At 68.8% G+C, this 47664-nt stretch carries 35 protein-coding genes and 5 pseudogenes (1 of these 40 only partly in view); 17 read left to right on the forward strand and 23 right to left on the reverse strand.

Annotated features, from left to right (window positions below; genetic code table 11):
- From ABD357_RS10820 to ABD357_RS10855, 8 genes are all read right to left on the reverse strand, one after another.
- A protein-coding gene (locus ABD357_RS10820; RefSeq protein WP_344389315.1) for a DHA2 family efflux MFS transporter permease subunit crosses the window boundary here: on the reverse strand, nt 1-460 show its start. Its footprint begins 1256 nt before the window's first position; 460 of the gene's 1716 nt are visible here — the first part of the coding sequence; its start codon is at nt 458-460; its stop codon lies off the left edge, out of view.
- Between the two features lie 138 nt (nt 461-598).
- Complete coding sequence (locus tag ABD357_RS10825; protein WP_344389317.1) at nt 599-784, reverse strand: hypothetical protein; 186 nt, start codon at nt 782-784, stop codon at nt 599-601.
- Nucleotides 785-1016: 232 nt separating this feature from the next.
- Entirely contained in the window at nt 1017-1445 is a 429-nt protein-coding gene (locus ABD357_RS10830; protein ID WP_344389319.1) for a hypothetical protein, read from the reverse strand.
- Between the two features lie 254 nt (nt 1446-1699).
- Nucleotides 1700-2194, reverse strand: coding sequence for a hypothetical protein (locus tag ABD357_RS10835; protein WP_344389320.1), 495 nt, complete (start codon nt 2192-2194; stop codon nt 1700-1702).
- Between the two features lie 47 nt (nt 2195-2241).
- Nucleotides 2242-2400, reverse strand: coding sequence for a 3-hydroxyacyl-CoA dehydrogenase NAD-binding domain-containing protein (locus ABD357_RS10840; protein WP_425584798.1), 159 nt, complete (start codon nt 2398-2400; stop codon nt 2242-2244).
- On the reverse strand, nt 2397-3587 hold the full coding sequence (locus tag ABD357_RS10845) for an acyl-CoA dehydrogenase family protein (protein WP_344389321.1): 1191 nt from the start codon (nt 3585-3587) through the stop codon (nt 2397-2399). The genes ABD357_RS10840 and ABD357_RS10845 overlap by 4 nt, the downstream gene beginning before the upstream one ends.
- Nucleotides 3588-3679: 92 nt before the next feature.
- Nucleotides 3680-4798, reverse strand: a complete 1119-nt coding sequence (locus ABD357_RS10850) for an alcohol dehydrogenase catalytic domain-containing protein (protein ID WP_344389323.1) — start codon at nt 4796-4798, stop codon at nt 3680-3682.
- A 92-nt stretch (nt 4799-4890) separates the two neighbouring features.
- Complete coding sequence (locus ABD357_RS10855) at nt 4891-6216, reverse strand: class I adenylate-forming enzyme family protein (RefSeq protein WP_344389324.1); 1326 nt, start codon at nt 6214-6216, stop codon at nt 4891-4893.
- On the opposite strand from ABD357_RS10855, the gene ABD357_RS10860 reads away from it, so the two are divergent.
- Complete coding sequence (locus ABD357_RS10860; RefSeq protein WP_344389325.1) at nt 6217-6531, forward strand: hypothetical protein; 315 nt, start codon at nt 6217-6219, stop codon at nt 6529-6531.
- 6 nt (nt 6532-6537) lie between these two features.
- Here the strand turns inward: ABD357_RS10860 and ABD357_RS10865 are convergent, their stop codons facing one another.
- From ABD357_RS10865 to ABD357_RS10875, 3 genes are all read right to left on the reverse strand, one after another.
- The gene (locus tag ABD357_RS10865) at nt 6538-7368 is read right to left on the reverse strand and encodes an SAM-dependent methyltransferase (protein ID WP_344389326.1); all 831 of its coding nucleotides are present in this window, start codon (nt 7366-7368) and stop codon (nt 6538-6540) included.
- A 78-nt stretch (nt 7369-7446) separates the two neighbouring features.
- Nucleotides 7447-7698 carry a DUF397 domain-containing protein gene (locus tag ABD357_RS10870; RefSeq protein WP_344389328.1) on the reverse strand — a complete coding sequence of 84 codons (252 nt, stop codon included), beginning with the start codon at nt 7696-7698 and terminating at the stop codon, nt 7447-7449.
- Nucleotides 7695-8567, reverse strand: a complete 873-nt coding sequence (locus tag ABD357_RS10875) for a helix-turn-helix domain-containing protein (RefSeq protein WP_344389330.1) — start codon at nt 8565-8567, stop codon at nt 7695-7697. Before ABD357_RS10875 ends, ABD357_RS10870 begins: the two co-directional genes overlap by 4 nt.
- A 339-nt stretch (nt 8568-8906) precedes the next feature.
- On the opposite strand from ABD357_RS10875, the gene ABD357_RS10880 reads away from it, so the two are divergent.
- A complete protein-coding gene (locus ABD357_RS10880; RefSeq protein ID WP_344389332.1) occupies nt 8907-9359 on the forward strand; it encodes an ATP-binding protein in 453 nt (150 codons plus the stop codon).
- 97 nt (nt 9360-9456) lie between these two features.
- Nucleotides 9457-10056, forward strand: a complete 600-nt coding sequence (locus tag ABD357_RS10885; RefSeq protein ID WP_344389334.1) for a DUF998 domain-containing protein — start codon at nt 9457-9459, stop codon at nt 10054-10056.
- 25 nt (nt 10057-10081) lie between these two features.
- Here the strand turns inward: ABD357_RS10885 and ABD357_RS10890 are convergent.
- Nucleotides 10082-10921 (reverse strand): annotated as a pseudogene (locus tag ABD357_RS10890) (sugar phosphate isomerase/epimerase family protein).
- Nucleotides 10922-11019: 98 nt separating this feature from the next.
- Here ABD357_RS10890 and ABD357_RS10895 point away from each other — a divergent pair.
- Together ABD357_RS10895 and ABD357_RS10900 are read left to right on the forward strand one after the other, a co-directional pair.
- Nucleotides 11020-12057, forward strand: a complete 1038-nt coding sequence (locus ABD357_RS10895; protein WP_344389336.1) for a LacI family DNA-binding transcriptional regulator — start codon at nt 11020-11022, stop codon at nt 12055-12057.
- 435 nt (nt 12058-12492) lie between these two features.
- Nucleotides 12493-12882, forward strand: coding sequence for a hypothetical protein (locus tag ABD357_RS10900; protein WP_344389338.1), 390 nt, complete (start codon nt 12493-12495; stop codon nt 12880-12882).
- A gap of 63 nt (nt 12883-12945) precedes the next feature.
- Here the strand turns inward: ABD357_RS10900 and ABD357_RS10905 are convergent, their stop codons facing one another.
- The 3 genes from ABD357_RS10905 to ABD357_RS10915 form a co-directional block, all read right to left on the reverse strand.
- Entirely contained in the window at nt 12946-13608 is a 663-nt protein-coding gene (locus tag ABD357_RS10905) for a protein-L-isoaspartate(D-aspartate) O-methyltransferase (protein WP_344389340.1), read from the reverse strand.
- Between the two features lie 122 nt (nt 13609-13730).
- On the reverse strand, nt 13731-15095 hold the full coding sequence (locus ABD357_RS10910; protein WP_344389342.1) for an alkaline phosphatase PhoX: 1365 nt from the start codon (nt 15093-15095) through the stop codon (nt 13731-13733).
- 384 nt (nt 15096-15479) lie between these two features.
- Entirely contained in the window at nt 15480-17183 is a 1704-nt protein-coding gene (locus tag ABD357_RS10915) for a beta-galactosidase (protein WP_344389343.1), read from the reverse strand.
- On the opposite strand from ABD357_RS10915, the pseudogene ABD357_RS10920 reads away from it, so the two are divergent.
- Both ABD357_RS10920 and ABD357_RS10925 read left to right on the forward strand, forming a co-directional pair.
- Nucleotides 17101-17537 (forward strand): annotated as a pseudogene (locus ABD357_RS10920) (LuxR C-terminal-related transcriptional regulator); the annotation flags it as partial. The gene ABD357_RS10915 and the pseudogene ABD357_RS10920 sit on opposite strands and share 83 nt — an antisense overlap.
- Nucleotides 17538-17762: 225 nt before the next feature.
- Nucleotides 17763-18485 (forward strand): dienelactone hydrolase family protein, encoded by a 723-nt coding sequence (locus ABD357_RS10925; protein WP_344389344.1) that lies wholly within the window; start codon nt 17763-17765, stop codon nt 18483-18485.
- A gap of 307 nt (nt 18486-18792) precedes the next feature.
- Here ABD357_RS10925 and ABD357_RS10930 read toward each other — a convergent pair whose 3' ends face one another.
- From ABD357_RS10930 to ABD357_RS10940, 3 genes are all read right to left on the reverse strand, one after another.
- A complete protein-coding gene (locus ABD357_RS10930) occupies nt 18793-19758 on the reverse strand; it encodes a glycoside hydrolase family 6 protein (RefSeq protein ID WP_344389345.1) in 966 nt (321 codons plus the stop codon).
- An 88-nt stretch (nt 19759-19846) separates the two neighbouring features.
- Nucleotides 19847-21856 carry a glycoside hydrolase gene (locus ABD357_RS10935; protein WP_344389347.1) on the reverse strand — a complete coding sequence of 670 codons (2010 nt, stop codon included), beginning with the start codon at nt 21854-21856 and terminating at the stop codon, nt 19847-19849.
- A gap of 53 nt (nt 21857-21909) precedes the next feature.
- Nucleotides 21910-23544, reverse strand: coding sequence for a glycoside hydrolase family 43 protein (locus ABD357_RS10940; protein WP_344389442.1), 1635 nt, complete (start codon nt 23542-23544; stop codon nt 21910-21912).
- 467 nt (nt 23545-24011) lie between these two features.
- On the opposite strand from ABD357_RS10940, the gene ABD357_RS10945 reads away from it, so the two are divergent.
- A complete protein-coding gene (locus ABD357_RS10945; RefSeq protein WP_344389349.1) occupies nt 24012-25658 on the forward strand; it encodes a glycoside hydrolase family 27 protein in 1647 nt (548 codons plus the stop codon).
- Between the two features lie 73 nt (nt 25659-25731).
- A pseudogene (locus ABD357_RS10950) lies at nt 25732-26661 on the forward strand (CE1 family esterase); the annotation flags it as partial.
- Between the two features lie 187 nt (nt 26662-26848).
- Here ABD357_RS10950 and ABD357_RS10955 read toward each other — a convergent pair.
- Both ABD357_RS10955 and ABD357_RS10960 read right to left on the reverse strand, forming a co-directional pair.
- Nucleotides 26849-28600, reverse strand: coding sequence for a cellulase family glycosylhydrolase (locus ABD357_RS10955; protein ID WP_344389352.1), 1752 nt, complete (start codon nt 28598-28600; stop codon nt 26849-26851).
- 1045 nt (nt 28601-29645) lie between these two features.
- A complete protein-coding gene (locus ABD357_RS10960) occupies nt 29646-31121 on the reverse strand; it encodes a non-reducing end alpha-L-arabinofuranosidase family hydrolase (RefSeq protein WP_344389353.1) in 1476 nt (491 codons plus the stop codon).
- A 741-nt stretch (nt 31122-31862) separates the two neighbouring features.
- On the opposite strand from ABD357_RS10960, the gene ABD357_RS10965 reads away from it, so the two are divergent.
- The 4 genes from ABD357_RS10965 to ABD357_RS10980 all read left to right on the forward strand — a co-directional run bounded on the left by ABD357_RS10965 (nt 31863) and on the right by ABD357_RS10980 (nt 40399).
- On the forward strand, nt 31863-33293 hold the full coding sequence (locus tag ABD357_RS10965; RefSeq protein ID WP_344389354.1) for an endo-1,4-beta-xylanase: 1431 nt from the start codon (nt 31863-31865) through the stop codon (nt 33291-33293).
- 100 nt (nt 33294-33393) lie between these two features.
- A complete protein-coding gene (locus ABD357_RS10970; protein ID WP_344389444.1) occupies nt 33394-34707 on the forward strand; it encodes an RICIN domain-containing protein in 1314 nt (437 codons plus the stop codon).
- 1121 nt (nt 34708-35828) lie between these two features.
- Nucleotides 35829-38663, forward strand: coding sequence for a carbohydrate-binding protein (locus ABD357_RS10975; protein WP_425584803.1), 2835 nt, complete (start codon nt 35829-35831; stop codon nt 38661-38663).
- Nucleotides 38664-38692: 29 nt separating this feature from the next.
- The gene (locus ABD357_RS10980; RefSeq protein WP_344389358.1) at nt 38693-40399 is read left to right on the forward strand and encodes a ThuA domain-containing protein; all 1707 of its coding nucleotides are present in this window, start codon (nt 38693-38695) and stop codon (nt 40397-40399) included.
- Between the two features lie 68 nt (nt 40400-40467).
- Here ABD357_RS10980 and ABD357_RS10985 read toward each other — a convergent pair whose 3' ends face one another.
- Nucleotides 40468-40722 (reverse strand): PAS domain-containing protein, encoded by a 255-nt coding sequence (locus tag ABD357_RS10985; RefSeq protein ID WP_344389360.1) that lies wholly within the window; start codon nt 40720-40722, stop codon nt 40468-40470.
- A 118-nt stretch (nt 40723-40840) separates the two neighbouring features.
- Here ABD357_RS10985 and ABD357_RS10990 point away from each other — a divergent pair.
- The 4 genes and pseudogenes from ABD357_RS10990 to ABD357_RS11005 all read left to right on the forward strand — a co-directional run.
- Nucleotides 40841-41301 (forward strand): annotated as a pseudogene (locus ABD357_RS10990) (glycoside hydrolase family 2 TIM barrel-domain containing protein); the annotation flags it as partial.
- A 142-nt stretch (nt 41302-41443) separates the two neighbouring features.
- Nucleotides 41444-43687 (forward strand): glycoside hydrolase family 9 protein, encoded by a 2244-nt coding sequence (locus ABD357_RS10995; protein ID WP_344389361.1) that lies wholly within the window; start codon nt 41444-41446, stop codon nt 43685-43687.
- 202 nt (nt 43688-43889) lie between these two features.
- A pseudogene (locus tag ABD357_RS11000) lies at nt 43890-44074 on the forward strand (M23 family metallopeptidase); the annotation flags it as partial.
- A 47-nt stretch (nt 44075-44121) separates the two neighbouring features.
- On the forward strand, nt 44122-44316 hold the full coding sequence (locus ABD357_RS11005) for a hypothetical protein (RefSeq protein ID WP_344389362.1): 195 nt from the start codon (nt 44122-44124) through the stop codon (nt 44314-44316).
- 785 nt (nt 44317-45101) lie between these two features.
- Here the strand turns inward: ABD357_RS11005 and ABD357_RS11010 are convergent.
- Together ABD357_RS11010 and ABD357_RS11015 are read right to left on the reverse strand one after the other, a co-directional pair.
- Entirely contained in the window at nt 45102-46430 is a 1329-nt protein-coding gene (locus ABD357_RS11010; protein ID WP_344389364.1) for an extracellular catalytic domain type 1 short-chain-length polyhydroxyalkanoate depolymerase, read from the reverse strand.
- Nucleotides 46431-46571: 141 nt separating this feature from the next.
- Nucleotides 46572-47664, reverse strand: a 1093-nt coding sequence (locus ABD357_RS11015) for an arabinofuranosidase catalytic domain-containing protein (protein ID WP_344389365.1), incomplete at its 5' end; no start/stop codon positions are given.

The raw sequence follows: 47664 nt of genomic DNA on the forward strand, positions 1-47664 counted from the left end.
CGGTGCCCGCCCACAAGGTGATCGCCTTGGTCCGCTCGGCGCGCGGGAAGGTCGCGGCGAGCAGAGAGAGCGTGGCGGGCATGATGAGCGCCGCGCCGACACCCATCACGGCACGGGCCGCGATGACCCCTACCGCGCTGTCGACGAGTGAACCCCATATGGCTCCGCCGCCGAACAGGACGAGCCCGAGAACGAGCGCGCCGCGTCGGCTGTACTTGTCGCCGATGGCGGCGAACAGCAGCATCAGGGCGGCGTAAGGGATGGTGTAGCCGTCGATGACCCACTGCAGGTCCGTGCTGGTCAGGCCGAGGTCCTGGGTCATGGAGGGAGCCGCGACCGTGAGGGCGGTGTTGGCCATCACGATCATCAGCAGGCTCAGACAGAGCACCAGCAGAGCCCACCAGCGCCGGGCGTAGGGCCGGTCCATCTTCTCGACCGGTTCGTTTATGAACACAGGCATGAGCTGGGGTCCTTTCGCGAAGGGTGTCGGCGCAATGCCCCCGCGGGCAGGGGTGGACGCATGGAACAGACGGAGAAGCAGCGAGCTTCCGTTCGACAGACTTTATCACTCGACAAAGTCGAAGGATCGAGTCAGGCGTCACGGAGCGGTTGTGAGATACGTCGCCTGGGGGCCACCCACACGGCCGTCGTCGTCCGGAGCGACGATCCCGACTCGGATCTGGGCGAAGTCGACCGTGCTGCCGAGGAATTGGCGCCGGCGGCCAGGGGTGCCGGTTCCCTCGTCGTGATGACCGGCGCCGCCGCTCGGTGGGTGGGGGTGCATGGTCGTCCCGACATCGACACAGTGCGTACCGCGGCGTCGGGCACGCCGTCCGTGCGCGTCGCGCCCGGATTCACCGCCGCCGACGTCGAGGGCTTCCGGCAGTCACCTGGATGCCCTCACCACACAGCGGATCATGGGACGGCTCGCCTCTGCGCACTGTGCCGTCGGCTCCGACGACACCGAGCTGGTCTCACTGCTCACCCAGGACCCCGAGCGTGGCGGCGCTGAGTGATCATCCGGCGCCCAGGCGCTGGGATGCGGCGGCCGGGGCGGGTTCGCGCACGGCCAGATACACCGCGTGCACCGCGAGCACGCGCTCGATCTCGTCGATCATCGGGGCGTAGAACCGCTGTCGATGGTCCGCGTCCGTCATCGAGGTGACCGCGAAGTACATGCTGCCGAACGCGGCGAAGAGTGTGGCGTTCCGCAACATCGCGACCGGGATCACGGGGAAAAGGACAGACGTCTCTGGTTTTTCGCCGATCCACTGTTCCGCTGTCCCGGGCGTGACCACCAGCACGCCCAGGGCGAGGAAGAAGGCGAACAGCGCCAGGCCGACCACCGACGCCTGCACGAGCTGGCGGCCGGCCGGCATCAGCAGCAGGTTGCGTTCCTGCCGTGCGGTCAGCGGCACCGCGGGCAGCTGACCGTCGGGCACCACTTGTTAGACCGGCACATCCGCCAAGGGCGTACCTTGGCACGCCGCCGACAGCATGGGCCGGCTGAGGTCCTGCTCGACCCGGCCGATCTCGTCGCGCAGGCGGGCCTCGGCGGCAGGCACGGTGATCGCGGGTGCAGGCCTGGCACCCGCGATCGTCGCCGCCCAGGAGCAGACAGAAGGCCCCGCCTCTGAGCCGGTCCTCGGCACAGAGGCGGGGCTCCGGTGGTCCGCGGGTCTGGTGGTCGGCGGGTCTGTCAGACCCGGTCGAGGATCATGTCCATCTCGTCGATGAACGCCTGGTCGGGATTGGGCTGGGGGTCATCGCCGTTCTGGCGGGCGTACGCGGCGCCTGCGGCGTTCTCCGCCGCGACCTCGACGGCGTTGCGGTCGCCTGCCTGCTCGAAGGCCCGCTGCAGCGCGGTCTGGCCGAGCGTCATCATCTGGACCACGGCACGGTTGGCCTGCTGCCGCACGCCGGCCTCCTGGGCGGCATCGGCGTTGGCCCGCTGGCGGTCGATGAGCTCCGTAGCCAGGATCAGCAGGTTGACGCCCCACACGATGCCCACCATGGCTCCGGCAGCGCCGACTCCGGTGACGCCGGTGGCCGCCAGGATCAGGCCGCCGATGATCGCGGTGCCGCCCAGGAGCACGGTACGAGTGAACTGGGTGCCGGTCGGATGGGCGAGGCAGCGGTCGCGGCATTCCGCACCGAGTTTGGCGTCCTTGTTGGCGAACAGCGCCACGGTCATGTCCTGGAGCTTGCGGTCGTTTTCACTGGTCCCGAAGTCCGCGCCGGCTATCTGAGGCGGTGGGACAGGCCCGCCTTGGCCGCGTCCTCGCCCACCTCGTGGACCACGACGTCGAGACCCGCCCGGGCGCAGACCTCCGCGATGCCCGCGCCCATCAGGCCGCAGCCGACGACACCCACCGCACGGATCGGGGGCGTTGTGCTCATCGGAAGGCCGCCTGCCCCGTCAGCGCCTGGCCGATCATCAGGGTGTGCATCTCCACGGTGCCCTCGTAGGTCAGGATCGACTCGAGGTTGTTGGCGTGCCGGATGACCGGGTACTCCAGGGAGATGCCGTTCGCGCCCAGGACGGTGCGGGCCGTACGGCAGATCTCCAGCGCTGCGCGGGTGTTGTTGAGCTTGCCGAAGCTGACCTGCTCGGGCCTGAGCCCCCGGTCGTCCTTGGCGCGGCCGAGGTGGAAGGCGAGCAGTGTGCCCTTGGCCAGTTCGAGGGCCATGTCGGTCAGCTTGGCCTGCGTCAGCTGGAAGGAGCTGATCGGGCGGCCGAACTGGGCCCGGTCGCCCGCGTATGCCAGCGCCGTCCGGAAGGCCGAGCGCGCGGCGCCCATCGCACCCCAGGCGATGCCGTACCTCGCCTCGTTGAGGCAGGACAGCGGGCCCTTGAGTCCCCGCACCTCCGGCAGGACGGCCGCACCGGGAAGTCGTACGGAGTCGAGGACGAGCTCACTCGTCACCGACGCCCTCAGCGACATCTTGTGCTTGATCGCGGGAGCCGAGAAGCCGGGGGTGTCCGTGGGCACCACAAAGCCGCGGACCCCGTCCTCGGTACGTGCCCAGACCACCGCCACGTCGGCGACCGAGCCGTTGGTGATCCACATCTTGCGACCGTCCAGGACCCAGTCGTCACCGTCGCGGCGGGCGGCGGTCCGCATGCTGCCCGGATCGGAACCCGAGTCCGGCTCGGTGAGTCCGAAGCAGCCGATGGCGGTGCCCGCCGCGAGGCGGGGCAGCCACTCCTCCTTCTGCTCCTCGGACCCGAACGCGTGGATCGCGCACATGGCCAGCGAGCCCTGGACGGAGACCAGGGAACGCAACCCCGAGTCGGTCGCCTCCAGTTCGAGACAGGCAAGGCCGTAGTCCACGGCGCTCATGCCCGCGCATCCGTAACCCTCCAAGTGCATGCCCAGCAGGCCGAGTTCGCCGAGTTCCTTGGTGAGCCCGCGGATGTCCTCCATCGCCCCCACCTCGAACCACTCGGCGATGTGCGGTTCGACGCGCCGGTCGCAGAAGGTGCGGACGGCATCGCGTACGGCCCGCTCGTCCGGGGTCAGCAGGCTGTCGAGTTCCACGAGATCGAGGGGGTCGGCGGGGCGCGCGGCGTGCTGAGCGTGCATCAAAGTCTCCAGAGGTCGGAAGGGGAGGGGAAGGGGGCCGCCGGCTGGGGGAGTGGCCGACGGCCCCGGTTCCACAGTGGCCGTCGGGTTGTTTACGACGTTGCCGTCGGGCTGATGATGAAGTTGCTGAAGCCGCCGTTGCGTTGAGCGATGCCACTGATGGCCTCGTTGACCTGCTCCAGCGGGTACGCGTGGTGCTCCAGGGCACTGAGGTCGATCACGCCGGCCTCCACCAGGTCGGCCATCGCCTGGCCTTCTCCGGAGGTGAACCAGGCGGATCCGATCAGTCGCAGCTGCTGGTCCATCATCCGGTGGATGTCGACGGGCAGGTCACCGGCCATGGCGCCGATGTTCACCGCGATGCCGCCGCGCGCCATCGCCCGCATCCCGGCCAGGAACGTCTCGTGCGGCGCACCCGGGCCGAGCGCGTCGATGTAGACGTCGGCGCCATAGCCGTCGGTCTCCTCACGTATCCACTCCTCGAGTGGACCGCCGTTCAGGGAGTGCAGGTGCAGGCGGCCGGCCGCCAACTTGCCGACTTGGTCGAGCAGTTGCTGGTCGCGTCCGGTGCCGTAGACGTGTGTCAGGCCGAAGGCGGGGGCGAGCAGCGCCGCGCCGATGCCCAGGGTGCCGCTGATGCCGTTGATCAGGACCGTCTTGCCCGGCCCGGCGCCGGCCTTGCGGAGGGCGGAGTACATGGTGCCGAGGTAGCCGAAGCGGGCGGCGGCCTCGAAGGACAGGTTGTCCGGCAGCTTCACCAGCGCGTACGCCGGCGCCACCATGTGCTCGGCGAGGCCGCCCTGGTACCGGTCCAGCAGGTCGATCGCAGTCGACGAAAAGCCGAAATATCCGGCGAAGGCGTAACTGGCGCAGTTGATCGAGTCGTTGTTGCGGCATGAGCGGCAAGCCCCGCAGCTCCGGCCCGGGTTGACGTACACCCGGTCGCCGACCTCCCATCCCTGGACACCCTCGCCGACCGCCTCGACCACGCCCGCCGGGTCAAGGCCGAAGATCGCCGGAAGGGTCGGCAGGGGGCTGTGCGGGAACCAAGTGGTCCACATGTTCAGGATGTTGGCGAGGTTCGGAACGATGTTGACGGCGTGCACGGCCACGCGGACGTCACCGGGGCCCGGCTCGGGAACGGGAAGTTCCTCGATCTTCATGGGCTCGCCGACGTGGTGCATCCGGGCGGCTCGCATGGTCGCACTCATGGCGTCTCCTCGGGTATGGGTGCGGGAGACGGCGCCAACTGTGGTGTCGTCTCTGGGGACTTGTGGGAGGTGTGGGAGTTGTGGGGAGTGGGTCAGTAATCGAGCAGTGTCGTCAGCCGCTGCCGCTGGAGCTTCCCGGTCGCTCCTCGCGGCAGCGCCGGCACGACGCGCAGTCGCCGCGGCCACTTGTGCCGGGCCAGGCGGCCGTCGAGGTGGGCGCGTATGTCGTCCAGGGACGGTTCACCGCTGTCGGCGACCAGGAAGGCGGTCACGATCTCGCCCCAGATCGGATCCGGCGTCCCGGACACCGCGACCTCGACGACGCCCGGCAGGTCGATCAGTGCGTTCTCGACCTCGGCGGGGTCGACGTTCTCGCCGCCGGTGATGATGGTGTCCTTGACCCGGCCGACGACTTCGATCCGGCCCTCGGCGTCGGTCCGGCCCCTGTCCCCGGTGTGGAACCAGCCGTCGGCGTCGGTGGCGGGCCGCGGCCCGGAGGCGGTCCAGTACGACGACGCGACCGACGGTCCGCGCACCCAGATCTCGCCGACCGCGCCGTCCGGGGCGGGCGATCCCGCCTCGTCCACGACCAGGAGCTCGACGTGCGGCACGGGACGTCCGGCCACGGTGGCCGGTTCCGCGTTCGCGTCGGGTGCGGAGTACGTCACGCCGGCGCTGGTCTCCGTAAGGCCGTAGGAATCGGCCACTCCGACGCCGCGCTCGTTCAGCTGTGCCCTGATCGCCGTCTGGGCCGGTGCCCCGCCGGAGAGGATCCACCGCAAGGTGTCCAGGTCGCCGCTTGTGAAGCGAGGATGGCGGGCCAGCAGGGCGGCCATGGCGGGTACGGCGAAGGCGCAGGTGACGCGGTGGTCGCGTACGAGGTCGATGAACAGGTCCGGGTCGAACTTCGGGGCCAGCACCACTGTCCCGCGACGCGCCCAGGTGTACTGAGGCAGCCCGCCCAGAACGGCGACGTGGGCCAGCGGCGTTGAGACGAGGGCGGTGTCGTCCTCGCCCACGGGGAGCCGCGACAGTCCGTTGACCATGCTCCAGTACAGGTTGGTGTGCGTCAGCGCTACGCCCTTGGGGCGTCCGGAGGTTCCAGAGGTGAACGCGATGACCGCGGCGTCGGAGCCGGCCGGCGGCTTCGGCCCTTCCGAGGCGGGCGCGGACGGCTCGTCGCCGGGGTGCAGGTCCTCCCACGTCAGGCGGAAGCTCGTACCACCGCCACCGCCACCGCCACCGGCAGGGCGGGCGCTCAGGAACCGCTCGTCGCCGATGACCGTACGCGGCACCGTCTCCTCGCAGACGACGGCCAACTCGCCGCCGGCCACCTGAGGATGGACGGGTACGAGGACGGCCCCCACGAGCCGTTCGGACCGGCCGCCACGGTCATGGCGTACCGCGACACGGCCCACGTGACGGACCTGGTGGCGCGCGGCCGGGGCAGCCTTGCGGCCTCCGTCGTCAGCGACGACCTCGGTTGGACGACTGCCTTCGTCCAGGACGCCGCTCCCTGGCACGGACGGCTGCACCTGATGGACTCGGCGAACATGGCGCAAACCACCGGACACGGCTCACCGCTGTCCGCCCTGAGGCACGGTGGCCCCGGCCGGGCCGGCGGCGGCTCGGAGATGGCGGGCACGCGGGGCGTCCTGGACCTGATGCAGCGCACGGCACTCCAGGCCTCGCCACGCCTGCTCGACGCCCTTCGGCCCACCGACTCCGCGTGAACGTCCCTACGGCTTGATGCCCACCCCTGTCCACAGGCTGACCTCGGCATCCGTGGGCTCCGGCGCGGGCCCCTCGGAGCTGCCGTCTCCGGCCTCCGGGCGCCAGCGGTGGCCGAGGGCGATGCCGGGGGAGAGGAGGTCGAGGCCGTCGAAGAAGCGTGAGACGTCCGCCTTGGAGCGGAACTGCACGGGGGTTCCGGCGGTGGTGTAGATCTTCGTGACGTTCTCCCACGTGGTGGGGTCGAAGTCCGGGGTGCAGTGGGTCAGGGCGAGGGCGCTGCCCGAGGGGAGGGCGCTCATGAGGCGGTCGACGATCCCGTACGGGTCCTGGGGATCGGGAACGAAGTGCATCAGGGCGTTGAGGGACAGCGCCACGGGCTCGGTCAGGTCCAGGACGTCCGCCAACTCGGGTGCGTTCAGGAGCGTTTCAGGCTCGTTGACGTCCGCCTCGATATAGGTCGTACGGCCCTCGGGGGCGCTGTGCATCAGAGTCTCGGCGTACTTGAGGACGAGCGGGTCATTGTCGGCGTACACGACCCTGGCCTGCGGGACGACGGCCTGGGCCACCTGGTGCAGATTGGGCTCGGTCGGAATGCCGGTGCCTATGTCGAGCCACTGCCGGATGCCGTGCTCCCGGGCGAGGACACGGGTGGCGCGGTGCATGAAGGCGCGGTTCTCCCGGGCGCACACGAAGATGCCGGGGTACGCCGCCGCGACCCTCTCGGCAGCCTCCTTGTCGACGTCGAAGTGGTCCTTGCCGCCGAGGTAGTAGTCGTACATGCGGGCCGAGTGCGGCCTGCTGGTGTCGATGTGCCGCGCGGTGTGGGGGGAGGTCATCGTGTCCCTTCAGAGGTGTGCTTCGGCATGCCGGCCAGGTGGCAGCAGGCAAGGTGGGGGTCCTGAAGCCGGTCTGGTTCAGCTCTTGGTCAGGTGATCGGCGAGCCCGTTCTTGATCCCCGCGACGAACGCGCTGAACTCCTCCGGTGTGTAGATCAGCGCGGGACCGGCCGGATCCTTCGACTGCCGAAAGGCCACCCGGCCGTCGGCGAGCCGCTTCGTCTCCACGCACTGCCCGCCGCTGGTGCCGCTCCATGGGCACTCCCAGCCCTGCTCACCGAGTTCAGTCGCGGGCATGCCGTTGTAGGTACCGCTGCCGGTGCTGCTCATGTGTACTCCTTACGCATGCGGTTCAGGAGAGCCTTGCTCTCGGTGGTCGACGTCAGCAGGGACATCCGGTTGTGTGCCTCGAGGTGGGCGACCACGTCGGAGCGCTGATCGAGATAGACGGAGCCGGAGAGGAGCTCGGTGTAGACGATGTCCGGCAGCTCCGGCTCTTCGAAACGGAAGTAGGTGAAGGGGGCGAACGCGCCGGTGTGCGCGCCCGCGCTGAACGGCACGATGTCGAGACTGACATGGTCCAGCTCGGCCGCCGCCAGCAGCCCGTCGATCTGCTCGCGCATCACTTCCGGCCCGCCGACGACCCGGTGCAGTACGGCCTCTTCCATCACCACCCACAGGGTCGGCGCCGCCGGCTTGGTCAGCAGGCTCTGACGGCGCAGGCGCAGGTCGACTCTTCGCTCGAGTTCCTCGTCGCTGTCGTTGGGGAAGCCGGCGCGCAGGACGGCCCGGGCGTACGCGTGGGTCTGCAGGAGGCCCGTGACGTAGTGGGGCTCGTACGTACGCAGCGTCCTGGCGCCGCTCTCCAGGCTGACGTAGGCGGTGAACCAGCCGGGCAGCACATCGCGGTAGCGGTGCCACCAGCCAGGGCGATTGGCCTGTTCGGCCAGCTCGATGAACTCGTCGATCTCCTGCCGGCCGACCCCGTACGTCTGCAACAGCAGCTCCACATACAGGATCTTGAGGCTGACCTCGGCCTTCTCCAGCCGCCGGATCGTCAAGGGCTTCACACGCAGGGCCTTGGCCGCCTCGTCCAGGGTCACCCCGGCGCTCAGCCGCAGGTCCTGCAGCCGCTTGCCGAGAATCATGCGGAGAACGGTGGGAGCGCCGGTGCCGGCACCCGGACGGGCTTCGCTCACGGCCTTACCTCCTGAATGAGTGTCACCGGCATAGCTGATTAGGTGTCACCTGCATGAGTCTGACAGCGACTTGGTGATGACGCCAGGCAGATACCGGCTGCCTGAAATTATCAGGCAGGAGGTTGCAGGTTGAACGGACCGGCAAGCATAGTGTCAACATGACCGATCTCACCGACCGCGATGGCAGTCCTCGCCAAGTCCCGGACACACTCCGGGACTTGGTGCGCATTGCGGCCGGATCGGGCACTAGCTGCCGCACCGGCAGGCCTCCGCGCCGCCCCGGTGAGGCTCCCCCCTCAGCTCATCGCACTACCCGTCCCCCGACGGAAGGCGACCACTGTGCCCTCCCTTACGTCCCCTCCCTCCCCCCAGCTCCTGGTCGGCACCGCCCCGGCCAGAGTCCACTGGCTCGAGCTCAAGGCGTGCCCGGCCGGCGTCGGTGAAGCCCGTCGCGCGATGGGTGAGCGGCTGCGCACCTGGCGGCTGCCCGAGCAGGTACGCCAGGACGCGCTCCTGATCCTGTCCGAGCTGGTCACCAACGCGATACGCCACACCCCCAGTACCCGGGTCCTCTGCTGCGCCGGCCTCGCCGCGGACGGGCTGCTCCACCTCGAAGTGCACGACGAGGACCTCACGGTGCGGAACCTGCCCCCACGCGACCCGAGCCCGGAAGATGAATGCGGGCGTGGCCTGTTACTCGTGGAGCACTTCGCGCACGCGTGGGGCGCCGAGCGCTCCGCTCTCACCGGGGGGCACGCGGTGTGGGCGGCCTTCGCCTCGGATCGCGGGTGACGCCGTACCGGGAGTGCCCGGAGTGCCGGGGGTGAAGCGGGGGGACTGACCGGAGCAGGAACCGCATCTCCATGGATGGGCGTTTTACGGTGTCCTGATGCGACTTGTTCCTAGATGGGCCGTGCTCTCATCGGGGTGCGCGCCCGTCCTGCTGGCCGGAGGCTGGGCGATCGCGGCAGTGCTGGAGGGGCCCGCCTACGACCCCGTCAGTCAGACGATCAGTGTCCTGGCCGCGTACGGGGCTGCGGGATTCTGGGTGATGACCGGAGGACTGCTCGCTCTGGGCGCCTGCCACCTGCTGACCGCCCTGGGGCTGCGCCCGGCCGCACTCGCCGGACGGGTGGCGCTGGCCGGCGGGGGAGCGGCGACACTGGGCGTGGCACTGGTTCCGGCACCGAGCAGTGGGGGGTCCCTGCGGCACGGTTTCATTGCCGGGGCCGGATTCGCTCTACTGGCGGTGTGGCCGGTCCTGGCCGCCGATCGCAGAAGGGACACGCCTTGGGGACTTCGGCCCGCGCCCTCCCTCGCGGCGACCGCTCTGATGACGGTCGGCGCGGCATGGTTCCTGCTCGAACTGCACCGTCACGGTGCCCCGGGCGTCGCCGAACGCGTCGTGACCTGCATCCAGTCCCTCTGGCCTTTCGTGGTCGTCGCTTCCTGCGTCCGCCATGCCGACGACGACCGGCCTGTGGTGTGAGGGGCGAACGCCGGGTGGAGTGGTGTCACTTCCAAGTGGCCAGATATTCGCCGATCTTCTCCCGCATGAATACGGAGGACTCCTTCGCCTTCTCCTCCCAGGCGAACACACAGGCGGTGAGGGTGCCGTCGAAGCCGCCTGCGTTGAGTTCGCCGAAGTCGACCTCGCCCATGTTCAGGTGCTGGTGAATGCGGGCCGGGGTGCCGGGCGGGTTGAGGATGTAGCGGTTGCCGGAGGACGCGGTGTGGTCGAAGGCGTCGGCGAGGTGCACGTGGGTGAGCAGGTCGCCCGCGTACTCGATGATGCCGGGGGCGTCGTTGCCGATGTGGAAGGTGTGCGGGGCGCAGTAGAGGAAGCTGACGTTCGGGTGGTTGATGCCGCGGATGAAGTTGATCGCGTCGTGGCCGTCCTCGATGAAGTCGTCCGGATGCGGCTCCAGAGCGAGGTGGATGCCCTCGCGTTCGAAGACCGGCAGCAGTTCGTCCATCGACTACCAGAACTGCGCCTCGCTGCGGTCCGGGTCATCCGGGCGGCCGTTGAACTCGGAGATCATGCTGGTCACGCCGAGGTCCGCGGTGATCTGGGTGGCCCGCTTCCAGTGCCGTACGGCGGCCTGCCGCGCGTCCTCGTCCGGACCCGACCAGCGGAACAGCGGGAGCACGGAGGAGATGCCGACGCCTGCGGACTCCAGGGCCTTGCGGAACCTCGCGACCGTGCCGTCGTCGACGCGCGGGTGGCGGAAGAACGGGATGAAGTCCTCCCGCGGCGACGGCTCGATCCACTCGTAGCCCAACTCGGCCACCACAGCGGGCAGTTCGTGCAGCGGGGTGCTGCGGATCATGTACGGGTCGTGGGCGATCTTCATGGGGCGCGCTCCTCGATTAAAGCGCTTTAAGTTCTGGTACTATCGGCGGAGTCACAGACGGATGCCAAGGGTGTTGCCCCAAAACCACGGGAGGTCGTGTGGGCCGGCTCGGCTCCGGCGCCTCCGGGGGCGGCAACGGCGCGACTCCGCGTCCCCGCCTGGAGGACGTCGCCGCGCGCGTCGGCCTGTCCACGGCGTCGGTGTCGCTGGTCCTGCGGGGCGTGCCAGGGCCCAGTGAGCGCACCCGGCAGCGCGTCCTGAAGGCCGCCGCCGAACTCGGCTACCGCCCCGACCGCACGGCCAGTGCCCTGGCCAGCAGGCGCAGCCGGCTGCTCGGCGTCATGGTCGACATCCACAGCCCCTTCCATGCCGAGCTGGTCGAGCACCTGCATACGGCCGCCGAGGAGGTCGGCTACGACCTGGTCCTGAGCACCCAGACCCGTACCCGCGACGAGAACACAGCCGTCGAGACGCTGCTGGCCTTCCGCTGTGAGGCGCTGCTCCTCCTCGGCCCGGTGGCCCCCGCCTCCGTCCTCGCCGACCTCGACCGCAGGGCGCCCGTCATCTCCGTGGGGCGCCGGATCTCCGGCGCCGAACTCGACGTCGTCCGCACCGCCGACGACGACGGAGTCGGCCAGATCGTCGACCACCTGGTGGGCCTCGGTCACCGCACGATCGCGTACGTCGACGGCGGCAAGGGTGTCATCGCCACCGACCGGCGCCGCGGCTACCGGAGTGCCATGCGCCGCCATGGTCTCGACGAACAGATCAGCGTCCTGCACGGGGGCATCACGGAGGAGGCCGGCGAGAAGGCCGGCCGGCACTTCCTCGACGACGGCAACCTGCCGACCGCCGTCGTGGCCTACAACGACCAGAGTGCCATCGGCCTGCTCACCGCCTTCCGGCGGGCCGGGATCGACGTCCCCGGGACCGTGTCCGTCGCCGGCTACGACGACGACACCCTGTCCCGGCTGGCCGCCTTCGACCTGACGACCGTCAGCCAGAACGCCGAGGAACAGGCCCGTCAGGCCGTGACGGCCGCCGTCGAGCGCCTCGACCAGGGTCGCACGGCTCCCCGCGAGATCGTCCTCGCTCCTTCCCTGGTTGTGCGGGGAACCACGGCTCAGCCGCGCTGATCCCGCATCACTGGCCGTTGCCGTTCGGGCCGCAAACATATGGCTGATGCACCCTTTCATGTGTGGATAGCGGCCGAGCGCGCATTTGTTGAGCAGACTCTTGACACCTTTCGGAAACGCAAGCATGCTCTGCGCACCAGCATTGCTTAAAGCGATTTAAGAGATCGCCAGAATCTTTACCCACCACTCAATCCGGCGTTGCTGTGACCGATGCCGGGACATCCCCGCGACGAGCCGTCCCGACGGAAAACCCGGTGCCGCCAACGCTCCCGCACCGGGACCGCCATCGCCCGACCCCGCCCGGCACCAGCCGCCGGGCCGCCGTGAACGCGCAGGCCCGGCTCGATTCGCGCGTACGCACCGTCGCACAAACCCCGAGACATTCCCGGCCCGCTCACGCCCTCGCCGGGAATCACACGAAGGAGTACCCCGCACATGGAACGCACGCAGACCCGGCGGCCGTCCGGCCGTCGTCTCTCCAGAAGCGGCCGGGTCGTGGTGAGCCTGTTCACCGCGGCGGCGACCGCGTTGACCGGGTGCGCCAGCGGCAAGGCCTCGGGCGGCGACGGGGATCAGTCGACGGCGCCGGCCGGGGGCGGATCGACGTCCGGCAAGAGCAACGGCAAGAACTCCATCTACGTCATCGGCGGCAAGGCCGACGACCCGTTCTGGTCCGCGATCAAGCGTGGTGGCGAGGACGCGGGCAAGCTGGTGAAGGGAGGCGGCGGCAAGGTGACGTTCCTCGGCCCTCATGGCCGGCGGGGAGGCCATGGCCCACCTGGAGGCCGAGCTCGCACAACTGCAGGCCGACGCCTGACCGACTGAGACACGGTCCAAGGCCGTGCCTCGTTCTCTGACGCCTTGTTCTCCGGCGTCGCCGCGGCTTCCTCACGGAGGACCCTCGTCGTCCTGCGGAAAGCCGTACCGTCCCTGAAGCCGGACGAAGCGGGCCGCGGTCAGAATCCGCCGCTGCTCCAGCCCCGACGCGGTGCGCACGAAGCACACGACCCGCTCATGTCCGCCCCGCCCGATCGGCTGCACCAGGCGACCGGACGGCCGGACCTGCGCGATCAGCGGTGCGGGTACCTCCGGGAACGCAGCCGACACGACGACCGCGTCGTACGGAGCGCGGTCCGGCACGCCACCGCTGCCGTCACCGACCCGCAGCTCCACGTTCCGCACCCGCTGCCGCGCGAGATTGCCGCGGGCCTGACGGGCGAGGTCCGGCCGCATTTCGATGCTGACCACGTCGGCGGCCAGCCGGGCGAGCAGCGCCGTCTGGAAACCGAGACCGGTACCGATCTCAAGGACATGCTCGCTCCCGTCCAGGCCAAGGCCCTCGATCATCATGGCGGACAGCGACGGCTGAGTCGTGACCTGCCCTTCCCCGATCGCAACGGGTTCGTCGCGGTAGGCGGCGGCCACGTCACCGGCCGGAACGAATTCCGCCCGGGGCGTCGTCCGTACGGCCTCGAGCAGCCGCTCGTCCCTGATTCCGGCGGCTGCGAGGGCCCGCACGAGATCTTCGGGCGCACGGGGTACGGAGTTCATGGGCGGCTCACCACACCTAAGCCTAGGAAGCTCGTGGCAGCCGGGCGACCGGGTGAGGGTTGCCGGACCGGTTCTGACTCCGGTCCGGCAGCTCAGCGGGCAGACGGTGTCCTACGGATGGATCAGAGCGCGCCCTGGGTCCAGGGTCCGGTGATCGCGAACGTGATGCCGGGCGTCTGGATATTGACGAACAGCCAGTTGCCGTTCTTCGGTTCGAACACGGATCCGGCCCACTCGGATCCCCTGTGGTCGGCGGCCGGGACGTTCTTGCCCGCGGTGCCGCCGCGCAGGTCGACGTTGTTGACGGCGAACCGGAAGATCTCGCCGTCCGTGGTCAGTCCATGGACGTACTCGGTGCCGCTGCCGTCCTCGCAGAGCACCAGGCCTCCGCGGGGGCTGACGCACATGTTGTCCGGGGCGTTGAGCACGTCGGCGCCGGGGGAGGCGAAGAGCACCCGGAACTCGTCGGTGGCCGGGTCGAGTTCGAAGACCTGCCCCTGGCGGGCCGGGCCGCCGTCGGTCGTGATCACGTAGATGCGGTCGTTGCCGTACCAGGCGCCCTCGAGGCGGCTGAAGACGGCGGCGCCGTTCGCCTGCGCCTGGAGCCGCACCGTGTCCGCTGCCGGGTCGACGTCGTCCACGGGCACCCAGGAGACGGTGCCGTACGTTTTCTCCCCGTCGAGGCGGGTGTCGTACGACGTGTCGCCTATGCGCATGGCCTCCAGCCGGCCGCCCTTGGACAGGTCGCCCGGTACCGCCGGAACGAACCGGTACAGGGAGGCGTCGCCGCGGTCCTCGGTCTCGTAGACGTAGCCGGTCGCCGGGTCGATGGCGATGGCCTCGTGGTTGAACCGGCCCATGGCCTTGTACGGCTCGGGGTTGCCCTTGCCCTCCGAGGCCACCTCGAAGATGTAGCCGTGGCGCTTGTCGGCGACCGTGGAGAAGGTTTCCTCGCAGGTGAGCCAGGTGTTCCAGGGGGTGGGGCCACCGGCGCAGTTGCGTATGGTGCCGCCGAGGCTGCCGTAGGACTCCAGCCACTGGCCGGCGTTTGTGTCGAAGACCAGGGTGGTGGTGCCGCCGCCGGCCTCGGGGTTGTAGGCCGGGGCGGTGAAGGCGGGTCCGGCGCCGCGCTCGTGGTTGCGGACGATGTGGAGCTTGTCGTCGTACCGGAAGGCCGCCATGCCGTCATGGGAGCCCGGGGTGCGCACCCCGTCGTCCATGAGGTCGTTGGTCCAGCCGTAGGAGATGTACTCGAACCCGCGCGGCAGCTGCAGCAGTTCCAGGCCGGTCGCCTGGTCCTTGACCGGGCGCAGTGGGCCGTACCCGGCGTCGAATTCCAGCTTGACCGGCGCGGCTGTCGCCGTCCGCGCCGCGAGGGCCTGGAAGGGTACGGACGCGGCCGCGGCCACGGCCACGGCCGCCCCACGCAGGAGCGTGCGTCGTTCAGGACCGGAACTGGTGGGTCTTCCGGCGGACTTGGCTGACATGGGGGTCCTCTCGATGCGACGAATCGATGCGACGAACGAGGGGGCGGCGCGAGTCACCCTAGGTGCAGAGGCTTGGTCCTTTGCCTAACGGAAAGTGAGCGTTGGGAGAAGATCTTTCGCGACGGGCATACGACGCATCGGCCCACGTCTCCTCCCGCCGGTGGGAGGGCGCGGGCACATGGTGGTGCGGGCTTTCAGAGGCGCGAGCTTTTGGGGCACGGGCTTGTTCGGGGCGCGGGGAGTCGCAGGCTTTTGGTCTTTCAGGGGTGCGGGGCTGTGTCGGTTTGCGGCTCCGCCGCGGGGCGCGACCAGCCACGACGGGCGCGCAGTCGAAACACGCACCCCAACCCCCACGAAGCCGACCCGCGCAACCGCCGGAGGCACTCATTCGAACTCCTCGATGTACTCCTCCGGGGGTCCCAGCTCAGGCCGGTCCCGCAACTCCAGGGCTCCGCCGAGCCGTTCCAGTTCGAGGACCGTCACGGTGTTCTCGCCGGCGCGCAGCAGCGGTGCCGGGCAGTAGAGGGTGACCTGCGGGCCGATCTCCCAGTAGCGGCCGAGCAGGAAGCCGTTGATCCAGACGAGGCCGCGGTTCGATCCGGGCAGTGCGAGGAAGGTGTCCGCGGGTGTGCCGACGTCGAACGTCGCGATGGCGAAGCCGGCGTGTGTGGTCGCGGGACCAGCGGAGACCGCGTTGGCCAGCTCCGTGGCGGACCATTCCTGGAGCGCGACCGGCGTGCTGTCCCAGCCCTGGACGATGCGCCGGTCGACGAGGACGGGGCCGAGCAGGCCCTTGTGCCCGCCGATGCCCGGGCCGTAGTTCACCCGGTCGAGGTTCTCGACCAGGACCTCCAGGCGTACGGCGTCTCCGGTTCCGTGGATGGGGAGTTCCGGCTCAGCGGGGTCGGCCACGCCGAGGAGGGTGCCGTCGGCGAAGACCAGCGCCCGGTCGCGTACATCGGTGAGGACCAGCCGGTGCTCGCCCGCCGGGATGCGCGGGTGCGCGGTGTGCAGGACCATCCCCGCGTCCAGCCCGAGCCGCTCGAACGAGGCGGGGCGCGGAGCCCTCAAGGTCGGGATCGGGGCCGGCACGGCGCGGAGGCCGGCGAGGAGGTCGGCGCGGTGGGCGAGTGGGACGCGGGTGGGCGGGAGCGTCGGCATCCGCTCGGGGGAGCGGAGGGGGCCACGGGCGCCGAGAGCCTCGCGTACGGCGAAGAACTTGGCGGTGAGGCTGCCGTCCTCGGCGATCGGGGCGTCGGAGTCGTAGCTGGTCACGATGGGCTGGAGACGGCGCTCGTGCTCGTTGGCGCCTGCCCAGAGGCCGAAGTTGGTGCCGCCGTGGGCCATGTAGATGCTCACGCTGCCGCCGTCGGCGATGATGCCGCGGAGTGTACGGACCGCGCTGTCCACCCCACGGACGTGGTGCCGCTTGCCCCAGTGGTCGAACCAGCCGTTCCAGAACTCGGCCACCACGAACGGTTCGTCCGGTCGCCGCGTGGCGAGGAGCTGCCGGGCGGCGTCGGGCTGGGAGCCCAGGGTGATGGCAGCCAGGGTCCCGGGCAGGGTTCCGCCGTCCAGCATGAGCTCGGTGGGGCCGTCGGCGGTGAACAGCAGCTCCCGGATGCCCCGTTGGCTCAGCGCCTGGCGGTTCCAGCGCAGATACGCATGGTCGTCGCCGAAGCTGCCGAACTCGTTCTCCACCTGCACCGCTACGACCGGCCCGCCTTCTCCGGTCTGGAGCGCGGCGATGCGCGGGACCAGCTCGTCGAACCAGCGGCCGACGGCGGAGGTGAACGCCGGATCCGAGCTGCGGATGGCGACGTCCCGGCCGGTGAGCCAGCTCGGCAGGCCGCCGTTGGACCACTCAGCGCAGATGTACGGACCGGGCCGGACGATGACGTCGAGCCCCTCCTCGCCAACCATGCGGATGAACCGCTCGACATCCCGCCAGCCGTCGAAGCGTGGCGCCTCGTTCTCACGAGGCTGATGGAAATTCCACGGTACGCGGGTGCTGATCCTGACGACCTTCGAAGCCGACGCGTACGTTTTCCAGGCGCTGCGTGCCGCGGCCAGCGGCTTCCTCGGCAAAGGCGTGGAGCTCGCCGACCTCCTCGACGCCATCCGCCTCGTCGCCCGGGCGAGGCACTGCTGTCACCGAAGGCGACCAAGGCACTCATCGCCCGCTACCTCGCCGCACCGGACCCCAAGGGCCCTCCGGTGCCGGAACTGACGAGCCTGACCGAACGCGAGGGCGAAGTGCTCGTCCTCGTGGCCGCCGGTCTCTCCAACGACGCCATCGCCGAACGTCTCCACGTCTCGCCCTGGACCGCCAAGACCCACGTGAACCGCATCATGGCCAAACTCGGCGCCCGGGACCGCGCCCAACTCGTCGTGATCGCCTATCAGACCGGCTTCGCCCAGGGGCGAGGTCCAGCACTCTGACCAAGACCGTGCCCTATGTGGCGAGGCGGCATCCGGCCACAGAGCCTCCGCCAAAACCTGTTGGCGGACCACGGCGACCGTTGCTAATCTCCCGAAGGCCGTGCGAGAGAACGAGGAGGTGGTACCCGTGAACGCAGTATCGACATGGGTGCTCCCCTCCGGGGTCACGGTCGGGCGATAGGTCGTCCGGGAGCGCCGCTCTGAGCCCTCCCGAAAGGCACGACCGTGCAATTCACTTCTGAACAGCTCCTCGACGACGGCGTACTCGAGCGCGAATTCACCCTCGGCGAGATCCCCGGCACCCTGTGGACGCCTGGATCCGCACCGGCCCCGCTGGTCCTGATGGCCCACAACAACGGCCTGCCCAAGGCGGAACCCCGGCTGGTGGCCCGGGCCCGGTACACCGCGGCGCGCGGCTACGCGGTGGCCACCATCGACGCCGCCGGGTGCGGTGACCGTCCCCGTTCCGCCGCCGACGAGCAGGCCCGTACCGACCTCCGGCGGGCGATGCAGGCCGGCGATCCGGTCGACGAGATCTTCGAGTCCTTCATCGGCCCGCTGGTCGAAAACGCGGTCCCGGAATGGCAGACCACTCTGGACGCCCTCCTCGAGCTGCCCGAGATCGGTGGCCCGGTCGGGTACTCCGGGGGGTGGACCGCCCTCGGCATTCGGCTGGCGGTGATCGAGCCGCGCATCGCGGCCGCAGGCTTCTTCGCCGGGGGGTATGTGCCCAGCGCCCAGCGCGAGGAGGCCCGGCAGGTCACCGTTCCGCTGCTGTTCCTGCTGCAGTGGGACGACGAAGGGAACCCCCGGCAACGAGCCCTGGACCTGTTCGACGCCTTCGGCAGCAAGGAGAAGACGCTGCACGCCAATCTGGGAGGGCACACCGGCACCCCGTGGTTCGAGCTGGAGGACGGGTGCCGGTTCTTGGACCGACACCTGAAGTGAGGCCGGGCCGTCTGGCGGACAGCAGACTGTAGAGGGCAATGTCGGCCAGGATGCCGTCACCGAGGACAGGTCCCAGCCCTCCTCGATGGCGGTGGCCGACAGATGCACAACCGCCCCGATCGCGGCGGCACCGGCCATCGGCGGTACCGGCCGGTCGGGGCGGCGCTCGCCACCAGGGCCGCCATCAGCTGGGATCATGCCGTGAGCACTCGACCCGTACCTTGCGGATCGCCGGGCAGGCGACCGACTCGACCACCAGCGCCCGGGCCGGGCCGGGGCTGGCGGCCGGCAGCCGGCAGCCCCCGGATCAGTAGCCGTAGATCATCTTGTAGGCGACCTCGGGGAGGAACTGTCCGGCCGAGGAGCCGGTTCCGGCGCCGCAGTTGCCGTCGGACTCACCCGGGACCTTGATCCACAGGAGCATCTCGGCGCCTCCGCCCAGCTGGGTGGGGGTCCCGATACGACGGCCTGAGGGGTTGCACCACTGGCCATTGGAGCCGTTGCCGTTGCGGCTGGTGTCCACGACGAACGGCTTGGTGTAGCCGTACCGGGCGTTGAGTTCACTGTTGACCGCGTTGCCGTATGCGGTGTTCTCGGCCGTGGTCAGGTAATTGGAGACGTTGAGCGAGAAGCCGTGGGCCTGTCGGAGGCCGGCTTCGTGGAGGCGCCGGGCCATGGTCGCCGCACCCGCCCAGGCCGGGTTGCCGGCGTCGAGATAGACCCAGGTGTTGGGAGCCTGGCGATTGAACTCGGCGAGCGCGCCGATGAGCATGTCCTCGCGTTCGTCGATCTGGGCCTGGGTCATGCAGCCGTAGTCCCCGAGGGAGTCGGGTTCGAGGACGACGACGGCCGGGCGGCCCGCGATCCCGCCCGCGAACTGGGCGATCCAGTTCTTGTAGGCGGACGGCGAGGAGGCTCCGCCCGCGGAGTGCCCGCCGCAGTAGTCGCGGTTGTAGATGTTGTAGGCGACAAGGATGGGCAGCTTGTCCCGGGCGTCCGCGGCGCCCACGTAAGCGCCGGTGGCGGTGCCGATGGTGCCGCTCCAGGAGCCGAACCAGCGGGCCGTCGGGGTGTTGGCGATGGAGGCGCTGATCGCGGGCTCCCGGCCGTCACCGGCGTTGGTGGCGGCCCACCGCTTCGCGCTGGAGTCGGGGTCCACGTAGAACCCGTTGGTCATGGACGGCGGGTCGGCCGCGTGGGCGGACGGTGCGGCGGCGAGCGCCAGCGGCAGCGAGGAGAGCGCTGTCACCAGGGCGAGCAGTCTGCGGCGCATGACAGTACCTCGGTTTTCTGACAGGGATGCCTCGGATGGCGACCGTGGGGAGCGCTCCCATCGGATGCGCTCCCCACGGCACGGTCGGTCAGCAGGTCGAGTTGGTCTGGGTGAGGAGGCCGAGCCGCCACGGGAGGAGGTTGTAGTCGCCGCCCGCGTTGGGGTTCATGCCCTGGTAGAGGTACTGGAGCCGGCAGGCGGGAATGGTGAGCGTCTGGTCGTAGCCTGCACGGATCATCTCGCCGTGGCTGATGTCTCTGGTCCAGGCCCCGGCCGGGAAGGAGACGTTGTTCGCCCGGGCGAACGGGTTGCTCTCGGACGCGGCCAGGGGTGACCACGAGCCGGCGAGGCTGTTCGCGGTCCAGGAGCGGAAGTAGCGCCGGCCGTCCGATCCGATGGCTTCGACGAGCAGCAGGTACTGGTTACTGCCCTGCACCTTGTACACGTTGCTCGCTTCGAACAGGGCGTACTTGTTGGAGTCCTGGGCCGCGATGACGGTGTTGGTGAAGCCGTTCGGGAACTGGCCGACGGTCGTCTGCGAGCGGTACAGGTGGCCGTTGTCGTCGGAGGAGAACAGGTAGCAGTTGGCGCTGTCGCAGATGACCCACATGTCGACCCAGTGGCCGTTGCCGATGTTCTGCCGGATGATGTCCGGCATCGACGAGTAGAAGTTGCGCGGAGCGCTCCACCCGTTGGGGTTGCTGATGTCGGGGTTGGTGGAGTACGAGGCGTTGCCGGTCTGGTAGACGAGGTACCAGAGGCGTTGCGGCGCGTTGTAGAAGACCTGCGGTGCGGCCCGGTAACCGGACCCGATGGCGGTGCGGTCCAGGTAGTGGTGTGTGGCCGAGCCGGCCTGGGACCAGTCGTTGAAGTTCAGGTAGACCAGGTTGTAGCCGGACGAGCTCGCGGTGCTGGCGAACACGTGGTACTTGCCGTTGTACCGGACGACCGTCGGATCCTTGATGCCGGCGATGTTGTGGGTTGCGTCCGGCTTCGGCGAGATCAGGGGGCCGCTGGAGCTCCACGAGTAACTGCCGGGCAGGGCGGCGGCGTCGTCGGCGCTGCGCCTGGTGGCGGGCGTGCCGCCCAGCGTCGTGAGGGTCGCGTTGTACGCCGGCTTCTTGTTGCCGTTGCGGTCGAACAGCAGCGGGTTCTCCGAGGCCCGCCAGGAGTCGCTGTCGCGGATGCCCCAGACCGTGATGCCGGTGCAGCGCGCGATGTTCATGCAGGCCCTGACCGTGTTCGCGTACGCGGTCGGCGGCGCCTGCGCGATGTCCAGTTCGGTGATCTGGACGTCCACGCCGAGGGCGGCGAAGTTCGACAGGGTGGTCTGGAAACTGGCGGGCGGGCCGCCGGCGCCGAAGTGGGCCTGGAGGCCGACGCAGTCGATGGGCACGCCGCGTGCCTTGAAGTCGCGGACCATGCGGTAGACGCCCTGCGTCTTCGCGGCGTTCCAGTCCTCGATGTTGTAGTCGTTGTAGCAGAGCTTGGCCGCCGGGTCGGCGGTCCGGGCGGTGCGGAACGCCTGCTCCAGGAAGCCGCTGCCCAGCACGTCCCGGAAGACCGAGCTGCGGAGCTGGCCGCTATTGCCGTCGGCGAAGGCCTCGTTGACCACGTCCCAGGAGTGGATCCGGCCCTTGTAGCGGTTCATCACGGTGGTGATGTGGTTGTTCATCACGCCGCGCAGGGTGTTCGCGTCCCTGATGGAGTTGACCCAGCCGGGCAGTTGGGAGTGCCACACCAGAGTGTGGCCACGTAAACGCTGCCTCTGGGACGTCGCGCGGTTGACGATCTGGTCGGCGGGGCCGAAGTTGAACGAGCCGCGGGACGGTTCGGTCGCGTCCCACTTCATCTCGTTCTCGGGCGTGACCGAGTTGAACTCGCGGCCCAGGATGCCGGTGTACGTACCGTCGCCGAGCCGGCCTGCGGCCACGGCGGTTCCGAAGTAGCGTCCGGACTGGGCCGCCTGGGCGCCCAGGGTGCTGGCCTTGGGCGCGTCGGGTGCGCCGTTCGCGGTACCGGGCGTCACCAGGGCCATGACGGCTGCCAGGCCTAAGACCGAGGCTCTGCGTAGGCCGAACCGTTTCAACGGGTTCATGGTTCTCCTCGTACGGTCGGGTGCGGGTGGATGGTGCAGAGGGATCGGATCGTTCACGGCACGGACAGCTCGAACCGCGTGACGCGGACCGAGCCGCCGAGTGCCTGGGTGGCATGGTTGAAGAGGGCGAATCGGTAACCCATGAAGAACCGCCAGTCGTTGCCCAGGGAGAAGGCGGGCCCGAGGCGGGTGAAGTGGGTGCCGTCGGTGCTGTAGGAGAAGGTGCCGAGTCGTCCAGTGCCGGGGCGGATGTCGGCGTTCGCCCGGAGCCAGAGGCGACCGCTCGGCGCGCTCGCGCCGGCCCGCACCACGCCGGTGCCGGTGGTGTTCCAGTTGCCGTCCATGGTCAGCCCGTCGACCATGACCACCCGTGTCACGCCGCCGTCGCGCTTGAGCCCGATCCATGCGGAGGAGTCCCGCAGCAGCGCGAGTCCGGCCCGGTCGCCGTCCCGCATCGCGGTGTGATCGAGCTGGACTGTGGCGGTGGAGGCGGGGCCCTGGATGCGGTGCGTGAGGGTGTTGCGGGCCCAGTACAGGTCGTTGGTGACGGTCGCGGTCCGCAGGGTCAGGCCGTTGTTCACCGACCACCTGGTGTGGTCCGGGTTGTGGTTCCACTCCCACCGCGGTTTGAGGGCCGTGCCGTCGAAGGTGTCGACGCCGGTCATGGGGGTGACCGGGCGGGGCGGAGGGGGCACGGCCGGGCTGGGATACGAGGTGCCCCATGCGCCGTCGACGAGTTGCACGACCGGCCAGCCGTCCGCGGTCCAGACGACCGGTGCCAGGGCTGGCACCCGGCCACCGGGGTAGGCGTCCACGAAGGCCAGGTAGTACCAGGCGCCGCTCTGCGTCTGCACCAGCCCGCCCTGGTGCGGGACACCACCGCCGGGGATCGGCCCGCGCAGGTCGAGAAGGACCTGCCGCATCGTGTACGGACCGAAGGGGCCGCTCGACGACTTCAGGATGTACTGGCCGTTGGCGGGGCGGGTCAGGAAGATGTAGTACTGCCCGTTGATCCTGTAGAAGCGCGAGCCCTCCAGGGTGCCCACACTCGACGGTGTCGTGAACACCTGCTGCGCGCGGACCTGGCTGCGGCCGTCGGGCGAGAGCTGGGCCACGCTGATGGTGGTGTTCCCGTACGCCACGTACAGGGTGTCGTCACTGTCCACGAGCAGCCCAGCGTCGTAGTACGGCGTGCTGATCGTCGTCAGCCTGCTCCACGGCCCCTCGGCGGCGGTGGCGGTGTAGACGTATGACCGGGCGAAGTCGATCTGGCCGAGCCAGTAGAACGTCCCGTTGCTGGGACGGTAGGCAAGTGACGACGCCCAGACCCCTCTGACATAGCCGCGGGCACCGTTCAGGTCGTACTTGGCGCCGAAGTCGAGCATGGGCACCGAGTGACCGGCGATCTCCCAGTTCACCAGGTCGTACGAACGCAGCACGGGCGCGCCCGGCGAGTAGTGCATCGTCGAGGCCGAGGCGTAGAACGTGCCGCCGACGCGGATGACATCGATATCCGCGAAGTCCTGCCAGATCACCGGGTTCATGTACTCCGCCGCGGGCGCGAGGGCCGACCCTTGGGCGGAGGCGGTGCCGGGGGCCGCTGTCGGAGGAAGCAGGGCACCGGCGGCCAGGCCGGTGGCGGCCGTCAGCGCGCGGCGACGGGACAGGACATGATGAGTCCATGACATCTGCACGGGTGGCGTTCTCCTTCTGTGGTCCAGCCGTTGGTGGTTGGAGTTGCCCGGAGGTGCCTGCTGGTTCGCGCGGAGCGGCTGCTCCGTATACGAGATGCCGAACATGAACCGGCTTGTCGCGCATCCTGGATGCTAAGGGGCTGGTGAATCCCGTCAATACCTCTCGCATGAATCGTTGGTTACTTCGAAACATTCGAAGTGGCTGATTCCATGTCCCGCCGGCCAGTTGTCCGGACGGTGCAGGTGTGCCACCTTCCGCGGTGTGTGGGTGGCCGCATCCTGGAGGCGGTTCGGCGATGGGTGTTGACATGTTCGATCGCCTCCCTAGTATCCGTGAGGCCTTAGTTTCCGAATGGCTCACGAAATTTCGAACCGCCCTTGTCTCTTCTGCAAGTGTCATGGACGCGACATCGATCTTCGGGTGACCCGCCCATGGCGCCCTTCGGTCAAAGGAGCCCTTGGTGCCCAGACGATCAGGCGGACGACTGCTCCGCCTCCTCGCGACTACCGTGCTGACGGTCACCGCGTCCCTGACGGCCTCCGCTCACTCCACCGCCTCGGCCGCGCCCGGCAGCCCGGCGCTCACCCCACCGCTGGGCTGGAACAGCTGGAACAGCTTCGGATGCGGGATCACCGAGGCTCAGGTCCGCCAGGCCGCCGACGCGATGGTGTCCTCCGGCATGCGGGACGCCGGATACCAGTACGTGGTGGTCGACGACTGCTGGTTCGACCCGCAGCGCGACGCGGCGGGCAGCCTGCGGGCCAACCCGACCAAGTTCCCAAGCGGGATGAAGGCGCTCGGGGACTACATCCACGGCAAGGGCCTGAAGTTCGGGATCTACCAGGTGCCGGGCGAGCGCACCTGCGCGCAGACCAGCGGCGCCTATCCCGGGTCGACGGGCAGCAGGGGGCACGAGGCCCAGGACGCCGCCACGTTCGCCTCGTGGGGCGTCGACTACCTCAAGTACGACTGGTGCTCCTCCAGCGGCACCCGTGACGAGCAGGTCGCGCGCTTCGCGCTGATGCGCGACGCCCTGCGCGCCACCGGGCGGCCGATCGTCTACAGCATCAACCCCAACAGCTTCCACGCCATCACCGGCGCCACGTACAACTGGGGCGAGGTCGCCGACCTGTGGCGGACGACCGAGGACCTGCTCGACATCTGGCAGAACGGCAACACCAACAGCTATCCGATGGGCGTCGGCAACGTCCTGGACGTCACCGCGCCGCTGGCGGCGCAGTCGGGCCCCGGACACTGGAACGACCCGGACATGCTGGTCGTGGGCCGTCCCGGCCTGTCGCTGACCGAGTCCCGCTCCCACTTCGCCCTGTGGGCGCTGCTGGGCGCCCCGCTCATGGCCGGCAACGACATCCGCACCATGTCCGCCGACGTGAGCGCCATCCTGCGCAACCCGCGTCTGCTGGCGGTGAACCAGGACTCGCTGGGCGCGGGCGGGCGCAGGGTGCGCGACGACGGCAGCACCGAGGTGTTCGCCAAGCCCCTGTCGGACGGCTCGGTCGCGGTGGGCCTGTTCAACCGCGGAGAGGGCGTCGCGACGGTCACCACGTCGGCCGCACAAGTCGGCCTGTCCGGCGGGCCGTTCACTCTCACCGACCTGTGGACCGGCGGCACGTCGAGCACGTCCGGGCAGATATCGGCGAGCGTCCCCGCGCACGGCGTCGCCGTTTTCCGGGTGACCGGAGGCAGCCCGCTCGCCGCCACCACCTCGCGTCTGCGGGGCAACGGCTCCGGCCGCTGCGTGGACGTGGACAACGCCTCCACCGCCGCCGGGGCCACGGTTCTGCTGTGGGACTGCCACACGGCCGCCAACCAGCTGTGGACCACGTGGGCGGGCGGCGAGTTCCGCGTCTTCGGCGACAAGTGCCTGGACGCCTACAACCAGGGCACCACCAACGGCACCCGGGTCATCACCTGGCCCTGCAACGGTCAGGACAACCAGAAGTGGGAGGTCGGCTCCGACGGGTCGATCCGCAACGTCCGCGCCGGGCTGTGCCTCGACGTCAACGGGGCCGGCACCGTGGGCGGGACCCCGCTGGTCCTGTGGACCTGCAACGGACAGGCCAACCAGAAGTGGACCCGCGCGTGAGCAACCGCGGTTTCAGAAAGGGAGTTTCACGATGACGAGGACAAGATCCCTCTTATGGTCCGCCGTGGTCGCGATGCTGGTCGTCCTGAGCATGGGAGGCACGGCACTGGGCCGCGGCCAGGGCGAGAACGCCCCGCGCGTGGTCTCCGACACGGCGGCCGCCTCCGCCAACGCCGCCGCCCCGAGCTCCGGTTGCGGCAAGACCCCCACCCTGACGAGCGGAACGCACACGATCCAAAGCGGCGGCAACAACCGGAACTTCATCCTGCGCATCCCCGACGGCTACGACCGCAACCGCGCCCACCGGCTGGTCTTCGGGTTCCACTGGCTGGGCGGCACCTCCACCGACGTCGCCACCGGCCGCACCGTGGAAACGGGCACCTGGGCCTACTACGGGCTCCAGCGACTGGCGAACAACAGCACCATCTTCGTCGCACCCCAAGGCCTCAACAACGGCTGGGCCAACGCCGGCGGTGAGGACGTCACCTTCGTCGACGACATGCTCAGGCGCATCGAGGCGGACCTGTGCGTCGACACGACACAGCGCTTCGCCCTGGGATTCAGCTACGGAGCCGCCATGTCGTACGCCCTGGCCTGTTCCCGCGCGACGGTCTTCCGCGCGGTCGCGGTCCAGAGCGGCGGGCAGCTCAGCGGTTGCAGCGGCGGCACTCAGCCCATCGCCTACCTCGGGGTGCACGGTCTCAGGGACAACGTCCTCGGCATCTCCGGCGGACGGGCGTTGCGAGACAGGTTCGTCAGGAACAACGGCTGCACTCTCCAGAACCCGCCGGAGCCGCCCCAGGGCAGCCTGACGCACCGGGTCACCGCCTATTCGGGCTGCTCGGCCGGTCATCCGGTCGTCTGGGCAGCCTTCGACGAAGGACACATCGCCGCTCCGCAGGACGGGGCCGCAGGCGACAGCGGATCCAGGACCTGGTTGCCGCAGGAGGTCTGGAAGTTCTTCACACAGTTCCAGACCTCCAATCCGCCGTCGGGGACGGCGACACCCCTCCGAGCTCCTACATCCTCAACGGCACGGCCTGCGCCATGACGGTGACTGCGCCGAAGTGACCGACGGTTCGTCGGCGCCCGACCTGGTGCTCTCTGCCTCCGGCTGAGCACCAGGTCGGACATCGGGCGGGGTGCGTTCCACGGGTTGGTGGCTGACGGCGCAACCGGCCGGAGCCGTGTCAGGAGGTCGTGCCGGTCACCGCGCTTCCCGACTTGGTCACGTGGTACGTCACGGTGGCACCGCTCCAGAAATGGAAGGTGAGCTTGACGCGCGCGTTGTCCTTGAGCGATTTGAGGAAGGTGGGGGTCAGGCGAATGCTCTTCTTGGCGTAGTCCGGTGCGAATGCGGTGTTGAACTGCTGGTAGGGGGTCCAACTGGTCGGGCCTGCGTTGCTGCCGTCGGCGTACGCGGCCTGCATCGTCGCCAGCACGTCACCTCGGAACTGTGTGGGGACGCGGAACGACGCGGTCGTACCGGTCGTGTCCGACTGCACAGGCGTGTCGTAGCTGATCACCTGGATGCGCCAGGGGACTCCTCGGGAGAACCCGGCCTGGAGCGTCGCGTTGACGCCGGGGGAGCGGTCGCCGACGAGCCGGGTGAGTGTGGCCGCCTTCAGGGTGAGCCGGTTGCCGGAGTGGGTGTAGTCCCGGCCGCTGACCAGTTTGGTGGTGCCCTGTTTGAGCGCGGTGAGGGTGGCGCCGTTCAGGTTCAGGGCGAGCGAACGGTCCTTGACGGGGCCGGACTTCGGCACGAAGACGCGGTCGGAGGAGGCGGTCGCCGAGCGTGTCGTCCAACTCGACTTGATCTGGCGGAACAGCCCCGCGTCCTTCCAGCGCAGCTTGCCGCGGTCGTAGAAGGAGCCGTTGTCCCACAACACGGTGGTGACCTTGTTGGTGCGGGCGGCGTGGCCGAGCGCCTCGAAGTACTTCAGCATCTCACCGCGTTCCACCGCGCCGGGACCGTGGTCGTAGCCGAGGAGGCCGTACTCGCCGAGGACGACGGGGATGCCCTGGGCGACGAAGGTGTCGCGCATGCGCTTGAAGGTCTTGTCCAGGTCGCCCCGAACCTGCGTGTCGAAACGGGTGGAGCCGGCGACGTTCACGCTGAACGGGAAGTAGCCGTAGTAGTGCACGGTGGCGATCAGCCGGGAGTCGCGCAGCGACTTGATCGTGGTGGCCAGGTTGTCCATCAGCCGCTGGTCGGGGGTGCAGACCTCGGTGGGCAGCATGAGCAGACGGTTCTTGTTGTTGCCGCCCGACGCACGCACGACCTTGTGGAAGGACGTGTTCAGCTCGTTGAGCATTTGGGCCTTGCGGGTGTTGTCGGCGTTGTCGAACTGGGGCTCGTTGACGCTCTCGAAGACCAGCTGGGCAGGTTCGTTCCGGAACGCGGTGGCGATCTGGGTCCAGGTCGCGTCGAAGCGGGCCCTGACCTGGTCGTGGTCGGTGGACATCTTGCTGGTCCACTGCCAGGAGTCGTGATGGACGTCGAGGATCACGTAGAGGCCGTCGGCGATCGCCCAGTCGACGACCTGCTTGACCCGGCTCATGTACGCCGGGTCGATGGTGTAGTTCGGCGCCGCTCCCTGGTGGTCGCTCCAGGTCACGGGGATACGGATGCTCTTGAAGCCCTGGGCGCGGACCGAGTCCAGCAGGGTCTCGGTGGTGCGGGGCTGGCCCCAGTTGGTCTCGTTGGGGATGGCGTCCAGGCTGTTGCCCAGATTCCAGCCCGGCTGCATGGAGGCCACGGCTGCCATCGCGTTGTCGGGCACCGGGGCCGGCGCAGCTGCCGCCTGGGGCTCGGCGTCGTCGCCGAACGTCCCGAAGACGGCGCCGTAGGCGAGAACGCCCGCGGCGATCAGCGCCAGCGGCGTACCCACGGCCAGCCGGATTCTGCGTCGGCGGTGCTGTGGGGCTTGCTGCTTTCTCATTGCTCATCCGTTCTGGAAGATCGAGCCAGTGTCGATCTCCAGTGGTCGCCGCCCGGGCAGAACGTTGCCGCGTTTCACAGAAATGGCACAGAAAAGAGGCCGCTGCCCTCTGCGACGACCTTCATCCACACCGGTCGGCCTCCTCGCCAACTGCGGCGGAGACAGGCTGTGTTGCCAGCAACTTCAGTTGAACCGCGGTGCTGCGGCCGACGCTGAACTGAGGCCGACCTCGCCCTTGGCGAGCATGCGAACGGGCCGATCGGAGGGTGCCTTAGCGGCACCTTTGCCCGCGAATGGCCCGGAACAGTTGGTCAGTACTGGGATACGGGCGGGAGAACCGGCAGTAGAGCCACGTTTCGGCTCGCTGCTCAACTCTGCGCCGTGAAGGGCGCCTGACGCGCATCTGCCCCGGTCAGGCGCCCTTTTTCCCGTGCCGGGAAGACCCCAGCTTCTTCGGCGAATACGACAGCAGCAGATTCTTCGTCTGCTGGTGGTACACGCCGGACCTCGCTTCTGACCTGGGCAAAGGGTGGAATCGTCTGCTGCGGAGCCGAGTTGGTCCGCGCCTGGTCCGGCTCTTGGTGAGTAGTCCGTGGTGCTAGCGAGAGGGCCTCGCGGTACCACATGGCATATGCAGGCGACGTCGTCTCAGAGCGTCCATCAGTGGGTCCGGGTTGTAGTGCATGGCCTTGGCCTGTTCGGGGTTGGAGTAGCGGATGCGCGGCGCGTGCAGGCCGGCCCGGTCGGCGTCGACCCCCGGGCCGATCCCGCCGCAGGACCTCGGTCGCCGTCCTGTGCCGCTACAAACCGGGCGTGGAACGCCGTCTCATCCACCGGCCCCGCAACCACCTCCTCGAAACCTCAGTAGCAAGCGCCACCGGCGGTGGCACCGCGTTACGGGATGGCCCTCGGGCTGGTGAGCGTTGCCCGACCCCGCGCTCCGTCGCCGTAATAGCGCTGACGTGGTCGCGTGACGCGGGCGGGCTCGGCCTTCCCCGAGCCCGCCACGCCGGCTCCATACCGGAGCCGGACTCGTGTCACGCCGTCAGCGCTGCAGTGTCAGCAGACCCGGACGGTAGGGCCATTGGCCGTAGTCGCCGCCGGAGTTCGGGTCGCGTCCCTGGTAGAGGAACCGCAGGTTGCAGGGATCGACGGTGAAGGTCTGATCGGCGCTGGTGCGGATCAGTTCGCCATGGCTGATGTCGTTGGTCCAGGTGGCGCCGCTGTTGGCCTTGCCGGCGAAGGGGTTGCTCTCGGTCGCGGCCTGGGGTGTCCATGAGCCGTTCAGACTGGTGGCCGTGAACGAGCGGAAGTAGCGGCCCTGCGAGCCGATCGCTTCGACGATCATGAGGTAGCGGTTCTGGCCCTGGAGCTTGTAGACCTGCGGGGCTTCGAACAGGTTGTTCGTCGTGTCGCTCATGATCGTTGTGTAGGTCGAGCCGAAACTGCTCGGGAAGTTCCCGATCGGCATGCTGGCCCGGTAGATCTTGCCGTTGTCACCGGCGAAGAACAGGTACATGTTCGTGCCGTCAGCGATGAGCGTCTGGTCGATGGGTCCTGTTCCGGAGCCGGGGATGCTTCCGGTGAAAAGCACCTGCTGTGCTGACCAGCCATTGGGGTTGGTGGGATCGCTCGACGTCCGGTAGGAGAAAGCGCTCCCACCCCCCCACTGGTAGGCGAGCACCCAGATGTTCTTCGGCGCGAAGTAGAAGAGCGTGGGCGCGACGGTGGAATTCGACATCGTGTTCTGGCTGGCCGAGGCCATCTCCGGCCAGTTGGTGAACAGGCCGAAGTTCATCGAGCCCCAGCCCGATCCCTGTCCCACGCCGTGCGTCGTCGCATAGACGAGATGCTTGCCGTTGTAGGGGGCGACGGTGAAGTCCTTGAGCGAGGCCCACCCAGCCTTGGGCTGCGCCAGTGTGCCCGTTGATGTCCAGCGGTATGTCGACGGAAGATCGCACTGGCCGGGGTTGCCGCCGCCGACCTTGACGAGTTGCCACTGCTGGTTGGTGCCACCCCAGTCGTCGTACTGGACGACGTTCGCGTTGTCGGCGGTGGAGGCGCCTTGTACTTCGAGGGCCTTGTTGCTGTGGCGCGCGATGAACCTCACGTAGCCATCCGAGCTGTCGGCCAGCCGGAACTGCTGGTTGGTGCCGTTCAGGTCGGCCCACTGGACGATCGAGCCACCGTTGGCCGTGGAGAAGTTGTGGACGTCCAGCACCTTGCCCGAGTGGCGGGACTTGATGCGGTAGTAGCCGCCGCCGGAGTCGACGAACTGCCACTGCTGCTGGCTCTGATCGTTCCTGGTCCACTGGGTGATGCGGGCGCCGTCGTTGGTCGCCCTGTTGTAGACGTCCAGAGCTTTGCCGCTGCTGCGGTTGACCAGCACATACGAGGCGTTGGGGTCTACGGTCGCCGCGCCGGCGGGCTGGGCACCGAGGAAGGTAGCCACGAGCAGCAGGGGCGCAAGGACGGCGAGTAAGCGTCTTGGACGGACCGGGGACGGGTGGCGAAACCACATCAGAGGGCCTCCGTTCGGGGGCGGGGTGAGGTGACACCGAGGAACCGCGGAGCGGACGTGCCGGGGGACAGGGCATCTCGAATGTTTCGAAGAATTCCCCGATGCTTTGACGCCACAAGCTAGGAATTCGGGGCCCGCTGGTCAAGGCCTGTCGCCGATCTGTCCATAAACAGCGCCTCCCATTTGGGCTTGACGAGCTGTCGCGGCGTTCCAGAAAGTTTCGGGCAAGGAACCGAAACTTCTTCTGCGGGAAGTATTGACGATCCATCGTCAATACTTCAATCTCCCTGTCTGAGAAAGCGGCCCTAGTTCGAGATATCGAACCGTGCCGCCTGGGTGATCTGTGCTGCATGGCAGATCCATGCACAGCTGCACGACAGATCCGCGCACCAAAGCACCTTCGCCACCCCGTTTCGTTCCGGTGAGGTCCGCACCAGCGCATCGTGGCTCTTCGCGCAGTTGGAGAGGTACGCGACGCCGCGTGACGGTCCCCCGGCTGAGCCGCGATGGAGGTACCCCCATGCCTGTGTCGGAACACCGCCGCCGCCCGCCGTAGGTCACCCGGCGGCCGGCCGGGTGCCGTCCGTGCCGGTTGAGATCGGCCCGGTGCCATCACCGCGATGTCCGGTGATTCCGTGCTGCCCGGTTTCCGACCCGCCCCGTCCGTCTGCCGAGTGGGAGCGGACGACGCATTCCCCTGCGCTTCAGTCCTTCCATGATTTCTACCTTGGAGGCACAGTCATGGGCTCGTATGCCCTTCCCAGACCCGTTATCCGCCGGAAGATCCGCGGCCTGCTGTTGGCGCTGGTCGTCGGCGTCCTCGGTGTGGTCACCGCACTGGTCGCGCCGCCGACCGCACACGCCGCCGAGAACACGCTCGGCGCCGCCGCGGCGCAGAGCGGCCGCTACTTCGGCGCCGCCATCGCCTCGGGCAGGCTGGGCGACTCGGCGTACACGACGATCGCGGGCCGTGAGTTCAACTCGGTGACGGCCGAGAACGAGATGAAGATCGACGCCACCGAACCGCAGCGGGGCCAGTTCAACTTCACCGCCGGTGACCGCGTCTACAACTGGGCGGTGCAGAACGGCAAGCAGGTGCGCGGCCACACCCTGGCCTGGCACTCCCAGCAGCCCGGCTGGATGCAGAGCCTCAGCGGCAGCACGCTGCGCCAGGCGATGATCGGCCACATCAACGGCGTGATGGCCCACTACAAGGGCAAGATCGCCCAGTGGGACGTCGTGAACGAGGCGTTCGAAGACGGCAGTTCCGGAGCCCGGCGCGACTCCAACCTGCAACGCACCGGCAACGACTGGATCGAGGTCGCCTTCCGCACCGCGCGCGCCGCCGACCCGGCCGCCAAGCTCTGCTACAACGACTACAACGTCGAGGACTGGACCTGGGCCAAGACCCAGGCCATGTACCGCATGGTCCGAGACTTCAAGCAGCGCGGCGTGCCGATCGACTGCGTCGGCTTCCAGTCGCACTTCAACAGCGGCAGCCCCTACAACAGCAACTTCCGCACCACCCTGCAGAACTTCGCCGCCCTCGGCGTCGACGTGGCCATCACCGAACTCGACATCCAGGGCGCCCCTGCCACGACCTACGCCAACGTGACCAACGACTGCCTGGCCGTCCCGCGCTGCCTCGGCATCACCGTCTGGGGTGTGCGCGACTCCGACTCCTGGCGACCGGAGCACACGCCGCTGCTGTTCAACCGCGACGGCAGCAAGAAACCCGCCTACACCGCCGTCCTCAACGCGCTCAACGGCGGCTCCTCCACGCCCCCTTCGGGTTCCGGAACGATCAAGGGCGTCGGTTCAGGCCGCTGCCTGGACGTGCCCGGCACCAGTACCACCGACGGCACCCAGCTCCACCTGTGGGACTGCCACAACGGCACCAACCAGCAGTGGACGTACACCGACGCCGGCGAGCTCAGGGTCTACGGCAACAAATGCCTGGACGCCGCCGGCACCGGCAACGGCACCAAAGTCCAGATCTACAGCTGCTGGGGCGGCGACAACCAGAAGTGGCGCCTCGACTCCGACGGATCCATCGTCGGCGTCCAGTCCGGCCTCTGCCTCGACGCCGCCGCAGGCGGCACCGCCAACGGCACCCTGATCCAGCTCTACTCCTGCTCGAACGGAAGCAACCAACGCTGGACCCGCACCTGAGGGGACCTGCCACAAGCGAAAGGGTGAATCGATGAAGACCTACGGTGCGGTTTCCTCCGTCCCTCCATTAATACATCGCTGGTGGTCCCGGGTCGCCGCCGTGGTGGCGGCGACCCTCGCGATCGGCATGCTCGCCGCGGTGAATCCGGCGCCCGCCGAGGCCGCGACGGTGGACACCAATGCCTGGTATGTCCTGGTCAATCGCAACAGCGGCAAGGCACTGGACGTCTCTGGCACATCCACCGCCGACGGCGCGCGGGTCAGCCAGTGGACGCGTCATGACGGAGCCAACCAGCAATGGCAGTTCGTGGACTCCGGCGATGGCTTCTACCGCCTCAAGGCCCGGCATTCGGACAAGGTTCTCGACGTGGCCGGCGCCTCGACCGCAGACGGTACCGCGATCCAGCAGTGGGCCGACCACAACGGGGCCAACCAGCAGTTCCGCCTGGCCGACTCCGACGCGGGCCACGTCCGGCTGATCAACCGCACCAGCAGCAAGGCGGTGGAGGTGCAGGGCGCCTCCACCGCCGATGGCGGCAATGTCGTCCAGTACACCGACTGGGGCGGCGCCAACCAGCAATGGCAGATGATCAAGCTGTCGTCCGGTGGCGGTGGCGGTGGCGGTGGCGGATGCGGCAGCGCACCGACTCTGGCGAGCGGTACGCACACGATCCAGAGCGGCGGCAAGAGCCGCAGCTTCATCCTCAGGGTTCCCGCCAACTACGACAACAGCCACCGCTACCGGCTGATCTTCGGGTTCCACTGGCGGGGCGGAACCGCCGGCGACGTCGCCTCGGGCGGCACGAGCGGGAACGCCTGGTCCTACTACGGCCAACAGGAACAGTCGAACAACAGTGCGATCCTCGTCGCCCCCCAGGGCCTCGGCAACGGCTGGGCCAATTCGGGCGGTGAGGACATCACCTTCGTCGACGACATGATCCGGCGTATCGAGGGCGGTCTCTGTGTCAACCCGGCGCAGCGTTTCGCCACGGGATTCAGCTGGGGCGGCGGTATGAGCTACGCACTCGCATGTAGCCGGGCGAACGTCTTCAGGGCCGTCGCAGTCATATCCGGTGCTGAGATCAGCGGGTGCAGTGGCGGCAGCCAGCCCATCGCCTACTTCGGAATCCACGGCATCAGCGACTCCGTCCTCAACATCGCGCAAGGACGGTCCCTGCGCGACCGATTCGTCCGCAACAACGGCTGCGCCGCCCAGAGCCCGCGCGAGCCCGCGCCGGGCAGTCGAACGCACATCACCACCGCCTACTCGGGCTGCCGTGCCGGGTACCCGGTCCAATGGGCCGCGTTCGACGGAGGCCACGCACCCGGTCCGGTCGACGGCTCCCCCGGCGACAGCGGCGTCGCCACCTGGACCAAAGCAGAGATCTGGAGGTTCTTCGCCCAGTTCCAGTAACACGCCCGCACCACGGAGTGGAGCCAGGATGATCCTGGCTCCACTCCGTCGACGTCCATCCCAGATTGAAGGACAGTTAGGCTTTTCCAGGAGAGCTCTCACGAATGCGCACGCTGGAGACCGGGCTCTCGACCTTCTTCGGAAGGGCGAGTATCACCAAGGAAGGGGTCCCGGCTTCGCGCTCTAGAAGAAGCCAAGCTTCTTCGGCGAGTAGCTCACCAGCAGATTCTTCGTCTGCTGTCGGTACAGCTGTGACACGTCGCTGACCTGCACAGATAGTGGCCGCGTGTGGCTCGTTGGAGTCGTTGGCCCGGGCATGGTCCGGATCCTGTCCTGCCTACGGCAGCCGTCGGGTGGCGGGTGGCGGTCGGGTCCTGGGTCGACCGCTCGTACTCCTGGTCCGCCGCCTGGGGCGACGCTTCCTCGGCCTCCATTGCCGACCGCCGCTCGTCGGCCTCCAACTCGTTCGTCCTCGCCCCGCTCGTTCCTCGCGGGGGCTCCGGGCGCTCCAACTGATGTTCAGGACTTGCCGGTCCGGGGTGGTCGCGGACTGGTTGGCCGCGTCGCTGACTTCGGCCGGGCCTGCGCAGTAAAGAAACTGGTCGTCTTCGCCGGGGGCGGCTGATGGCCACGATCTGCAGCACGTGGTGAGTCCGCGGCCTCGGCTGCGGTGCGCTGGGTGTGTTCGTGGTCGGCGAAGGTGTGGCCGGGCCCGGCTGGGTTGTCGGGGCGGGCGGCGGCGATCACGCACCCGTCTGCGTCCCGCCGATCGGGGTTGGAGATGGCACCCAGTCCTGACCGGGGTTGGGTCCTTCGCAACTTTCTCCACAACAGACCAAAAGCCTGGTTGGTCCGGAGGGAAGTATGGACACCTTGGGCTGAAGTCTTCTAGCCTTGTCGGCGGACCATCACGGTCGTCGATGTGACCCGACAGCGCGGTAGCCATCGACTTCTACTGTTTCCGAGCGGTTGCCCCCGCTCGGCCCCCGCTCGGCGTAGTGGCCTGCTGAAGCACACCCAGCGGGCCGAAGCGGCGACATCCCGCTATGGCATCGGCGCGGCAGCGCGCGCCCCAAGCCTGGCAGCCACCTGTTCAGGAAGGGGACTGCATTGTCATGTTCATGAGAATCAGGGCTACAGCCGCGCGTTGGCCGGCCATCGGTTCGGCTCTGCTCCTGGTCGCGGCCACTCTCGTCGCGGCCTTATCCAGTGCGACCCCGGCCTCGGCGCATCCGATCAACGCCGCCGACTTCCAGCAGGTCCAACTGGCCCGCGGGGTCCCGGAGGTCGGTGAACCGATGTCGCTGGCCGTACTCGCCGACCGGTCGGTGCTGCATACCGCTCGCAACGGGACCGTGCGCCGCACGGATGCCAGCGGCACCACCAGGGTGATCGGCAACATCCCCGTATACGTGCACGACGAGGACGGCCTGCAGGGCATCGGCATCGACCCGGGTTTCGCCACCAACCGGCACATCTACCTCTACTACGCCCCGCCGCTGTCCACACCAGGAGGCGACGCACCGACCACCGGCGGCAACTGGTCGGCGTGGCAGGGTGTCAACCGGCTTTCCCGGTTCACGCTCAACGCCGACTTCACGCTCAACCAGTCCAGCAGAGTGGACATCCTCGACGTGGCGGCTGACCGAGGTATCTGCTGCCACGCCGGCGGAGACATCGACTTCGACGCAGCAGGCAACCTGTACCTGTCCACAGGCGACGACACCAACCCGTTCGAGTCCGCCGGATATGCCCCACTCGACGAGCGGTCCAACCGCAACCCGGCGTTCGACGCGCAGCGCACCGCCGCCAACACCAACGACCTGCGCGGCAAGATCTTGCGAATCAAGGTGAACGAGAACGGGTCGTACTCGATCCCGGCAGGCAACATGTTCCCGCCCGGCACGGCCAGGACCCGGCCGGAGATCTACGCGATGGGCCTCCGCAACCCGTTCCGGATGAGCGTGGACAAGGCCACCGGCATCGTCTACGTCGGCGACTACGGCCCCGATGCCGGCGCCACCTCGGCGCGCGGACCGCAGGGCCAGGTCGAGTTCAACCGCGTCACGGGCCCGGGCTTCTATGGCTGGCCATACTGCACCGGCACGAACACGGGCTCCGAGACGTACGCCGAGTGGGACTTCGCCACCAACACGGCAGGCGCGAAGTACAACTGCTCGGGCGGGCCGACGAACAACTCGTTCCGCAATACCGGCTTGAGCGCGCTGCCCCCCGCCAAGGCTGCCTGGATCCGTTACGGCGGCGACGCCGGCAGCCCGCCGGCGTTCGGCGGCGGCTCGGAGTCGCCGATGGCGGGCCCGGTGTACCGGTATGACCCCGACGTCAGCTCGCCCACGAAGTTCCCGCAGTCGTTCGACGGGCAGTTCTTCGCCACGGAGTTCGGCCGCGGCTGGATCAAGCCGATCCACCTCAACGCCGACGGCTCCCCGGGGACCATCGACAGCTTCCCCTGGAGTGGCAAGCAGGTGATCGACTCGGCGTTCGGCCCGGACGGCTCCTACTACGTGCTGGACTACGGCGCCGGGCTGTACCAGGGCGACCAATACTCTGCCCTTTACCGCTTCGACTACGTCGGCGGCGGCAACCGGGCGCCCACGGCGATGGCCGGCGCCAACCGGACCTCCGGCGCGGCGCCGTTGACCGTGACGTTCTCCTCGGCCGGCTCATCCGACCCTGACGGTGGGGCACTGACCTATGCGTGGAGCTTCGGTGATGGCACCAGCTCCACCGTCGCCAACCCGACGAAGACGTACAACACAAACGGCGACTACACGGCCACGCTGACCGTGCGCGACCCGCAGGGTGCCACCGGCACCGCCGACGTGCGGATCACCGTCGGCAACACCGAGCCGACCGTGACCATCAACAGCCCCGACGCGGGGGAGATCTTCGCCTTCGGCGACACCGTGCCGTTCAGTATCACCGTGACGGATCCGGAGGACGGCACGGTCGACTGCACCAAGGTCAAGCTGACGTACATCGTCGGTCACGACAGCCACGGCCACCCGATCACCTCGAAGACCGGTTGCTCCGGCACGATCACCATCCCGGTCGATGGTGAGCACGACGACGCGGCGAACATCTTCGGGGTATTCGACGCCGAGTACACCGACAACGCTGGGCTCACCACGCACAAGCAGCACATCCTGCAGCCGAAGCACCGGCAGGCCGAGCACTACAAGACATCGTCCGGCATCGCCACCTTGGACAAGTCGACCGCCGAGGGCGGCAAGGCCGTCGGTGACATAGAGAACGGCGACTGGATCGCATTCGAGCCGTACAAGCTGAGCAACGCCACGTCGTTCAGCGCCCGGGTGTCGTCAGCCGGCGCGGGCGGCACGTTGCAGGTTCGGGCCGGCTCGCCGACCGGCACCGTCCTCGGCTCCGCCACCGTCCCGGTCACCGGCTCGTGGACGAACTTCACCACCGTCAACGGCTCGATCTCCGGTGCACCGGCCGGCACCACCACGCTCTACCTGACCTTCGCCGGTGGCTCCGGATTCCTCTTCGACGTCGACGCGTTCACCTTCAATCCCGGCGGCGGCCCGACACCCGGCGCGGGTCCGATCGTCGGACTCGCGAACAAGTGTCTGGATGTCCGTAACGGCAGCTCGGCGGATGGGACGGCGGTGCAGATCTCGTCGTGTACGGGCTCGGCGGGGCAGCGGTGGACGGTGACGCCGGGGTCGACGGTCAAGGCGTTGGGCAAGTGCCTGGATGTCAGCGGTAACGGCACGGCGGACGGGGCGAGAGTCCAGTTGTGGTCCTGCAACGGTGGCGCCAACCAGAACTGGCAGGCGTACCCGGACGGGTCGCTGCGGAACCCGCAGTCGGGCAAGTGCCTGGACGTGTCGGGCGCCAACTCCTCGGACGGCACCCTCGTACACCTGTGGACCTGCCACGGCGGAACCAACCAGAAATGGACCCTGCCCTGATATCTGTCACCAAGAAGAGAGCGACGGACATGCGCAGAAAACCCCGAACCTTGCTTGGTGGGGCGGTCGCGACACTCGCCGCCCTGGCCCTCCTCGGGCAGCCCAGCCCCGTCAATGCCGCGGACACGTCCTACGACGTCCTCGTGTTCTCCAAGACGGCCGGTTTCCGGCACGACTCGATCCCGGCAGGGACCCAGGCCATCCGCGACCTCGGCGCGGCGAACAGTTTCACGGTGACGGCCACGGAGGACGGCAACCACTTCACCACCAGCAACCTGAGCCGTTACGAGGCGGTGATCTTCCTCAACACCACCGGCGACGTTCTGAACGGCGCCCAGCAGTCGGCGTTCCAGTCGTACATCGGCTCAGGCGGCGGCTTCGTCGGCGTCCACTCGGCCGCGGACACGGAGTACAACTGGCCGTTCTACGGCGATCTGGTCGGCGCCTACTTCGCCTCCCACCCCGCTGTCCAGCAGGCCAACGTCAAGGTGGAGGGGCGGGCGCACGCGGCGACCGCCCACCTGCCGCAGACATGGACCCGCACCGATGAGTGGTACAACTTCCGGACCAACCCCCGTACCACCGCGCGCGTGCTCACCACGCTGGACGAGTCGTCGTACTCGGGCGGCTCGATGGGCGCCGACCACCCGCACACCTGGTGCAAGACCCACTCGGGGGGCCGGGCCTTCTACACCGGCGGCGGGCACAGCCAGGCGTCGTACGCGGAGCCGGCGTTCCGGGCGCACCTGCTCGGCGGCATCCGGTACGCGGCAGGCCAGACCAAGGCCGACTGCCGGCCCGAGACCGGCTATACGACCCTCTACAACGGCTCGACCACCGGCTGGTCGCAGGCCGGCCCAGGCGGCTTCACCAACTCGGACGCCACCCTCGCCTCGTACGGCGGCTTGGGCATGCTCTGGTACAGCGCCCGGCAGTTCACCAACTACTCGCTGAAGCTGGACTGGAAGATGCCCGGCGACGACAACTCCGGCGTGATCGTGGGCTTCCCACCGTCGAGCGACCCGTCGTCGGCACTGAACAACGGTTACGAGGTCCAGATCGACGCCACCGACGCGCCTGACCGCACGACTGGCTCGATCTACGCCATCAAGGCCCCGGACACGGCTGCCCGGGACGCGGCGCTCAACCCACCGGGCGAGTGGAACACCTTCGAGTTGCTGGTGGAGGGCGAGCGGCTCCAGGTCTGGCTCAATGGCGTGAAGATCAATGACTTCACCAACACCGACCCCGCCCGCTCGCTCGCCGGCCACGTCGGCATCCAGAATCACGGCACGGGGGACGACGTCTCGTTCCGCAACGTCCGGATCAAGGAGCTGGGCGGCGGCCCGGCACCCGGCGCGGGTCCGATCGTGGGGCTCGCGGGTAAGTGTCTGGATGTCCGTAACGGCAGCTCGGCGGATGGGACGGCGGTGCAGATCTCGTCGTGTACGGGCTCGGCGGGGCAGCGGTGGACGGTGACGCCGGGGTCGACGGTCAAGGCGTTGGGCAAGTGCCTGGATGTCAGCGGTAACGGCACGGCGGACGGGGCGAGAGTCCAGTTGTGGTCCTGCAACGGTGGCGCCAACCAGAACTGGCAGGCGCACCCGGACGGGTCGCTGCGGAACCCGCAGTCGGGCAAGTGCCTGGACGTGTCGGGCGCCAACTCCTCGGACGGCACCCTCGTGCACCTGTGGACCTGCCACGGCGGAACCAACCAGAAATGGACCCTGCCCTGAGCTGACGCGGCAGGCTGGAAGGGCCACCTGCCACTGTGCGGTGGCCCTTCCGAGTTCCCAGGCGGCCGTCACGGTGACGCAGTGCGAGCGTCCCGCTCCAGCTGAGGCTGCCCGGCGGGGGGCGGCAGAAAGGATCCTCCAGAGGCGAGCAACTCGGCCGCGGGACGACCGACGACTTCCGTGGAGGGCCAGCCCAGCAGGCGTCGTGCCCCCTCGTTCCACTCGACGAGCGAGCCGTCGCCGTCCACGACCGCCCGCGCCGTGACGGCACCGTCCAGGGCAGACGCAGATACGTCACCGTGCGTTACCTTGCGGCTCCTCATCGTCGCGAGTTCCATTCCGCCGGACCGAAGGGGCTGACGGGTGGATTCAAGCCTAGTGCGTCGCCGGGCCGTACATCCGGGCAGTGACAGGAGTGCTGAAGGGTTTTGCGGCCGGCGCCACGAGGAGGGCGACACCGTCGAGGTGGGCGTACTCCGACACCGGCCCGTCGAGCTGTTCCTCGACGCAAAGTCACTCGGGGCAAGGAGGTTCGACGAAGGAGACCGTCGACGGGCGCCCCTGCCTGGAGACCACCGAGGCGACCGGTGGCGACAAGACCTTCACCGACGGCCCTTACCGCAAGCGAGTTGAAGGCACTGGCCCGCAGGAACGGCAGGGTCGTCGCCACCGTCGTCCTGCGCACGGCCGGCGAGCCGCACGCCGTGCGTCCGAAGGCCGACCGCAAGTCCCTCGCGGCGGACCCGCGTTCTCTGGTCTTCGTGACCGCCGAGATCGTCGACGCCCGGGGAGTGGCGGTCCCCGACGCCGAGTACCTGATCTCCTTCGACGTAACGCGGGCCGACCACCAGGGGAGTACCGTCCCGGCGCGCAAGCGGAGTCACCGCTTCGAGGTCCGGACGGAGAAATCGGACACAGAACCAGTCCTGTCCGGGTAGTTGACGGGATGTCAGGTCTCGAACAACATGGTCAACGTAGGCCTCTGGGAGCGCTCCCACGCCATCGGTCACCGCTGTGCGCCCACCTCCCCCGAGGAGCCCAGACGTGAAACGACGCAGAACCACCCTGCTCGCCATAACGGCCCTCCTCGCGGCAGCGCTCACCGCGCTGCCCACCGGCTCGGCCCAGGCCGAGGAGGTCGAACAGGTCAAGAACGGCACCTTCGACACCACCACCGCCCCCTGGTGGACGTCCAGCAACGTCACCGCGGGCCTGACCGACGGCCGCCTCTGCGCCGAGGTCCCGGGCGGTACCACCAACCGCTGGGACGCCGCAGTCGGCCAGAACGACATCACCCTCGTCAAGGGCGAGTCCTACCGGTTCAGCTTCTCCGCCTCCGGCACCCCCCAGGGCAAGATCCTGCGGGCGATCGTCGGCCTGTCGGTGGCGCCGTACGACACCTGGTTCGAGGTGAGCCCGCAGCTGAACGTCGCGGGCGACTCGTACTCGTACACCTTCACCTCGCCCGTCGACACCGCCCAGGCTCAGGTCGGCTTCCAACTCGGCGGCAATGCCGACCCGTTCACCTTCTGCATGGACGACGTGTCGCTGCTCGGCGGGGTGCCGCCGGAGGTGTACGAGCCCGACACCGGGCCCCGGGTGCGTGTCAACCAGGTCGCCTATCTGCCCGCCGGGCCGAAGAACGCCACCCTGGTCACCGACGCCACGACGAAGCTCCCCTGGCAGCTGAAGAACGCCTCGGGTGCCGTGGTCGCCCACGGCCGCACCACCCCGCGCGGCCTCGACGCCTCCTCCGGGCAGAACGTCCACTCCATCGACTTCGGCTCCTACCGCAAGCGCGGCGCGGGCCTCACACTGGTCGTCGACGGTGAGACCAGCCGCCCCTTCGACATCGACGCGAGCGCCTACGAGCGGCTGCGGCTCGACTCGCTGAAGTACTACTACACCCAGCGCAGCGGCATCGGGATCAGCGACGACCTGCGCCCCGGCTACGGCCGCGCAGCCGGCCATCTGAACGTCGCCCCCAACAAGGGCGACGACGACGTGCCCTGCCAGCCCGGCGTCTGCGACTACACGCTCGATGTCACCGGCGGCTGGTACGACGCCGGCGATCACGGCAAGTACGTCGTCAACGGCGGTATCTCCACCTGGGAGGTGCTCAGCACCTACGAGCGCGCCCTGTACGCCCGCACCGGGCAGGCCGGGAAGCTGGGCGACGGCTCGCTCGACATCCCGGAGAGCGGCAACAGGGTGCCGGACCTACTGGACGAGGTCCGCTGGGAGCTGGAGTTCCTGCTGAAGATGCAGGTGCCGGACGGGAAGCCGCTCGCCGGCATGGCCCACCACAAGATCCACGACGAGCAGTGGACCGGCCTGCCCTTGATGCCCGGCGACGACCCGCAGAAGCGTGAACTGCACCCGCCGAGCACGGCGGCGACCCTGAACCTGGCGGCCACGGCCGCGCAGGCGGCCCGCCTGTACCGCCCCTACGACCGCGCCTTCGCGGCGAAGACCCTCGACGCGGCGCGGACCGCCTGGGCGGCGGCCCGCCAACACCCCGAGCTCCACGCCTCCGAGAGCGACGGCGTCGGCGGCGGCGCCTACGCCGACAACAACGCCACCGACGAGTTCTACTGGGCGGCCGCCCAGCTGTACCTCACCACGGGTGAGAAGGAGTTCGCCGACTTCGTCCTCGACTCGCCCGTGCACACCGCCGACATCTTCAAACCCATCGGCTTCGACTGGGCCAGAACGGCCGCCGCGGGCCGCCTGGACCTGGCGACCGTGCCGAACAGACTGCCCGGCCGCGACAAGATCCGCCAGTCCGTGATCAAGGGCGCCGACCGCTACCTGGCCACGCTCAAGGCACACCCGTACGGCATGCCGTACGCCCCCGACAACAACCTCTACGACTGGGGCTCCAACCACCAGATCCTCAACAACGCGGTCGTCATCGCCACGGCGTACGACATCACCGGGGCGTCGAAGTACCGCGAGGGCGCGCTGCAGAGCATGGACTACCTCTTCGGCCGCAACGCCCTGAACATCTCCTACGTGACGGGCTACGGCGAGGTCGACGCCCGCAACCAACACAGCCGCTGGTACGCCCACCAGCTCGACCCGGACCTCCCGAGCCCGCCCGCCGGCACGCTCGCCGGAGGACCGAACTCGAGCATCCAGGACCCCTACGCACAGAGCAAACTCCAGGGCTGCGTCGGTCAGTTCTGCTACATCGACGACATCCAGTCCTGGTCGACCAACGAACACACGATCAACTGGAACGCGGCGCTGGCACGGATGGCGTCGTTCGTGGCGGACCAGATCTGACTCCGCCGTCCGCTCCCATGCGGCCGACGCCCTCGCCAAGGGCGTCGGCCGCACTGCTTCGGTACCGCATCGCAACACGCCATCGCTCCGATCCCGCAGCATCGCATTCGGCTCCCGCCCGGCGCCCCTCCTCTTCGCCTTCGCCCGGGGCGCCGCCCGCGACGTGGGCTCGGGCGAGCCGCGCGAGCGCCCGGGCGGCATCGCCCATCTGTCGAAGATCTCGGTGAGCAAAGGCCAAACAGTCAAGGCCCGCCAGGAGATCGGCCTCTCCGGTGCCACCGCAACGTGTCCGGCCCGCACCTGCACTTCGAAGCCCGCACAGGACCCGCGTACGGATCCGACATAGACCCCGTCGCCTATTTCCGCAGCCACGGCCTCTCGCTCTGACCCTTGAAGGAGGAGGGTCCGCGGCACCATGCCGCGGGCCGCACACCATGAACACCAGCACGCGCTACCAGGTCCACATCAGCCGCGACGGCCAGCTCCACATCGACGGCGAACCGCAGGTCGTTCCCGACGGAGTCGACCCCTCGCAGGTCGTCGTCCAGGTCCTCCACATCGAGGCCGCCGGCAGCGGCCTGCCGGTCCTCGTCCAGGTCCAGGACGAGCGCAGCTGCCGAGCAGGGTGACACGGCCGCCGGGACCCTCAAGGCCGCGCAGTTCCGGGCTGACCTGGCCTATCTGAGCGGCGAGTACGCCTTCGCCACCGCCTCATGGACCTGGCTCGCTCTCGCCTGGTTCGACCGGATCGGGCCGGGCAAGCGACGTACCCGGGTGGCAGCGCAGAACGCCGCCCAGGCGTGGATGCGACTACCGCTTCACGAGGCAGGCCCCCTGGCCTCCGACCTGGTCAACATGCTCCTGAAAGTGGCCGCCCCGGAACGCACCGCAACCATGCGCGCGCAGATCGCCGAGCGACTCGGACAGCTCAACAAGCAGGGGAAAGTCAAGGCCGGTCGGGCCTTGACAACCTTGCAACATCATCAGACTCAGGCTGTGCCGAGCTCCGGTCCGGGCATGGCCGAATATGTGCTCACGAGCAGGCCGGGACGCCCGGCGCATGCGCGTGCGCCCACTCCTGAAGGACCGCCGCCGCGGCGGCGAGTGCCGGCTCGGCCCGCGTGGTGAGGAACGGCAGCAGCGGGTCAGGATTGCGCGCGCTGGGATCCGCTGAAGTACATGTTCCGCGTGTACCACTCATTGACGAACGCCGGGTCGACCGATGGCCAGGTCGGTGTGTAGCTGGAGGGCCGGTCAGCGGCCCAGGCACCGCCGACGCGAAAGTAAGCCGGTGGCCGCGGAGGCCCCAGTTGGTCCGGCAGCCGCGAGGAGTCTGAGCCGAGTGAACATGGGCATCGACGAGACATCGTGGGGAATCTTCTCTGTTCGGCGAGTAGAAGGACGGCGTCGCCGCTCAGCGACGGCTCCACTGCTGGTTGGTGCCGCCGTGGCAGGACCAGAGGGTGGTCCTGGTGCCGTTGGCGGTGCCGTTGGCGTTGGCGTCGAGGCACAGTCCGGAGTGGACGCCGGTGATGGTGCCGTCGGGGTTGACGTTCCATTGCTGGTTGTTCTGGCCGTTGCAGTCCCAGATGATGACGGGGGTGCCGTTGGTGGTGCCGCGTCCGCTGGCGTCGAGGCACTTGTCGCCGTGGACGGTCAGTTGTTTGCCGGCGGTGTAGGTCCAGGTTTGGCCGGCTGCGCCGGTGCAGTCCCAGAGCTGGGTCTGGGTGCCGTTGGTGGTGCCGGCGCCGGGGACGGTCAGGCAGCGGCCGGACTGCGCGCCCACGATCTGCTGAGCCGTGGGCGGCGGTGGAGTGGTGGGCGGCGTCGCGTCAAGGCCGAAGAAGCGGATGGTTTCCGCGGCCTCGTCCGGCAGACCGTGCCCCCGGCCTTGCAGGCTGATCGCCTCGACCGGCGCGGCGCCGCCCGTACCGCCGTAGCGGGTGCGGGTGTAACCGGCCTTCGGCGAGTCGGTGAACACGGGCGTCTGGCTGAGGCCGTGCACGTTCGTCCACTGCTTGACCTGCTCCCCGAAGTTGGGGTACCGCAGGATGTCGTCGTTGGTGCCGTGCCAGATCTGCATCCGGGGCCGCGGCCCGGCGTACCCCGGGTAGGCGCCTCGCACCAGGTCACCCCACTGCTGCGGGGTCTTCGTGATCCGCCCCTGGGCGCAGTCGGCGTTCCACTCCGAGCCGTTGGTCGTGGCGAAGCAGGCGAACGGCACGCCGGCGATCGAGGCACCCGCGGCGATCACGTCCGGATAGAGGCCGAGCAGGACGTTGGTCATCATCGCCCCGGACGACTCACCGACGGCGAAGATCCTGGCGGGATCCACGGGGTACCGCTGCTTCACGTGGTCGACCATCGACATGATCCCGACCGGGTCGCTGCCTCCGCCGCGCCGCAGCGCCTGTGGCGATGCGACGTCCCAGCACTTGCTGCTGCGCGTCACCGACGGGTAGATCACGATGTAGCCGTACCGGTCCGCCAGCGAGGCGTACGGCCTTCCGTCGTGGAATGCCGGGCCACTTCCCCCGCAGTAGTGCGAGGCGACCACGACGGGGGGCCGCGCCGCCAGGCGGTCCGGCACGTACAGGTACATGCGCAGGTTCGTCGGGTTGGCGCCGAAGTTCGTGACCTCGACGAGCGTGGCCGCGGCTGTCGGCGACGCGACCGCCGGCCGTCCGAGCAACGCCACAGCGATGGCGAGCACCGTGGCGACCGCCATGAAGATCCGTCTCATCTCTGGGCTCCTCGGTCATCGGTAGGACCACGCTGATGGAGTGGTGCGCCCCGGCTCCCCACGGAGGGAGTGAAGGCGGCACGTGATGTCACGTACCGCCTTCACTCGTCGGGGTGCCGCGTCGGCTACCCCGTGGGCGACTCAGCGGTAGCCGGCGGCGACGATGTTGGCTTGTACCGCGTTCTCGGTCGCGTCGGACGGGTATCCGGACACCATCGCGCCCTCGTAGAAGGTGCCGGCGCTGAGGTTCGCGCCGCCGCCGGGCTTGCAGCAGTCACCACCGCTGCCGAGGATGATGGCGCCCTGCTTCTTCATGGGGCTGTAGCCGGGCGGAAGCGCGCCGTCCCACAGCGTGGTCAGGCTTCCGGTCTGACCGTTGCCACCCTTGAGCGCGAAACGGCTCGTCCCGTTGTTCTTCAACATCGCCGTCACGAACTTGCTGGTGAAGGCCCGCTGGTTCGAGTTCCAGGTCTGGCTGCCACCGGAGTAGAGCCCCCATTCGAGGTCGGCCTGGACCCATGGGCCGGTGCCGGCGCACCCGCCGAACCAGCACTGGGTGCTGAAATTGATCGCGTCCATCGCCCCGGCCGCGTCGGCCGCTCGGGTCGTCTCACTGTTGCCGTAGTCGAAGCAGCAGCCGCCGTTGACATGGGTGCCGCTGGTCACCATGTACATGCCTTCGGGGGCGCTGCCGGTCGGCACGCCGGTCAGGTGGCCGTCCCGCCAGTAGCTGTTGCCGGGGTTGATGTAGAGCGAGTAGGCCTTGCTGCCGCCGACCGCCAGCGACTCCGACGTCGCGATCGCCGGGCGGCTCTGGTTGGAGCCGGGAACCACACTCGATCCCTGGTACCACAGGTCGTTCCCGCGGCCGGACTGGTCGTAGACGACGGTGACGACACAGGTGGTCCCCGCGCAGAACGAGTCCTGCGTCGTCGATTCGGCGGTGCCACCCGCGCTCAGGACGCCGATGTTCCGGGTCGTGCTGTCGGACGAGCGCCGGACCTGGTAGAGGTTGCCGTTGTAGGTGCCGTAGAGCGCTCGTACGGTGCTGTGGGCGGCGATGCAGGGGGTGCCGCCCGAGGCGTAGATGTCGCACGTGCCCGCGCCGCCCGGCACCGGCGGGGTCGGCGAGTTCCACTGCTGGTTGGTGCCGTTGTGGCAGGACCAGAGGGTGACCTTGGTGCCGTTGGCGGTGCCGGCGGCGTTGGCGTCGAGGCACAGTCCGGACTGGACG

This window comes from Streptomyces vastus (assembly GCF_039532825.1).
GTDB classification, from domain to species: domain Bacteria; phylum Actinomycetota; class Actinomycetes; order Streptomycetales; family Streptomycetaceae; genus Streptomyces; species Streptomyces vastus.

Excerpts from the sequence above, each read along its gene's own strand:
- ABD357_RS10955 (WP_344389352.1), bottom strand. The coding sequence starts at position 28,600 with ATGAGAAAGCAGCAAGCCCCACAGCACCGCCGACGCAGAATCCGGCTG.
- ABD357_RS10965 (WP_344389354.1), top strand. The coding sequence starts at position 31,863 with ATGGGCTCGTATGCCCTTCCCAGACCCGTTATCCGCCGGAAGATCCGC.
- ABD357_RS10870 (WP_344389328.1), bottom strand. The coding sequence starts at position 7,698 with ATGAGCAGCACCGGCAGCGGTACCTACAACGGCATGCCCGCGACTGAA.
- ABD357_RS10985 (WP_344389360.1), bottom strand. The coding sequence starts at position 40,722 with ATGAGGAGCCGCAAGGTAACGCACGGTGACGTATCTGCGTCTGCCCTG.
- ABD357_RS10885 (WP_344389334.1), top strand. The coding sequence starts at position 9,457 with ATGCGACTTGTTCCTAGATGGGCCGTGCTCTCATCGGGGTGCGCGCCC.
- ABD357_RS10865 (WP_344389326.1), bottom strand. The coding sequence starts at position 7,368 with ATGACCTCCCCCCACACCGCGCGGCACATCGACACCAGCAGGCCGCAC.
- ABD357_RS10910 (WP_344389342.1), bottom strand. The coding sequence starts at position 15,095 with ATGTCAGCCAAGTCCGCCGGAAGACCCACCAGTTCCGGTCCTGAACGA.
- ABD357_RS10835 (WP_344389320.1), bottom strand. The coding sequence starts at position 2,194 with ATGACCGTGGCGCTGTTCGCCAACAAGGACGCCAAACTCGGTGCGGAA.
- ABD357_RS10940 (WP_344389442.1), bottom strand. The coding sequence starts at position 23,544 with ATGTCATGGACTCATCATGTCCTGTCCCGTCGCCGCGCGCTGACGGCC.
- ABD357_RS11010 (WP_344389364.1), bottom strand. The coding sequence starts at position 46,430 with ATGAGACGGATCTTCATGGCGGTCGCCACGGTGCTCGCCATCGCTGTG.
- ABD357_RS10850 (WP_344389323.1), bottom strand. The coding sequence starts at position 4,798 with ATGAGTGCGACCATGCGAGCCGCCCGGATGCACCACGTCGGCGAGCCC.
- ABD357_RS10845 (WP_344389321.1), bottom strand. The coding sequence starts at position 3,587 with ATGCACGCTCAGCACGCCGCGCGCCCCGCCGACCCCCTCGATCTCGTG.
- ABD357_RS10935 (WP_344389347.1), bottom strand. The coding sequence starts at position 21,856 with ATGAACCCGTTGAAACGGTTCGGCCTACGCAGAGCCTCGGTCTTAGGC.
- ABD357_RS10980 (WP_344389358.1), top strand. The coding sequence starts at position 38,693 with ATGCGCAGAAAACCCCGAACCTTGCTTGGTGGGGCGGTCGCGACACTC.
- ABD357_RS10900 (WP_344389338.1), top strand. The coding sequence starts at position 12,493 with ATGGAACGCACGCAGACCCGGCGGCCGTCCGGCCGTCGTCTCTCCAGA.
- ABD357_RS10905 (WP_344389340.1), bottom strand. The coding sequence starts at position 13,608 with ATGAACTCCGTACCCCGTGCGCCCGAAGATCTCGTGCGGGCCCTCGCA.
- ABD357_RS10975 (WP_425584803.1), top strand. The coding sequence starts at position 35,829 with ATGAGAATCAGGGCTACAGCCGCGCGTTGGCCGGCCATCGGTTCGGCT.
- ABD357_RS11005 (WP_344389362.1), top strand. The coding sequence starts at position 44,122 with ATGAACACCAGCACGCGCTACCAGGTCCACATCAGCCGCGACGGCCAG.
- ABD357_RS10960 (WP_344389353.1), bottom strand. The coding sequence starts at position 31,121 with ATGTGGTTTCGCCACCCGTCCCCGGTCCGTCCAAGACGCTTACTCGCC.
- ABD357_RS10840 (WP_425584798.1), bottom strand. The coding sequence starts at position 2,400 with ATGAGCACAACGCCCCCGATCCGTGCGGTGGGTGTCGTCGGCTGCGGC.
- ABD357_RS10930 (WP_344389345.1), bottom strand. The coding sequence starts at position 19,758 with ATGCGCCGCAGACTGCTCGCCCTGGTGACAGCGCTCTCCTCGCTGCCG.
- ABD357_RS10825 (WP_344389317.1), bottom strand. The coding sequence starts at position 784 with ATGCACCCCCACCCACCGAGCGGCGGCGCCGGTCATCACGACGAGGGA.